The sequence below is a fragment of the Streptomyces sp. NRRL S-350 genome (genome assembly GCF_000719705.1).
Lineage (GTDB): Bacteria > Actinomycetota > Actinomycetes > Streptomycetales > Streptomycetaceae > Kitasatospora.
Window position 1 is genome coordinate 170,827 of sequence record NZ_JOHO01000004.1, and the last position, 57,671, is coordinate 228,497.

The following is a 57,671-nucleotide window of genomic DNA, read 5'->3' on the forward strand; positions in this document are numbered from 1 at the left end:
CCTTGCGGTCGAACATCACGTTGCCGGGCTTGATGTCGCGGTGCACCAGGCCCATGTCGTGCGAGGCCTCCAGCGCGTTCAGCACGCCGACGGTGACCCGCAGGGCGTCCTCGGCCGGCATCGCGCCGTACTGGCCGATCGCCTCGTTGATCGCGTCGCGCAGGCCCTTGCCGTCGATCAGCTGCATGACGATGTACGGCGTGCTGGAGCCGTCCGGGGCGATGTCCTCGCCGCTGTCGTACACCGTGACGATGTTCGGGTGCTCCAGCCGCGCCACCGCCTGGGCCTCGCGGCGGAACCGCTCCTTGAACGAGTCGTCCCGGCCCAGCTCGCTGTGCATGCTCTTCAGCGCGACCTGCCGGTCCAGCACGCTGTCGTAGGCCAGGTGCACGGACGCCATGCCGCCCTCGCCCAGCAGCCGCTGCAGCACATAGCGGCCGTTGCCAAGGGAGAAGCCCTCGACCGCCGCGTTGCCGTGCTCGCTCATGGTCCTTCGCTCCCCCTCGGCGCGGCCGTGCTGCCGCAGCCGTGACGTTCGGTCTCGTCCGTGCGTGGTGGGCCCGGCCCGCTGGCCTGGCGGACCCCTGTCGCGGCGGCTCGACCGGCCTGCGACAGGGGTCAGGGTATCGGCTCGCGCCGACGGTGATCGGTCCAGGGCCGATCCTGGACCCGGGCCGCAGGCGCCGGATCCCGGCGGGACGGCCCGGGGCGGATGGTCGCGGTACGTCCGGTCCGGCGGACCGCACGCCCCGCCGACGGGTACCGGCTACAGGTACGGGCCGGAGCGGATGCCCCGGCTCTGGCCCGGCTCGTCCTCGTCGTGGTCCCCGCCCTGCAGCCCGGGCGGCAGTGCCCGCCGCATCTGCTCCAGCTGGGCCCGCGCCGCCATCTGCTGGGCGAACAGCGCGGTCTGGATGCCGTGGAACAGGCCCTCCAGCCAGCCGACCAGCTGGGCCTGGGCGATCCGCAGCTCGGCCTCGGTCGGGATGGTGTCCTCGGTGAACGGGAGCGACAGCCGCTCCAGCTCGGCGACCAGCTCCGGGGCCAGACCGAGTTCGAGCTCCTTGATCGAACTCGCGTGGATGTCCTTCAACCGGGCCCGGCTCGCCTCGTCGAGGGGCGCCGCCCGGACCTCCTCCAACAGCTGCTTGATCATGCTGCCGATGCGCATGACCTTGGCGGGCTGCTCGACCATCTCGGTCACCGGGAGCTCACGCGGCACGTCGCCCTCGTCGTCCGCGTCGCCCATCGGGCCGGCGAACCCCTGGCCCACGGGCAGCCCGTCCGGTCCGACGATCAGCACCTTCTGGCCGTCCTGCGACTGCCCGCCGCCGGCCTGGTAGGGCTCCTGCGACGAGCGCTCGTTCATCGGATTCGTCATGAACAACATTCTCTCTCACTGGGGTTGGTCGGGCGGAAGCCCCCGTTCGTCCCGCCGGCCTGCGCCACCCGTGACGACGGTACGCCCCCGCGCGCCGCCCGGGAATCCGTACGGATACTCAGATCGCCCACCCGGAACGGCCCCGCAACCCCCACCGGACCTCCCCATCCCGGCCCGGCGCCGCCGCCTCAGCGCTTGCGCAGCCGCAGGCCCACCAGCCCCAGGCCGCAGCCGATCAGCCCCAGGCCGGCACCCAGCGGCAGCTGGGTCGTGGAGGCGTCCTGCCAGCGGGCGGGGAGGACCAGGGAGCCGGCGGCGACGTCCTGGCCGGAGGCCGCCGTGACGGTGTCCGGCGCGACGGCGTCGCCCGGGGCCGCCGGATCCGGGGTGTCCTGACCGGCTTCCGGCCGGGCCGCCTCGACGCCCTGGTCCGCGGCCTGGTCGGGCGCCTGGTCGACAGCCTGGTCGGGCGCTTGGTCCGGTGCCTGGTCCGGTGCCTGGTCGGGCGCCTGCTCCGGTGCCTGGTCGGGCACCTGGTCCGGCACCTGGTCGGGCACCTGGTCCGGCGCCTGCTCCACGGTGGCGTCGGGGCGCTCCGGCAGCGACGCCGGGCGGTGCCGGAACGCGCGCGGAAAGTCGCCGTCCGGGTGCGGCCGGTGAGCCGGGCGCTGTGGCGGCGCGGCCGCAGGCGTGTGCGCGCTGGGTGGGGCAGCCGGCTCGGCCACCGAAGGCGGCGGCGCGGCCGGGGATGCGGAGGGGGGCGGCGCGGGGGAAGGGACCACCCCCGCCGGAGGCCCCGGCACCGCCACCGCCGCCGTCGCGGCGGCCAGCGGGAGCGCGAGCCCCAGCACGGCCGCCGCGACCAGCCGCTGGGCGCGGCATGCGCACGGGCGGTGACGGCCACGACGGCTGTGCGGGCTGCGGCGGTCGTGCGGGGCTTCGGGCAGCGGCCCGAGGAATGCGTGCGGTGATGCGGCCACGGTCGGAGTCCTTCCGACGGCCGACCGCGCCCGGGGGCGGGGTCGGCGGCGGGACAGCTCCGGACCAGCCTCGCACGATCCGACAATCGGGGCATTTCCAACGCCCGCCGCGCCCCTCGGGCCCTCGGCCCGGCCCTTCCCAGGCCCTCCGCCAGGTCCCTCGGCCCCCTCCGCCCGGTCCCTCGGCCCCCGCCGCCCGGTCCCCGCCTCGCGGACGCCCTCCCGTCAGGCCCGCAGCACGACCTTCCCGACCTGCTCCCCGGCCTCCAACACCCGGTGCGCCTCGCCCGCGTCGGTCAGCGGCAGCACCCGGTCCACCACCGGCTTGACCACCCCGGACTCGACCAGCGGCCACACGTGCTCCCGCACCGCCGCCACGATCGCCGCCTTCTCGGCGAGGGGCCGCCCGCGCAGGTTGGTGGCGATCACCGCCGCCCGCTTGCGCAGCAGCGTGTTGAGGTCGAGTTCGCCCTTCACCCCGCCCTGCAGCCCGATGATCACCAGCCGCCCGTTGACCGCCAGCGCGTCCACGTTCCGCTGCAGGTACTTGGCGCCCATGATGTCGAGGATCACGTCCGCCCCGGACCCGTCGGTGGCCTCCCTGAGCGCCTCGACGAAGTCCTGCTTCCGGTAGTCGATCGTGATGTCCGCGCCGAGCCCGGTGCACCGGGCCAGCTTCTCGGCGCTGCCCGCGGTGACCGCGACCCGGGCCCCGACCGCCTTGGCCAGCTGGATCGCCATGGTGCCGATGCCGCTCGCGCCGCCGTGCAGCAGCACCGTCTCGCCGGGCCGCAGGTGCGCGGTGAGGAAGACGTTGGACCAGACGGTGCTGGCGACCTCCGGCAGCGCCGCGGCCTGCTCCGGGCTCAGCCCCGCGGGCAGGGGCAGCAGCTGCCCGGTCGGCACCGCGACGCGCTGCGCGTAGCCGCCGCCGGCCAGCAGGGCGCACACGTCGTCGCCGACCGCCCAGCCGGACACCCCCGGCCCGAGCTCGACGATCCGCCCGGCGCATTCCAGCCCCGGGTAGGGAGAGGCGCCGGGCGGCGGGTTGTAGTGGCCCTGCCGCTGGAGCAGGTCGGCACGGTTGACGGCGGTGGCCGCCACCTCGACCAGGACCTCGCCCTCGCCGGGCACCGGGTCGGGCACCTCGGCCCAGACCAGTGCCTCGGGGCCGCCGGGTACGGGAATCGTCATCGCATGCATGTCCCGAACCTACTGCGAGTCAGGGCGGTTCGAGGGCAGGGCCCGCGCCGGCCGGTCTACTTGGCTCCGGCGGACGTGGGCCCGGTGGACCTGATGACGATCACCCGGTCGGTGAGCTGCAGCACGGCGGCCTCCGGCTCGTCGTAGTTGAGCACCCGTCGGCCCCGGACCACGGCGACCACCAGGTCCTCGCACTCGCGCGGGCCGTGCCCGGCCTCGGCCCGGGTCACCGGCCGCTCCGCCACGTCCAGCCCGTTGCCGTACGTCAGGAGGTCCTCCATCACCGCACCGGCGTGCGGGCTGAGCATGGACAGCCCGAGCAGCCGCCCGGCCGAGCTGGAGCTGGTCACCACGACGTCGGCACCGCTCTGCCGCAGCAGCGGCGCGTTCTCGTCCTCCCGGACGGCGGCGACCACGGTGGCCGCCTTGTTCAGCTGGCGTGCCGTCAGCGTGATCAGGACGGCGGTGTCGTCCCGTTCCGGTGCGACGACCACCCTGGCCGCCGCGGGCAGGGCGGCGCGGATCAGCGTGTCGGTGCGGGTGGCGTCGCCGACCACGCCGACCAGGCCGTCCTGCGCGGCCTGGTCGATCACCTTGCGCTGCGGGTCGACGACGACGATCTCCTCCTTCTTCACCCCCTGCCCGAGCAGGGTGTCGACGGCGCTGCGGCCCTTCGTCCCGTACCCGATGACGACGGTGTGCTCGCGCAGGGTGGACCTCCATCGGTTCAACCGCCACTGCAGGCGGGTCCGTTCGGTGAGCACTTCCAGGGTGGTGCCGACCAGGATGATCAGGAACACCACGCGCAGCGGGGTGATCACGAGGATGTTGCCGAGCCGGGCGCTGTCGCTGTACGGCGTGATGTCCCCGTACCCGGTGGTGGAGAGCGTCACGGTGGCGTAGTACGCGGCGTCCAGGAAGCTGAGGCCGCCGCCGGCGTTGTCGTTGTAGCCGTCGCGGTCGAGGTAGACGATCAGCGTGGTGGCGACCAGGACGGCGAGGGCCAGCAGCAGCCGCGAGCCGACCTGCCGGAGGGCGGGTGCGGCCCGGCGGGCGGGCAGCACGATCCCGGCGTCCGCCCAGGGTTCGGTGCCCGGCGCGGGGGTGCGTCGTAGTCGGCTCATGCGCGCGCCCCGCCGCGGCCGGCCGTGGTCCGGCCGGACGCGGGCCGCTTCCCGGTCCGCCCGCTCACGGCGCCTCCAGCAGCTCGACCGTCTCCCCCGCCGCCGCCCCGCCGGGCGGCACCACGGCGAGCGCGTCGGCCCGGGCGAGGCCGCGCAGCATCGCGGGACCGTCGAAGGGGAGCGGGACGACGCCCGCGGCGGTCCGTCGGACGGGCTGCAGCCGGGTGTCCGCCGGGTGCCCGGGCAGCGCCGCCGCGGCGGGCGCGAGGGCGGGCGGGCCGGCCGTCCGGCCGCTGCGGGCGTGCAGCAGCGGCAGGGCGAGCGTGACGGTTCCGGCGACGGCGGCCAGCGGGTTGCCCGGCAGGCCGACCAGGTGGCGCCCGCCGGGGAGTTCGGCCAGCAGCATGGGGTGCCCTGGCCGGACGGCGACGCCGTCCACCACGAGCCGGGCGCCGGCTTCGGCGAGCGCCCGGTGCAGGAAGTCGACCGGCCCGGCGGCCGTTCCGCCCGTGGTGACCACGACGTCGGCGGTGGAGTGCCGCAGCGCGTCCCGGAGCAGGCCGAAGTCGTCTCGGACGTACCGCACTTCGGTGACCTCGGCCCCGGACGACCGCAGCCAGGGCGGCAGCAGCGGCCCGAGCGCGTCCCGGACGAGGCCGCCCCCCGGGATTCCGGAGTCCAGCAACTCGTCGCCGAGGACGAGCAGTTCGACCACCGGACGGCGACGCACCAGCAGCCGGTCGTACCCGCAGGCGGCAGCCAGGCCGAGCACGGCCGGCCCGACCGGGGTGCCCGCGGGCAGCAACTCCTCGTTCCGGCGGCACTCCTGGCCGCGCGGGCGGACGTCCTGCCCGGTGGTCAGCCGGTCCGGTCCGCGGTCGTGCAGCAGGGCGGCGTCCGTGCGGCCGTGCTCGCGGCGCAGTACGGCGGTGGCACCGGGCGGCAGTTGGGCACCGGTGGCGATCTCCACGGCGGTGCCGTCGGCCAGCGGGGCCGACTCGCCCGGGCCGGCCAGCACCTGCCCGGCGACCCGCCACGGGCCGGGGCCGGCGACCGCCCAGCCGTCCATCGCGGAGGTGTCGAAGGCGGGCAGGTCGGTGAGTGCGCCGAGCGGCTCGGCGAGGGTGTGGCCGAGCGCTTCGGCCAGCGGCAGCGCGACCGCGGGCAGCGGGCGCAGCCCGGCCCGCCGCGCCGCTTCGCGGGCCCGCGGCCAGCTCTGCACGCCGGGACCGGTCGACGGGGTGGCCATGGTGGTCTGCCCGACCGCGCTCACTGCTCTCCCGGCCGGTCGGCGGCGCCCGGGGGCGCCCACCGCTCGGCGAGGGCTTCGGTCCGCCGGGCGGCCTCGGCGACGGCCTCCGCGCCGCCGCCCCGCTGGGCGGCCGCGTAGCCGATCAGGAAGGCGGTCAGCGGCGCGGCCGGCCGGGCCACTCCGTGTGCGACCACCCGGGCCAGGTCGAGCAGACCTCGGACGTCGACGTCCAGGTCGATGCCCAGGTCGGCCTTGACCTCGGTGATCCAGTCATCCAGCGTGCGCTCCATGCGCCCATGCTGCCCGATGGGCGGTTTCCCGCGAGTGTTCCCCCCGTGTGGGGGGCGCGTCGTTTCCCTCACAGGGCGGTGCCGGGCGCGGTGAGGTTCACCCCCGGTCGCGTTCCCGGGCCTGCTCCAGGTCCTCCCAGGTGTCGCAGTCGTACGCGACGCCGCCGGTGTCGGCCACCCGCAGCCGGGTCAGCCCGCCGACGAGCCGGCGCAGCGGCAGGCCGTCCGGGTCGCCGAGGGCGGCCAGCGCGGCGCGCAGCGGGGCGGTGCGGTACGCGGCGGTGAGTGGCTGGTCGCGCCCGCCGGCGTCGACGAGCACGGCGGCGTCCGCCGGCGCCGCGGCCTCGTCGAGGGCGGTGACCAGTCGTTCGACCGTCCGCCGGTCCAGGAAGGGCAGGTCGGCGGCGAGCAGCAGCACGGTGTCCGCGGTGACCAGGTCGAGGCCGGCCGCGACGGCGGCGACCGGGCCGCCGCCGGGTGGCTGCTCCCTGGTCCAGCGGACGCCTGCGCGCCCGGTCGGCCGGGCAGGGCCGACCACGACGGTGGTGCGGGCGTCCGCGCAGGCGGCGAGCACCCGGTCGAGCAGGGTCGTCCCGCCCACGGTCAGGCCGGGTTTGTCGGCCCCGCCGAGGCGTCGCGCGGCCCCGCCCGCCGGGACGATCACGTCGTACGGCGTCATGCGGCCAGTATCCGCCCTACCGGGCGCCGCCCTCGGGGTCCTCCCCGGCTGCGGGCGCGGCCGCCGAGCCGGTATCGGCGTCGGCGTCCAGGTCCGCGTCCGTGTCCGCGTCGGAAGCAGCGTCGGAACGCGAGTCGGCCGCGCCGGAGCCGGCGTCCTCCGCCGCCCGGGCGGTGTTGGCCGCCGCGCCCAGTTCCAGGATGGCCGGCAGAGTCAGCTCCCCGTACCGCTCGTTCACGGCCGTGACCAGCGCCTCCGCGTCGTCCGGGTGCTCGACCAGCAGCCGGTCGAAGTCCTTCAGGTACTCGCCGGTGAAGGCGAGTACCCGGGCGGTGTCGTCGTCCTGGTCGGGGGCCCGGTGCCCGGCGATCACCCGGTCCACCCCGAGGTCGGCGATCCGGCCGAGGTTGTGCCCCCAGGTGGTGCGCTGGGTCGGCGTGGTGTCGGCGGTCCACACGTGGGTGCCGTTGTAGACGAAGTCCCCGGCGATCACGGTCCTGATGCTCGGCACGTGGACGACCGTCGAGTCCCCGCAGTCGCCCTGGCCGAGCAGCAGGACGGGGATCACCTGGCGGTCCAGCATCAGCGGCTGCGGCAGCAGCACGGCGGGGATCAAGGGGTGGTCGGGGATGTCGTCGCCGTACACCGGCTTCCACTGCGCGACCTTGGCGGCGGCGGTGCGCCGGATGCCCTCGACCACGGCCGGCGCGGCCAGCAGCTGCGCGTCGGGGAACAGCTTCAGCACCTCCTCGGCACCGAAGTAGTGGTCCGGGTGCTGGTGGGTGACCACGATGGCGAGCAGCCGGCGGCCCTTGCCGGCGACCCATTCGGCCAGCTCCCGGCCGGCGCTGCGGGTGAGCTGGGCGTCCACCAGGATGGCGGTCCGCTCGCCGAGGATCAGCGAGGAGGTGGCGAAGAAGGCCGACTCGGGGCCGGTGAAGACGGCGACCTCCAGCGGCCGGGGCGGCCGCTCGGCGTCCGGGAGCGGGAGCGCTCCGGCGTCCGCACGCTCCGCGCCGGCGCTGTCCTCGGGCGGGGACGACGTCACGGGCTGCTCCCTCTGGTCGGCGGTCGGACTTCCTGCGCCCTACAGCATGGGAGTACGGGTGCCCGATCGTGCGTGAGGCGCGCCCGGCGGGCGCGCCTCACGGCTCAGGTGGCACCGCTGGCGCCCGGCGTCCTCCGGCGGGCGGGCCCTTCGGCCTCGGGACCTGGTCAGCGCTTGGCCGCGCCGCGCAGCCGGGCCAGCCGGTCGGCCACGCCCCAGGAGGTCACCCGCCACAGCGCCTCGACGACGATGCTGCGGCTCATCTTGGAGGCGCCCAGCTCGCGCTCGACGAAGGTGATCGGCACCTCGGCGACCTTGAACCCGGCCTTCACCGTGCGCCAGGCCAGGTCGACCTGGAAGCAGTACCCGGCCGAGGCGACCTCGTCCATGCCCAGGCCCAGCAGGGTCTCCTTGCGGAACGCCCGGTAGCCGCCGGTGACGTCCCTGATCGGGACGCCCAGCATCAGCCGGGAGTAGGTCGAGCCGCCGCGCGAGAGCAGCAGCCGCGACTTGGGCCAGTTCACCACCCGGCCGCCGGGCACCCAGCGCGAGCCCAGCACCAGGTCGGCGCCGCGCAGCGCGCCCAGCAGCCGGTCCAGCTCCTCGGGCTGGTGCGAGCCGTCCGCGTCCATCTCGACCAGGACGTCGTAGCCGTTGTCGATGCCCCAGCGGAAGCCCGCGAGGTAGGCCGCGCCCAGGCCTTCCTTGCCCTTGCGGTGCATGACGTGGACGTGCGGGTCCTCGACGGCCAGCTTGTCGGCCAGCGCGCCGGTGCCGTCGGGGCTGTTGTCGTCGGCGACCAGCACGTGGGCCTCGGGCACCGAGGCGCGGACCCGGCCGACGATCCGCTCGACGTTCTCCGCCTCGTTGTAGGTCGGGATGATCACCAGGACCCTGCCGAGATCAGCAAAACTCTGCTGGTTCACGGTCACGTACAAACCTCTCGGCCGATGGCGGGGAATCTCAGAACACCGTCGCCCGCACTCTGGAACGCGGCTCCACCGGCAACCCTCCGACGGGATGACCACGGTGGAGAACTGCGCGCAGGGCGGAGACTACTGCGTCCTGGCATCCTACTACCGCGCCCGGGAACCACCGGTCCGGCCATGGCACTCCCACCGGATGCCCACCGTTTCCCCGCGGGTGACACCGTTCGGCTAGTGTCGATGCCCTTGCCCGTGCCCGGACCCCCCGCACCACCGGGCCCGCCCCCGGCGACCCGGCACACCCGCCCAGACCGCGAAGGAGTAGGACCGCGCGCATGGACAGGCTCCTCAACACCGTCCGCCCGTACGCCTGGGGGTCGCTCACGGCCCTGCCCGAACTGCTCGGACAGCAGCCGACCGGTGAACCGCAGGCCGAGCTCTGGATGGGCGCCCACCCCGGCGACCCGTCCCGCGCCGACCGCGGCGAGGGCCCGCGCCGGCTGGACGAGCTGATCGCCGCCGACCCCGAGGGCGAGCTGGGCGCCGCGACCGTGGCCAGGTTCGGCCCGACCCTGCCGTTCCTCCTCAAGGTCCTCGCCGCGGGCATCCCGCTGTCGATCCAGGCGCACCCCACGCTCGATCAGGCCCGCGCCGGCTTCGCCGCCGAGAACGCCCTGGGCGTCCCGCTGGACGCCCCCGAGCGCAGCTACCGCGACGCCAACCACAAGCCCGAAATGATCTGCGCGCTGGGCGAGTTCGAGGGCCTGTGCGGCTTCCGCCGACCCGCCGAGGCAGCCGGGCTGCTGGCCGGGCTCGCGGTGCCCGGGCTCGCCCCGGTGATCGCCCCGCTGGAGGGCGAGGACGAGTCCGAGGCGCTGCGCGGCGCCCTGGCCGCCGCGATCGCCCTGGACGAGGAGACCGTGCGGCAGACCGTCGAGGCGCTGGCCCGCACCCTGCCGGACGGCGACTACGCCCCGTACGCCCGGATCGCCAAGGACTTCCCGGACGACCGCGGCGTGGTCACCGGCATGCTGCTCAACCACTTCCGGCTGCGGGCCGGCGAGGCGCTCTACCTGGGCGCCGGGGTGCCGCACGCCTACCTGTCCGGCGTCTGCGTGGAGCTGCAGGCCAACTCCGACAACGTGCTGCGGGCCGGCCTCACCCCGAAGCACGTCGACGTGCCCGAGCTGCTGAAGGTCGTGGTCTTCGCCGCCGGCGCCCCCGAGCCGGTCGCCCCCGTCCGCGTCGGGGCCACCCCGGGCGAGGAGCTCTACCCCGTCCCGATAGACGAGTTCCGGCTCTCCCGCTTCGCGCTGGACGGCGCCGACCGCGAGATCGACGGCCGCACCCCGCAGATCCTGCTCTGCACCGAGGGCGCCGCCCGGCTGACCGCCGCCGACGGCACCGTCCTGGACCTCGCCCGCGGCCAGTCCGCCTTCCTGCCCGCCACCGGCACCCCGACCCGCCTCGCCGCCGCCACCACCGGCGCCGCCACCACGCTCTTCCGCGCCACCGTCACGGTCTGAGCGGCACTCAGCCCCCTCGGGGCGACGGGTGATTCGGTTGCCCCCTCCCAGTTCCGGGGATCCACTGTGGCGGGGGCGCCGCCGCCGCTGCCTGGATCCGTGGCACGACCGACCAGGACCTCGACGTCTTCGTCGACACCGTCCACGCCGCGTTCGGGCGCTTTGCCGGGGCTCAGTCCCGGGTCATGTCGACGAAGCGCGAGTAGTGGCCCTGGAAGGCCACCGTGATGGTCGCCGTCGGGCCGTTACGGTGCTTGGCGACGATCAGGTCGGCCTCGCCCGCCCGCGGGGACTCCTTCTCGTAGGCGTCCTCGCGGTGCAGCAGGATGACCATGTCGGCGTCCTGCTCGATCGAGCCGGACTCTCGCAGGTCCGAGACCATCGGCCGCTTGTCGGTGCGCTGCTCGGGGCCACGGTTCAGCTGGGAGAGCGCGATGACGGGGACTTCCAGCTCCTTGGCCAGCAGCTTGAGGTTCCGGGACATGTCCGAGACCTCCTGCTGGCGGTTCTCGGCCCGGCGGGAGCCGCCGGACTGCATCAGCTGGAGGTAGTCGATGACGACCAGTTTGATGTCGTTGCGCTGCTTCAGCCGGCGGCACTTGGCGCGGATCTCCATCATCGACAGGTTGGGCGAGTCGTCGATGAACAGCGGGGCCTCGCTGACGTCCGGCATCCGGCGGGCGACGCGCGTCCAGTCGTCGTCCGTCATGCTGCCGGAGCGCATGTGGTGCAGCGCCACCCGGGCCTCGGCGGACAGCAGGCGCATGGCGATCTCGTTGCGCCCCATTTCGAGCGAGAAGATCACGCTCGGCAGCTTGTGCTGGATCGAGCAGGCGCGCGCGAAGTCCAGGGCCAGGGTGGACTTGCCCATGGCGGGGCGGGCCGCGATGACGATCATCTGGCCGGGGTGGAGGCCGTTGGTGAGCGCGTCGAAGTCGGCGAACCCGGTGGGCACGCCGGACATCTGGCCGTTGCGGGAGCCGATCGACTCGATCTCGTCGAGGGCACCCTCCATGATGTCGGCGAGCGGCGCGTAGTCCTCGTTGGTGCGCTGCTCGGTGACCGCGTAGATCTCCGCCTGGGCGGCGTTGACGATCTCGTCGACGTCGCCCTCGGCCGCGTAGCCCATGCCGGCGATGCGGGTGCCCGCCTCGACCAGGCGCCGCAGCACCGCGCGCTCGTGGACGATCTCGGCGTAGTACTCGGCGTTGGCCGCCGTCGGGACGGAGTTGACCAGGGTGTGCAGGTAGGAGGCGCCGCCGACGCGCTGCAGCTCGCCGCGCTTGGTCAGCTCGCCGGCCACGGTGATCGGGTCGGCCGGCTCGCCGCGGGCGTAGAGGTCGAGGATCGCGCCGTGGACCAGCTCGTGCGCGGGCCGGTAGTAGTCGGCCGGCTTGAGCACCTCGACCACGTCGGCGATGGCGTCCTTGGAGAGCAGCATGCCGCCGAGGACGGACTGCTCGGCGGCGAGGTCCTGCGGGGGGACGCGCTCGAAGCCGTCCGCGCCGCCGCCGTCACCGTCGCCGTCGCCGCGGCGCTGCCAGCCGCCGTCCCGCTGGCCGTTCTCGCGGGAGGAGCCGTTCCGGCCGCCCTTGCCGCCCTGGAAGCCGCCCTTCTGGAAGCCGTCGCGCCCGCCGCCCTGGCCGCCCTGGCCGCCCTGGCCGCTGCGGCCGCGTGAGACGGGCAGCCGGTCGCCGGGGCCGTCCGGGAAGGGCGCGTCGTCGAAGGCGCCGGCCGGGAAGGGGTCCTCGGCGGTCTGCCACTCCTCTTCCGGCGGCGGGGCGTCGTGGTCGTCGTACTGGGGGCCGGTCACGCGTGTTCCCCGATCAGCGAGTGGTGCGAGTTGGAGCGGGCCTTGCCGGTGGCTGGTGGAGCGGGATCCGCTCCTTTTGTACGCCACGGCTCCGACAAATCGGACGCCGGGGCGGTGCGAGTGTCGGGCGGAGGGGCCCACGCTAAGGCGCCGGGTGCCGTTGCGCCAAGGCGGTTATCCACAGGGGGTGTGGACGAGCGGCCCCGTCCTGTGGAGAACTGCCGCAAAGCTGTGGACACCCCTGTGGACGTCCCTGTGGATAACCGGACGATCGATCCGGCGTCAATCCGTTGACCTGGGATTACCTCTTTCCGGGCCTGTGCATGAGAAATTCTTCACACACCTCCGAACGGCTGTGGGCGCCGAGCGGACGAACGGCGTCGCTCAAGATATCGAGTAATAGTCAGATACGGCTAGCGTCCATTACCTGTGGATGAGTAGCCTGGAGCCCATGACCGCCCCGCCGCCCAACGACACCTCGCCGGCCCCGCGCCCCGCCGGACGCGGGCACGACCGGGAGATCCTCGCCCTGGCCGTCCCCGCCTTCGGGGCCCTGGTCGCCGAGCCGCTCTTCCTGATGGCGGACTCGGCGATCGTCGGCCACCTCGGCACCCCCCAGCTGGCCGGGGTCGGCGTCGCCTCCGCCGCGCTCGCCACGGCGACCGGCGTGTTCGTCTTCCTCGCCTACGCCACCACCGCGGCGGTCGCCCGGCGGATCGGTGCCGGCGACCGCCGCGGCGCCGTGCAGCAGGGCGTCGACGGCATCTGGCTCGCGCTCGGCCTGGCCGTCCCGGTGGTCCTGCTGACCCTGCTGCTCGCCCCCTGGGTGGCCGACGCGCTCGGTGCCTCGCACACCGCCGCGCCGTACGCGGTGACGTACCTGCGGATCAGCTCCCTGGGCATCCCCGCGATGCTCATGGTGATGGCCGCCACCGGCGTGCTGCGCGGGCTCCAGGACACCCGCACCCCGCTGGTGTTCGCCGTCGCGGGCTTCGCCGCCAACCTCGGCCTGAACGCGGGCCTGGTGTACGGGGCCGGGCTCGGGGTGGCCGGCTCGGCCTGGGGCACCGTCATCGCGCAGACCGCGATGGCCGCCGTCTACCTCGTGGTGGTGGTCCGCGGCGCCCGCCGGGAGCGGGCGTCGCTGCGGCCGGACGCGGCCGGCATCCGGGCCTGCGCGAAGGCCGGCGGTCCGCTGCTGGTCCGGACGGTCAGCCTGCGCGCGGTGCTGATGATCGCGACGGCGGTGGCCGCCCGGCTGGGCGACGACCAGGTGGCCGCGCACCAGATCACCATGGCGCTGTTCAGCTTCCTGGCCTTCGCGCTGGACGCGATCGCGATCGCCGGCCAGGCCATCATCGGCCGCTACCTGGGCGCCTCGGACGTCCCGGGCGCCAGGGCCGCCACCCGGCGGATGGTCGAGTGGGGCATCGGTTCCGGGGTGGTGCTCGGCCTGCTGGTGGTGGTGGCGCGGCCGCTGTACGTCCCGCTGTTCACGCCCGATCCGGCCGTGCGGGCCCAGTTGGACACGGCCCTGCTGCTGCTCGCGCTCAGCCAGCCGGTCTCCGGTCTGGTCTTCGTGCTGGACGGCGTGCTGATGGGCGCCGGGGACGGCCCCTACCTGGCCCGGGCGGCGCTCGCCACGCTGGCGGTGTTCGCCCCGGCGGCCCTCGCGGTGCCCGCCGTCGACGCCGGGCTGGCCGGGCTCTGGTGGGCGATGAACCTGTTCATGCTGGTCCGTGCCGGCTTCCTGGTCCGGCGCGCCCGCGGTGGCGAGTGGCTCGTCACCGGGGCCGTGCGGGGGTAGCCCCTCCCGGGAACGACCGAGGGCCGGGCTCCCGAAGGAGCCCGGCCCTCAGGCCACTGCTACGGAACTCAGGCAGCGACGACCGCGATGTCCAGGTTGGCCTGGACGTCGGAGTGCAGCTTGACCGAGACCTTGTGGGTGCCCACGGTCTTGATCGGCGAGGCGATCGCGACGGCGCGCTTGTCCACCGAGGGGCCGCCGGCGGCCTTGATGGCCTGGACGACGTCGGCCTGGGTCACCGAGCCGAACAGACGGCCGGCCTCGCCCGAGCGGACGGCCAGCTTGACCTGGACGCCCTCCAGCTTGCCCTTGACCTCGTTGGCGGCCTCGAGCGTCTGGATCTCGTGGATCTTGCGGGCGCGACGGATGGCGTCGACGTCCTTCTGACCACCCTTGGTCCAGCGGATGGCGAAGCCACGCGGAACCAGGTAGTTGCGGGCGTAGCCGTCCTTGACCTCGACGACCTCGCCGGCGGAGCCGAGACCCGGCACCTCGTGCGTGAGGATGATCTTCATTACTTGGTCACCCTCTCTTAGCGCGCGGTGCTGGTGTAGGGCAGCAGCGCCATCTCACGGCTGTTCTTCACGGCCGTGGCGACGTCACGCTGGTGCTGGGTGCAGTTGCCGGTGACCCGGCGGGCACGGATCTTGCCACGGTCGGAGATGTACTTCCGCAGCAGGTTCGTGTCCTTGTAGTCAACGTAGTTGACCTTGTCCTTGCAGAAGACGCAAACCTTCTTCTTCGGCTTGCGAGCAGGCGGCTTCGCCATTGTGTGCTCCATTTGGGGTTCACGGCCCGGCGGGCGTCCGGGGACGCCGACGGCCGGGCCGCACGAAATCTGTCAGCTCTTTAGAACGGGGGCTCTTCCGAGAAGCCGCTGCCACCGGACGGGGCACCCCAGCCGCCGCCCTGGTTGCCACCGGACGGGGCGCTGGACGCCCAGGGGTCCTCGGAGGGGCCGGACTGGCCACCGGAGTTTCCACCCCAGTTGCCGCCCTGCTGGCCGCCTCCGCCGCCCCAACCGCCCTGGCCGCCGCCCTGCTGGCCGCCGAAGCCGCCACCGGAACCGCCGGAACCGCCGGGACCGCCGGACCGGTTGGCCCGGGTGACCTTGGCGGTCGCCGAGCGCAGGCTCGGGCCGACCTCGTCGACCTCGACCTCGAAGACCGTCCGCTTCTCGCCTTCCTTGGTCTCGTAAGACCGCTGGCGCAGTCGGCCCTGCACGATGACGCGCATGCCGCGCTGCAGCGACTCGGCCACGTTCTCCGCCGGCTGCCGCCAGACGTTGCACGTGAGGAAGAGGCTCTCGCCGTCCTTCCACTCGTTCGTCTGACGGTCGAAGGTGCGGGGGGTGGACGCGATGCGGAACTTCGCGACCGCCGCACCCGACGGGGTGAAGCGCAGCTCGGGGTCGTCGACGAGATTGCCGACGAGGGTGATGACGGTCTCGCCTGCCATGGTGGTGATGACCTCTCGGGAAGATGTCCGTTCACCGCTGTTTCACGTGAAACAACGGACGCGAGCTACCCGAGACCCGAAGGCCTCAGAGGTGGCTCAGTGGGTGTCCGGGCGCAGGACCTTGGTCCGCAGAACCGACTCGCTCAGGCCCATCTGGCGGTCGAGCTCCTTGACGACCTCAGGCGTGGCCTTCAGGTCGATGACCGAGTAGATGCCCTCGGACTGCTTGTTGATCTCGTAAGCCAGACGGCGACGACCCCAGGTGTCGACCTTCTCCACCTTGCCGCCGCCGTTGCGGACGACAGTGAGGAAGTTCTCGATCAGGGGGGAGACAGCGCGCTCCTCGACCGACGGGTCGAGGATCACCATCACCTCGTAGTGACGCATGGGTAACCCACCTCCTTTGGACTCAACGGCCACGGTCTCTCCGTGGCAGGAGGGTTGTGCGTAGCGTCGGCACCGGAGCAGTGACGACTCCGGCCCACCGTAACGGCCGGGTCGGACAGTCGGGCCCCGCACCACCCGGAAGGGGGTGTCACCCGGAAGAGGGCGCAGGGGGGCACAACTACACCAGTGCAGACGGCACAGCCTACCCGCACCCGTACGGCCGAACAAAATGCATAGGGGTTGTGAGACCGGCCCAACCGCCGCAATCTGGACGGAACGGGATTCCTGCCCGTTCGTCTCCACGCCAGGAGGTGGGACACATGGCCCAGTCCGTCCACCGCATGCCCGCGCTCACGCTGAACACCGACGGCCACCCGCACCCCCGCGAGAACACCCTGGTGGCGCTCACCGCCGTCATGGGCGTCATCGCCTTCACCACCTCGTTCTTCCACAACCTGCACCTGCTGTCGTCGTGGACCGGCCTGGCCGGCATCGTCACGGGGCTCTGGGGCATGTTCGTCTCGGTCACCACCGCCGAGCGGTTCGTCCTGATGATCACGCTCGGCGCCTCCGCGATCGGGTTCTACCTCGGCATCGCCCGCGGCGGCCTCTGGGGCTGACCCCCGGGAGCGACCGACCGACCAGGAACCCCCGGCGCCCCCGCCGCGTATCTGCAAGGGACAGGTACCGCGACGGGGGCGCCGTCGTGCCCGCCCGACACGGGCCCCGGGGCCCCGGACGATAGGGTCAGCCCCAGAACCTGGGGCCCACCGCAGCCCGACCGACGAGGAGCACCGAGCAATGAGCCTGCGCCTGAGGACGATCACCCGCGAGGAGCACCTCGCCTTCATCAGGAGCCGCGCCTCGGCCAGCCACATGCAGGTGCCGTCGTGGGGCGACGTGAAGGCCGAGTGGCGGTCCGAGTCGATCGGCTGGTTCGACGAGGCCAACCAGCTCGTCGGCGCCGGCCTGGTGCTCTACCGCCAGCTGCCGAAGCTCAAGCGCTACCTGGCCTACCTGCCCGAGGGCCCGGTCATCGACTGGTTCGACCGCGACCTCGACCGCTGGCTCTCCCCGATGCTGGCGCACCTGAAGTCGCAGGGCGCGTTCTCGGTGAAGATGGGCCCGCCGGTGGTCATCCGCCGCTGGAACGCCCCCACCATCAAGGAGGCCATCGCCGCCAAGCAGGCCAAGCGCCTGCGCGACGTCGAGGCCGACTGGTACGAGGCCCGCGCCTTCGAGGTGGCCGACCGGCTGCGCAAGGCCGGCTGGCTGCAGGGCGAGGACGGCGGCGCCGGCTTCGGAGACGTCCAGCCCCGCTACGTGTTCCAGGTGCCGCTGGCCAACCGCTCGCTGGACGACATCCAGAAGGGCTTCAACCAGCTCTGGCGCCGCAACATCAAGAAGGCCGAGAAGAGCGGCGTCGAGGTCTTCCAGGGCGGCTACGACGAGCTGCCGATCTTCCACCAGCTCTACCTGGTGACCGCCGAGCGCGACCGCTTCACGCCGCGGCCGCTGTCCTACTTCCAGCGGATGTGGAAGGCCCTCACCGCCGAGGACCCGAACCGCATGCGCCTCTACATCGCCTACCACGAGGGCGAGCCGCTGGCCGCGACCACGATGCTCGTGGTCGGCGAGCACGTCTGGTACTCCTACGGCGCCTCGGCCAACCACAAGCGCGAGGTCAAGCCGTCCAACGCGGTCCAGTGGCGGATGATGCGCGACGCCTACGCCCTCGGCGGCGGCGTGTACGACCTGCGCGGCATCAGCGACACCCTGGACGAGAACGACCACCTGTTCGGCCTGATCCAGTTCAAGGTCGGCACCGGCGGCCAGGCGGCCGAGTACCTGGGCGAGTGGGACTTCCCGCTCAACAAGCTGCTGCACAAGGCCCTCGACCTCTACATGTCCCGCCGCTGAGGAGGCTGACCCGATGACGCTGTCGCTCTACCTCGACACCGAACGCTGGCGCACGCACCAGCGCTCCGTCCTCGCCGAGTTCCCCGGCCTGGTGCCGGTCGCCAAGGGGAACGGCTACGGCCTGGGCAACCACCGGCTGGCCGAGGAGGCGACGCTGCTGGGCACCGGGGTGCTCGCCGTCGGTACCGCCTACGAGGCGGCCGACGCCGCCGAGTGGTACGGCGGCGAGCTGCTGGTGCTGACCCCGTACCGGGTCGGCGAGGAGGTGCTGCCGCTGCCGCACGCCCGGGTGATCCGCACGGTGGCGAGCGTGGACGCGCTGCGGGCGCTGCACGGCGCCCGGGTGGTGCTGGAGTGCATGACCACCATGCGGCGGCACGGCGTGAGCGCCGCCGACCTGGCCACCGTCGCCGCCGAGCTGGACGGCGTCGGCTTCGAGGGCCTGGCGCTGCACCTGCCGATGGACCGGCCGGACGGCTCCAGCCCGGTCGAGGAGGTCGCGTACTGGGTGGACACCGCCCGGGCGGCCGGCCTGCCCGTCCACACCGTGTTCGTCAGCCACCTCGGCGCGGCCGGCATGGAACAGCTCGCCCAGCGCTACCCGCAGACCGTCTTCCGGGCCCGGATCGGCACCCGGCTCTGGCTGGGCGACCATGCCGCGCTGGAGGTCCGGGCCACCGTGCTCGACGTCACCCCGGTGCGCAAGGGCGACCGCTACGGCTACCGCCAGCACCCGGCGCCGTCCGACGGCCACATCCTGGTGGTCGCCGGCGGCACCGCGCACGGCATCGGCCTGGAGGCGCCCAAGTACGTGCAGAGCATGGCCTCGCGGGCCAAGGGCATCGCCCGGGCCGGGCTGGCGACCGTCAACAAGACCAAGTCGCCGTTCCACTGGGCCGGCAAGCAGCTCTGGTTCGCGGAGCCCCCGCACATGCAGGTCTCGCTGCTCTTCCTGGACGGCGAGACCGCGCCCCCCGCGATCGGCGAGGAGCTCGGCCTCCAGGTCCGGCACACCACCACGCACTTCGACCGCGTGGTGGACCGCTAGACCGCCGTACCGGTCGGCGCGTACGACCCGGTCACGACTTCTCGGCCGGCTCCGGCAGTCCTGGCTCGCCCAGCCACTGCTCGGGGCCGGCCGGCGCGTACGCGGCGTAGGTCTCCTCCTCGCGCAGCCGCCGGGCGGTGCCCAGCACGAACACGTCCGGGGCCCGGTCGAGCACCCCGCCGGAGGGGTCGTCGCTGCCGTCCCAGCGGACGGGGTCGCGGTCCGGGTGCAGGACGTCGCGGACGACGAGGGCGACCAGGTAGAGCGTGCCGATCAGGTGCAGCCCGATCGCGAAGTGGTACCAGGCCTCGCCGATCCCGTGCTGCTTGGGCCCGGTGACGAAGCCCAGGTGGGACCAGATGCCCAGGGTGTAGAGCACCTCGCAGGCCTGCCAGACCAGGAAGTCCCGCCAGCGCGGCCGGGCCAGCGCCGCGAGCGGCAGCAGCCAGAGCGCGTACTGCGGCGAGTACACCTTGTTGGCCAGCACGAACAGGGCGACGACCAGGAAGGCCAGCTGCGCGAAGCGCGGGCGGCGCGGCGCCGAGAGGGCGAGCCACGCCAGGGCCGCGCAGCCCAGCACCATCAGCACCGCGATGTAGAGGTCGAGGTCGGCCAGCCCGGCGCCGCGGACCTGCATGAGGATCAGCCAGAACGAGCCGTAGTCCTCGCCGCGGTGCTTGCTGAACACGTAGAAGGTCGACCAGCCGCGCCAGTTGGCGAGCATGATCGGCAGGTTGACCACCAGCCAGGAGCCGACCGCGCCGCCCAGCAGCGCCCGGAACTCGCGCCACTTCCCGGCCCGCCAGCAGAGCACCAGCAGCGGGCCGATCAGCAGCACCGGGTAGAGCTTGGCGGCGGTGGCCAGCCCGATGAACACGCCGGCCCAGCCGGGCCGGGCACCCGCCCACCAGGCCATCCCGACGGCGGCCAGGGCGACCGCGAACAGGTCCCAGTTGACCGTGCCGTTGAGCAGCAGGACGGGCGCGAGCGCGAACAGCAGCGCGTCCCAGGGGCGGCGGCGGTGGGTCCGCGAGAGCGCCACGACGGCGATCACTGCGCAGGCCATCAGCAGCCCGGCGTTGATCGCCCAGAACCACTGCTCCTGGCTCTGCCGGTCCCCGCCTCCGGGCGTCAGCCAGGCCGCCACCTGCATGAACAGGCCGGTCAGCACCGGGTACTCCAGGTACTGCAGGTCTCCCGAGGAGCCCGGGATGCGGTCCACGTACGGGTGCAGCCCGGCGGCGAAGCCGCGGCCGGAGAACAGGTGCGGGATGTCGCTGTAGCAGGCGTGGATGTACTGCGGCGAGCCCGGCTGGAACCAGGCCTGCTCGTAGCAGGGCAGCTTCTGCACCATGCCGAGCACCGAGACCACGATCACCGCCAGCGCCAGGAAGCGCGCCGGGATCCACCAGGACACGCCGAGCAGCGCCCGGCGCCCGGGCGGTCCGCCGATCACCTCGCTGCCGGCCGCCGCCACCGGGTCCTCGTCGGCCGGGACGACCACGGTGTCGGCCGACGGCGCGGCCGTGGCGACGGCGGCCGGGGAGGGGCCTGCGGCGTCTCCGGACCCGACCGGGCGGGCGGTTTCGTCACGATCGCTCGACGTCATGCCGGACATCCTGCCGCACCACCCCCGCCGGGACGAGGAGGACCCCGCGGCGGCCTCCGGCGCCCGGCGCCCGCCAGGGCCGCGAATCATGACGAAAACGGCGGTGGCGGCCCTCCGGGGGGGCCGCCACCGCCGTTCTCGCGCTCGTGGGCCTACTGACCCGCGGCGCCCTGGGTGCCGCCGGTGGGGGTCTGCGTCGGTTTGCCGGTCGGCTTGCCGCCGCCGCTCGGCGGGGTGGTGCCCGTGGGCGTCGGCTGCTGGGTCGAGCAGCCGAACAGCGGGACGCACGTGCTGGTCGGCGGCGCCTTGGTGGGCGGGTGCGTCGGCTGCGTGTCCCCGGGGCAGTCCACGCCCGGCACGCAGGTCGGGGTGGGCTGCGGCGGGAGCGGCTGGGTGGGCTGCGTCGGCTGCTGGGTCTGCGCGGGGGCCGACGGGGGGTCGGTCATGGTCGGCGTCGCCGCCGCCGTGGCCGTGGACGGCGCCCCGGAGGAATCGACCTCGCTGCCGACCGGCTGCGGGGTCGGGAAGTCGAGCTTCTTCTCGTTGGCCAGCGCGACCTTCATGTACCGGGTGAAGACGTCGGTCGGGATGTCACCACCGTGGATGGACTCCTTGCCGCCGGTGCCGTTGAGCGACTGCCGCTCGTGCTTGGTCGGGTCCTCGCGCCACATCGCGACGCTGGTCACCAGCTGCGGGGTGTAGCCGACCCACCAGGCCGACTTGTTCTGGTCGGTGGTACCGGTCTTGCCCGCCACCGGCCGGCCCAGGTCCTTGGTCTTGGTACCGGTGCCCTTGGCGGCCACGTTCACCAGCACGTCGGTGACGTTGTCGGCGACCACCGGCTCCAGCGCGACCTTGGGGTCCTTCTTGCCGAAGCCCGGGCGCTCCACGCCGTTGAGCTCTACCTTGGTGACGGAGTACGGCTCGGACTCCTTGCCGCTGGCCGCCAGGGTGCCGTAGGCGGTGGCCATCCGGATGGGGCTGATGGTGGAGGTGCCGAGCGGGAAGGTCGCGGTCTTCGGGTCGGCGAGGCTCTCCTTCTTGACGCCCATCTGCACCGCCATGTCGGCCACGTTCTGGCCGCCGACGTCCTGGTTGAGCTGGACGAACGGCACGTTGTACGAGTACTGCATGGCCTGCCGCAGCGAGACGTAGCCGTGCTTGGCGCTGTCCTCGTTCTTCTGCCGGTAGGGCTTGCCGTCGTCGCCGATCACCAGCGAGCCGTCCGGCTTGCGGATCTCCGACAGGTCGTCGGCCAGGTAGCGGCTGTCCGCGTTGATCCGCTTCGGCTTGCCGTCGTCGCCCTTGGCGGTCTGCACGCCGACCTGCATGGCGGTGGCCAGCACGAAGGGCTTGAAGGTCGAGCCGACCTGGACGCCGGTGGCGTCGGCGTTGTTGTCGAAGTGGCCGTTCTCCACGCCGTCGCCGCCGTAGAGGGCGATGATCGCGCCGTCGCTGGGGCGGATGCTGGCGGAGCCGAACTGGATGTTGGTGTCGTTGTCCGGCCGCTTCTGCGGGTTGAGGTTCTCCGCCTTGACGTCGTCGACGGCCTTCTTCAGGGCGTCGACCTTGTCCTTCTCGAAGGTGGTGTAGATCTTCAGGCCGCCCCGGTCGATCACCTGCTGGGTGATCGTCTTGTCGGAGGCCATCACGTACTTGTTGGCGGTGTCGACCAGGTAGCTGATCTCGCCGTTCATGTTGCTGCTGGGCTTGAGCAGGACCGGGTTCGGGAACGCGGTGCACTTGGCCCGCTCGTCCGGGGTGATGGCCTTGGTCTTCACCATCTGGTCGAGGATCCAGCTCCACCGGCCCTGGGCGCGCTCCTTGTTGGCCGGGTTGGTGGGGTCGTAGTACGCCGCGCCCTTGAGCAGGCCGGCCAGCATGGCGCTCTGGCAGACGTTGAGGTCCTTGGCGTCCACCCCGTAGTACGCCTGGGCGGCGGCCTGGGCGCCGTTCGCCCCGCGACCGAACCAGCTGGTGTTCAGGTAGCCCTTGAGGATCTCGGGCTTCCCCTTCTGCTGGTTGATCTTCAGCGTGATGAAGAACTCTTTCACCTTGCGGCTGAGGGTCTGCTCCTGGCTCAGGTAGGCGTTCTTCACGTACTGCTGGGTGATGGTCGAGGCGCCCTGGGTCTCGCCGCCCTTCGCCATGTTGTAGACGGCGCGGAGCATGCCCTTGGGGTCGATGCCGCTGTCGGTGCGGAAGTCCTGGTTCTCCGCGGCGATCACCGCGTTCTGCAGGTTGGGGCTGATGTCCTGGAGCTCGACGATCTGCCGGTTCGTCTGGCCCTTGCGGGTCATCTCGGAGCCGTCGGCCCAGTAGTAGATGGTGTTCTGGCCCTGCACCAGCTTGTTCAGCTCCGGGACCTCGGTGGTCTCGTACAGGTAGAACACCAGGCCCACGAAGCAGCCGAAGACCAGCAGGAAGCCGCTCAGCCACTGCTTCCAGGACGGCAGCCAGCGCCGGACGCCGGTCTTGCCGAAGCGCGGGTAGTCGATGAAACGCTTCTTGCCGGGCCCGGCGGCCGCGGCGGCGGCTGCGGCCTCACCGCGCCGGCCGCCGCCGGCCTTGCCCTTCTTCTGCGCGACCTTGCGCATCTCCGCACGGGTCATCCGGGGTTGCTGAGCGGTCTCCCGGGCACCCTGCGGACGCCGGCGCCCGATCCCGTCCGAGCCCAGCTCGTCCGGACCCGGCCCACCCGGCCCGCCCGGCCCTCCCCGACGACCGCCGCCTCCCGGGGGCTGCTGCCCGTCACCGCCCGGGTTGGGCGTCCTTCGCCGTCGCTCGCTCATCTTCCAGCACTCCTCGTCAGGCGTTTCCGGCCTGAAGGCAGGGTTCACGTCCGATGCCCGCAAACCGCCCTAACCCCGGAGGTGGTCCTCGTGCACACGCGACAGCGTACGCAGCACTGAATGACAACCAATCGGACATCAGCCGCCAATAACCGCAAAACGGCGACAGATCATTACACGCCCGTTGCCAAGCCCACCCGCGCGTCGGCTTGTGATCACATTCACGCGTGCCCCCCTTGCCCGTTCGGGGGGTCGGGTTTACTGTTCTCGATATATCGAGCCGATACATCGAAACGGCATACCGCCGGATGCGACGTTCGGACGGGGAGCCGAGAGGGAGGAGGACGACGGCAGTGGGCAGACGCTCAGGAGTGCTGGAGTTCGCCGTTCTCGGCCTCCTCCACGACGCCCCGATGCACGGCTACGAGCTGCGCAAGCGGCTCAACATCCTGCTCGGTACGTTCCGGGCACTGTCCTACGGAACGCTCTACCCCTGCCTGAAGAGCCTGGTCGCCCAGGGTTTCCTCGTCGAGGACAACCCGGACGTCGAGTACGTCCCGGCCACCGCGCTCAACGGCAAGCGGTCCAAGATCGTCTACCGGCTCTCCCCGGAGGGCAAGCAGCGCTTCGAGGAGCTGCTCGCCGACTCCGGCCCGGACGCCTGGGAGGACGAGCACTTCGGCGTCCACTTCGCGTTCTTCGGCCAGACCGACCGGGCCGTCCGGATGCGCGTCCTGGAGGGGCGCCGCAGCCGGCTGGAGGAGCGCCTGGAGCGGATGCGCAACTCACTGGCCCGCGCCCGCGAACGGTTCGACGACTACACCGTCGAACTCCAGCGGCACGGACTGGAGTCGGTGGAGCGCGAGGTCCGCTGGCTCAACGAGCTGATCGAGACCGAGCGGTCCAACCGCACCGGCCGGACGGGGCCCGCCACCGGCGGGAACCCCACCGCCGTACCCCACAAGACTTCGGACGGCCGTGGCCAGGAGACCGGGTCCTCGGACCCGTCCGGGCCACCGTACGACCGCCCGGGGCGCTCCGACCAGGAGCGCTGACACCGCGCCAGCCCTGTGCCGCGCGGAAGGATTGGGCGCCTCGCGCCCTACAAGCAGTCATCGAAGATGCAGGACGAGTGCCGCCCACGCCGGCGGCCCTCATGAGATCACAGGGAGCAACCGGAATGGGTTCGGTTCGCGTAGCCATCGTGGGCGTGGGCAACTGCGCCGCGTCGCTGGTGCAGGGTGTCGAGTACTACAAGGACGCCGACCCGGCCGGCAAGGTCCCCGGCCTGATGCACGTCCAGTTCGGTGACTACCACGTCCGTGACGTGGAGTTCGTCGCCGCGTTCGACGTCGACGCCAAGAAGGTCGGCTTCGACCTGGCCGACGCCATCGGCAACAGCGAGAACAACACCATCAAGATCTGCGACGTGCCGCCGACCGGCGTCACCGTGCAGCGCGGCCACACCCTCGACGGCCTCGGTAAGTACTACCGGGAGACCATCGAGGAGTCGGACGAGGCCCCGGCCGACGTCGTCGCCGTCCTCAAGGACAAGCAGGTCGACGTCCTGGTCTGCTACCTGCCGGTGGGCTCCGAGGAGGCCGCCAAGTTCTACGCCCAGTGCGCCATCGACGCCAAGGTCGCCTTCGTGAACGCCCTGCCGGTGTTCATCGCCGGCACCAAGGAGTGGGCGGACAAGTTCACCGAGGCCGGCGTGCCGATCGTCGGTGACGACATCAAGTCCCAGGTCGGCGCCACCATCACGCACCGCGTGATGGCCAAGCTGTTCGAGGACCGCGGTGTCATCCTCGAGCGCACCATGCAGCTGAACGTCGGCGGCAACATGGACTTCAAGAACATGCTCGAGCGCGAGCGCCTGGAGTCCAAGAAGATCTCCAAGACGCAGGCCGTCACCTCGCAGATCCGCGACCGCGAGCTGGGCGCCAAGAACGTCCACATCGGCCCCTCGGACTACGTGGCCTGGCTGGACGACCGCAAGTGGGCCTACGTCCGCCTCGAGGGCCGCGCGTTCGGCGACGTCCCGCTGAACCTGGAGTACAAGCTGGAGGTCTGGGACTCCCCGAACTCCGCCGGTGTCATCATCGACGCCGTCCGCGCCGCGAAGATCGCCAAGGACCGCGGCATCGGTGGCCCGATCCTGTCGGCCTCCTCGTACTTCATGAAGTCCCCGCCGGTCCAGTACTTCGACGACGAGGCCCGCGAGAACGTCGAGAAGTTCATCCGCGGCGAGGTCGAGCGCTGAGCACCGAGCACCGCGCGCTGAGCGCCGAACGCTGAGCTGACGGCCACCGGCCGCGCACAGCCGCTCGCAGGGGGCCCACGATCCGGTGATCGTGGGCCCTTCGCCGTTCCCCGGCCGATGTTTCACGTGAAACGTCGGCCGGTTCCATGGCACCCTGGGCGGGTGGCGATCACCGAGAACGGCAGCACCCACCAGTCCGCGCACCGCGCCACGCTCCTCGACCTCCTCCGGGGCCGCGACTTCCGGCGGCTGCTGACCGCCCGCGTGCTCTCCCAGCTGTCGGACGGGGTCTTCCAGGTCTCGCTCGCCGCCTACGTGGTCTTCTCCCCCGAGAAGCAGTCCTCCCCCGCCGACATCGCCTCGGTGCTGGCCGTGATGCTGCTGCCGTTCTCGGTGATCGGCCCGTTCGCCGGGGTGCTGCTGGACCGCTGGCGCCGCCGCCAGGTGCTCTACGTCGGCAACCTGGCCCGCTTCGGGCTGGGCCTGGCCACCGGCGCGCTGCTCCTCGCCCAGGCGCCGACCTGGCTGTTCTTCGCCTCGGCCCTGCTGGTCACCGCGCTCAACCGGTTCATCCTGGCCGGACTGTCCGCCGCCCTGCCCCGGGTCGTGGAACAGGACCAACTGGTCACCGCCAACGCGCTCTCCCCCACCCTCGGGACGGTCGCCGCCGCCTCCGGTGGCGGCATCGGCTTCCTGCTGCACCAGGTGATGGCCCCCGGGCCCCGGGCGGACGCCGCGCTGGTCACGGTCGCCTCGCTGCTCTACCTGTCGGCCGCGCTGGCCGCCCGCCGGATGGACCGCGACCTGCTCGGGCCCGACCAGCACGCCGACCGCCCCGCACTCGGCCAGGCGCTGGTCCGGGCCGCCGTCGAACTCGGCGCCGCGGTGCGCCACCTGGTGCGGGACTGCCGGCCCGCGGTGCACGCGCTGGCCGCCGTCACCGCGGCCCGGTTCTGCTACGGCGTGCTGATCGTGGTCGTGGTGATGCTCGCCCGGTACACCTTCAACGACCCGGCCGACAGCGCGGCCGGCCTGGTCACCCTCGGCCAGGCGGTGGGCCTCTCCGCCGCCGGGTTCTTCGTCGCCGCGGTGGTCAGCCCCTGGTGCACCCGCCGGCTCGGCCTGACGGGCTGGATGACGGTCTGCCTGGTCGCCCCGGTGGCCTTCGTCCCGGCACTCGGCCTGAGCTTCACCCTGGTGCCCTGCCTGATCGCCGCCCTGCTGCTCGGGGTGGTCACCCAGGGCACCAAGATCTGCGCCGACACCGTGGTGCAGGAGTCGGTCGACGACGAGTACCGCGGCCGGGTCTTCGCCATCTACGACGTGCTGTTCAACGTCGCCTTCGTGGCCGCCGCCCTGGTCACCGCGCTGGTGCTGCCGCTGTCCGGCCGCTCGGTCACCGTGATCGTCGGGGTCGCCGCCGTGTACGCCCTCACCGCGGCCCTCTACCTGCGCGCCGCCCGCCGCCCCCTGCCCTGAGCAGCTCTCCCCGGATCCCCGGGGGGCTCGGGACGGATGGCGTCCGACCGAGTCGCTAAGGTGTCAGACCTGTCGGAACGACAGCACTCTGTCTCGGGGGACGAACTGATGAGCACACCGCCCAACCCGTACGGGCCGCCGCACCCCGCCCCGGTCGGGGCGCCCGCCGCACAGCCGTACGGCGCGCCGGTCCCCCCGCCGGCCGCGCCGTACGGACCGCCGCCGGCCTACGGGCAGCCCTCCCAGCCCGCCCCGCCCGGCTACGGGCCGCCGCCGTCGTACGGGTACCCGCAGCCCGGCCAACCGTCCTACGGACAGCAGCCGTACGGACAGCAGCCGCCCGCCGGGCCGTACGGGTACCCGCAGCCCGCCGCGCCGGCCCCGGCCCCGGTCGCCCCCGCGCCCGCGAAGAAGGGCGGCGCCAAAGCCAAGCTGAAGGCGGTCGGCCTGCTCGGCGGCTGTGCGGCCCTGGCGGTCGGGTACTTCGTCGCCGGGCCGAGCGTCAGCAGCGCCAAGCCCGGCGACTGTGTGCGGGTGAGCGGATCCCGTGACGTCGAGATCGCCAAGTGCACTGATCCCAAAGCGAATTACCGTGTGCTGTCGAAGTTCGAAGGCACCACCGACGTGAACCGCTGCAAGCAGACCCCGCAGACCACGAGCGCCGTCTCCGGCAAGAGCGGCCGCCGCTGGAACAAGAAGCGGTACGTGCTCTGCCTCGGTCCGCTGACGCCCGCCACCACCGGTGTCCCGCCGGTGAAGAAGTCCTGAACTCTTCCGCCACTCCTCACCGGGGGACCACTTTGTCCGTTCCGCCTCCGCCCCAGATGCCGTACGGCGCTCCGCCCCCGGAGGACGGCAACCCGTACTCCGCCGGCGGTGCCTACGGCGCCCCGCCCCCGCCGCCGGGGTACGGCTACCCGAGCGCCCCACCGCCCGGCCAGCCCGGGTACGGCTACCCCAGCGCCCCGCCGCCCGGCCAGCCCGGGTACGGGTACCCCAGCGCCCCGCCGCCCGAGCAGCCGTACGGCTACCAGCAACCCGCGACCGACAACGGCTACCCGCCCGGCCCGACCTGCCGGTTCTGCGGCGGCTACCCGGCCGTGGACGCCACCGTCCGCGGCCACCAGGGCCTGATCGTGGCGTACCGGATGCTGCGGATGACCGGCCCGTTCTGCCGCACCTGCGGAACGGCCACCGTGCGCGACATGTCCGCCCGGACGCTGGTCCAGGGCTGGTGGAGCCCGGTGTCGTGGCTGCTGACCCCGATCACCCTGCTGCTGAACCTCGTCCCGCACAACAAGTTCGGGCGGCTGCAGCCGCCCGTCCCGGGCAGCCACGGCCCGCAGCTCGACCCGGGCGTGCCGCTGGCCCGCCGCCCGCACACGGCGATGCTGCTGGTGCCGGCCTCGCTGGCGGTCGCCCTCGTCCTGATCGCCACCGGGGTGCTCGGGCCGAAGAAGGACAACGGCCCGAGCGGCGGGATCGTCGCCGCGCCGTCGCCGTCGACCGGCTTCACCTACGCGCCCCCGACGATCCCGGCCTTCCCGTCGCCGACCTTCACGATGCCCGTGGTGCCGAGCATCACCCTCCCGCCGGTCACCACGCCGAGCGACCCGGCCGACGCGGCCGACAGCGTCGACACGGCCAAGGCCGGCGACTGCCTGCGCAACGAGAACGGCACCGGCTCGACCACGGACACCCACCCCAAGGTCTCGGTGCTGGCCTGCACCGACGCCAAGGCCCAGTACAAGGTGGTCTACAAGTACCCCGCCACGTCGGACGAGAAGGTCTGCGAGCAGCAGCCGAAGGCGGACAGCTGGTACACCCGCACCTACACCAACCTCCCGGCGCTGGACTACGTGCTCTGCCTCAAGAAGCTCAAGTAGCCCGGCCCGCGCGCGAGGGGTGGCCCCGGCCCGGTGCCGGAGCCACCCCTCGCGCCGTCGGGGCCGCCGGCCCGGTCAGCCCTGCTGCTCCGCCCACCAGGCCCGCAGCGCCGCGACCGCCTCGTCGTGCTCCATCGGGCCGTTCTCCAGGCGCAGTTCGAGCATGTGCTTGTAGGCCTTGCCGACCTGGGGGCCGGGCTTGACGCCGAGCAGCTCCATGATCTGGTTGCCGTCCAGCGCCGGGCGGACGGAGTCCAGCTCCTCCTTCGCCTTCAGCTCGGCGATCCGCGTCTCCAGCCCGTCGTAGGTGCGCGAGAGCGCGGCCGCCTTCTTCCTGTTCCGGGTGGTGCAGTCGGAGCGGGTCAGCTTGTGCAGGCGCTCCAGCAGCGGCCCGGCGTCCGTGACGTAGCGTCGCACCGCGGAGTCGGTCCACTCGCCGCCGCCGTAGCCGTGGAAGCGCAGGTGCAGCTCGACCAGGCGCGAGACGTCCTCGGTGAGCTCCTTGGAGTACTTGAGCTCGCGCATCCGCTTGCGGGTCATCTTGGCGCCGACCACCTCGTGGTGGTGGAAGGAGACCCGGCCGTCCGACTCGAAGCGGCGGGTGCGCGGCTTGCCGATGTCGTGCAGCAGCGCGGCCAGCCGCAGGGTGAGGTCCGGGCCGTCCTGCTCCAGGTCGATGGCCTGCTCCAGGACGGTCAGCGAGTGCTCGTAGACGTCCTTGTGCCGGTGGTGCTCGTCGCTTTCCAGCTGCAGCGCGGGCAGCTCGGGCAGCACGTGCCCGGCCAGGCCGGTGTCGACCAGCAGCCGCAGGCCCTTCACCGGGTGCTTGGCGAGCAGCAGCTTGTTGAGCTCGGCCTGGACCCGCTCGGCGGAGACGATGGTGATCCGCTCGGCCATCGCGGTCATCGCGGCGACCACCTCGGGGGCCGGATCGAAGTCGAGCTGGGCGGCGAAGCGGGCGGCCCGCATCATCCGCAGCGGGTCGTCGGAGAAGGACTCCTCGGGGGTGGCGGGGGTGCGCAGCACCCGGGCCTCCAGGTCGTCCAGGCCGTGGTGCGGGTCGACGAAGGCGCGGCCGGGCAGGTCGACGGCCATCGCGTTGACGGTGAAGTCCCGGCGGACCAGGTCCTCCTCGATGGTGTCGCCGTAGGTGACCTCGGGCTTGCGGGAGGTGCGGTCGTAGGCCTCGGAGCGGTAGGTGGTGATCTCGATCTGGAAGGAGCCCTCGGGGGTGTCCTTGCGGGCGCCGACGGTGCCGAAGGCGATGCCCACGTCCCAGACCGCGTCCGCCCAGCCCTTGACCAGCCTGAGCACCTGCTGGGGCCGGGCGTCGGTGGTGAAGTCCAGGTCGTTGCCGAGCCGGCCGAGCAGCGCGTCCCGGACCGAGCCGCCGACCAGCGCCAGCCGGTGACCGGCCGCCTGGAAGCGGCGGGCGATCTCGTCGGCGACCGGGGACACCCGCAGCAGCTCTTGCAGCCCCAGGGTCTGGGCCTCGCTCAGGCCTGGTACGACCTGGACGGCGGTGCTGGAACGGTCGGTGCGCGCGGTGGGCTCATTGGCAGTGGACACGGCTCACAAGGGTACGTGCCCCGGCAGGTCAACCGCCCGCGCGTTTTGGGCGTCTCACCCCACAGCCCGCAACACTGCACCCGATGCTGCATCGTTACCATGCCGGTGGACGAGTCTCGGGCACCGGACAGGGGATGCGGTGCCGCGTGCCGCCACGGCCTGCGGCATCGCGGCGGCGCCGGACGCAGGGTTCCAGCAGTTCCAGCAGATTTCCGACAGTTCCGACAGTTCCAAGAGTTCCAAGAGTTCCAAGGGTTTCAAGCCAAGAACGTCGGGCGCACCGCGCCGGGCGACCAGCATCAGCAGCGAGCGATCGAGAACGGCGAGGGCGAAGCGAGTGAGTGAGCCGGCACGGCACTCGGGCCTGGGAGCGCACCGACAGCCTGGACGAGCCGAACGCCCCGCCGACGGGCGCCATCCGGTCCGCCGCGCGGGCCTGCGCCTCGCCGCCGCCTGCGCGGCCGCGCTGACCTTCTTCACGGCCGCCCCGGCCGACGCGCTGCCCTCCGGCGGCAACATCCGGCCGACCGCCGACTCGACCGCTTCGGCCGAGTCCCCGGTGGTCATGACCATCGAGTCGCTGGCCCCGCAGGTGGCCGCCCCGAACGGCACCGTGACGATCACCGGCCACGTGACCAACGCCGGCAAGTCGGCGCTCAAGGGCGCCCACACGGCCGTCCGCAAGCCGTCCAACGGCCGGCCGCTGGACCGGCGCAGCGATCTGGCCACCGTGGCCGGCCGCACCACGCCCGGCGGCGCGGACGGCACCGAGCTGGACAGCCCGCAGTACGCCCTGCCGGAGCTCGACCCGGGCCAGACCCTCCCGTACACCCTGAGCGTCGCGGTGAACGAGCTCGGGATGTCCACGCCCGGCGTGTACGAGCTCGCGGTGGACACCTGGGGCTCCACCGCCGACAACCCGCACGACCGCGCCCTGGGCATCGCCCGGAGCTTCCTGCCGTTCAACCCGGGCGGCGCGGAGGCGCAACCGACGAAGGTCACCACGCTCTGGCCGCTCGTGCACGCGCCGGTGCTGGCCGCGCAGACCGTCGCCGACAACGACCAGTCCGTCCCGGTGCTGCGCGACGACAGCCTCGCCACCGAGTTCGCCCCCGGCGGGCGGCTGTACGAACTGGTCGACACCGGCTCCAAGCTGACCGGGCTGACCTGGGTGATCGACCCGGACCTGCTGGACGCCGCGTTCGCCATGACCAAGCCGTACCGGGTGCAGAACCCGCACACCGAGAGCACGGGCAAGCCGGCCAGGGACGACAACACCGTCCTGAACAACGGCTCGGCCGCCGCCGCGGCCTGGCTGGACAAGCTGCGGACCGCGGCCGCCAAGCCGGGCAACCAGGTGGTGACGCTGCCGTACGCCGACCCGGACCTCGCCTCGATCGCGCACAACGGCGCCGACCTGCCCGCGATGACCGGCACCCTGAGCAGGGCGGCCACGGCCGGGCGGCTGACCGTCGAGGGCCGGCTCTCCGTGGACACCCGCTCGGACGTCGCCTGGCCGTACCAGGGCTACGTCGACCAGCAGATCACCGGCCTCGCCCAGCAGGCGGGCAGCGGGCTGGTGCTGGTCGACGGGGCGAGCATGCCGGAGCCGGACTCCCTCAACTACACCCCGAGCGCGGTGCGCCCGATCGGCAACGGGCAGAGTGCCGCGGTCGCCGACGAGACGGTCTCCGCGCTCTTCCGCGGGGACCTGAGCACCCCGAAGGACCAGACCGCGGCGGCCCAGCGCTTCCTCGCCGAGACCTTCGCGATCACCCACGAGCAGCCGCAGAACCAGCGCGGCCTGCTTGTCATGCCGCCGCGCGAGATGAGCGTCGACACCGCCAAGGTGCTGGCGAACGCCCTGCAGACGGCCACCGACAAGTGGATCAGCCCGGTCAAGCTGGACACGCTGGCCCAGATCCCGCCCGACCAGAAGGCCGGCACGGCCGTCCCCGCGGCCACCGACTACCCGACCCGGGCCCGGGCCTCGGAGCTGACGTCCTCCGACCTCAGCGGCACCGACGACATCCAGTACCGCCTGGACACCCTGATGCGGGTGCTCACCCTGCCGCAGCGGGTGCGCGGCCCGTTCAGCGCCGCCATGGTGCGCTCGCTGTCCACCGAGTGGCGCGCCCAGGCGTCGGCCGGCTCCGACTACCGCACGGGCGTCGGCAGGTACCTGACGGAGCTGATCAACGCCGTCCAGGTACCGCAGAAGACCGTGGTCACGCTGGCCGGCGACACCGGCCTGCTCCAGGTCAGCGTCCGCAACGACCTGACCCAGACGGTCACCAACCTGAAGCTGGTCCTCACCTCGGCCCAGCCGAACCGGCTGAACGTGCGCCGCGAGGAGGAGCTGGTCCTCCCGGCCTCGCAGAGCGCCACCCTCCGCTTCCAGGCCGAGGCGCACAACAACGGGCCGGTCAGCATGACCGCCCAGCTCTGGACCACCGGCCCCAACTCGCGGCCGTACGGTGACCCGCAGCCGTTCACGGTCGAGGTCACCTCGGTGACCAACGGCGTGCTGTACGTGTTCGCCGGCGCCGGCCTGCTCCTGCTGCTGGCCGCGCTGCGCTTCGTGCGCCAGCGCAAGCGGCGGGGCGGGCAGTCGCACGAGGACGGCGACCAGCCGGTCGGGGACGCCCCGGCGGACGGCGGCGCCGCGGTGCGCGAGCCCGCCGAGGGCGGGGAGCAGGAGGCCGCGGGGGACGCCGGGGCCACGGGGGACGACGCCTCCGGCGGGACGGGCGGGAACGGCTCGGCGGGCGACGACGCCGGTGACGGTCCTGCACGGACACCGCGCGGCAGCAGCCCGGATGGCCGGGATCGGACCGCCAGTGATGAGAAGGTTGGTCCTTGATACCGCCGACCCCCCGCAATCCCGGGCCGGCCTCCCCCCACGACAGCGAAGAGGTGACATGACCGGGCGCAGCGAGGAGCGGCCGCCGGGCCGCGGTGAGAGCCGGCCGGGTGCCGAGTCGCCGTCCGGCGACTGGTACGTGGCCGACACCTACGCCCAGGACCCGTACGCGGCCGACGCGTACGGCGACCCCCGGGACGGCCAGGACCCGTACGGCCTGCAGGCCGGCCGGCCGGCCGCGCCGCAGCAGCCGGCCACCGCGTACGACGTGCCCCCGCAGCTGCCGCCGCAGGGCGGCGGCTACCCGACGCCGGTGCCGCCCGTCCCGTACCCGGCGGCGGAGCAGTTCTCGCCGCCGGTCCCGCCGACGCAGCCCGGCTGGGACACCCCGGTGCAGGACACCTGGCAGCCGGAGGCCGCCACCGCTCCGGCCGGCGGCCACTGGGGCGCCGCGGAGCAGCCCCGGCAGCAGTGGGAGCCCGGCCCGGCACACTCGGCCTGGGACAGCGAGACCACCGAGTACGTCGGGGTGGACGCGCTGTTCGGCGGCCGCCCGGGGCAGGACGCGGCCCAGCCCCCGGTGCCGCCGCCCGCCCCCGCCCCGGGCCCGGCTCCGTACCTGGCCCAGCAGCCGAGCCAGCCGACGCACCCGCACGGCGCGCCCGGCGCACCCGTGCCGCCGGGCGGCCCCGCGCCGTTCCCGCCGATGGGCGGCTACCCGGGACAGCCCCAGCACGGCGGTCCGGGCGGGCCGCGTCCCTTCATGCCGCCGATCGAGTTCGACCCGCCGCTCTCCGAGGAGGAGGCCACCATGCAGGTGGCCGCCGTCGCGGTGCCCCCGGCGGTCGAGCCGCGGTCTGACCTCACCGCCGAGGAGCACGCCGCGCGGCAGGAGCCCGCGGCCGCGCCCGCCCCGGCGGCCGGCGGTGGCGGCGGCAAGGTCGCGAGCCTGCTGAACTCCAGCGCGATCATGGCGGCGGGCACGCTGGTCTCCCGCGGCACCGGCTTCGTCCGGACCATGGTGATCACCGCGGCCATCGGCGTCGGCGTGATGGGCGACTCGTACAACGCGGCGAACACCCTGCCGACCCTGCTGTACATCCTCATCGGCGGCGGCGCGCTCAACGCGGTGTTCGTGCCGCAGCTGGTGCGCAGCATGAAGAACGACGAGGACGGCGGGACGGCGTACGCCAGCCGACTGCTCACCCTGGTGATGGTCGGGCTGGCCGGCGTGGTCTTCCTCGCGGTGCTCGGGGCGCCCGTGCTGGTCCAGCTGATCGCCCACCCCATGATGGCGAACCCGGAGCGCGCCGACACGACGGTGGCGCTGGCCCGCTACTGCCTGCCGACGATCTTCTTCATGGGCATCCACGTCGTGATGGGCCAGGTCCTCAACGCCCGCGGCCGGTTCGGCGCGATGATGTGGACCCCGGTCCTGAACAACATCGTGGTGATCTTCACCTTCTCCGCCTACGTGTGGGTCTACGGCGGGTTCGGCACCACCCAGATCACCCCCGAGGCCATCTCGCCCGAGGGCGTTCGGCTGCTCGGCCTCGGCACCCTGGTGGGCCTGGTCGTCCAGTCGCTGGCGATGATCCCGTACCTGCGGGCGGCCGAGTTCCGCTACCGGCCGCGGTTCGACTGGCGCGGCCACGGCCTGGGCAAGGCGGCCCGGCTGGCCAAGTGGACGTTCTTCTTCGTGCTCGCCAACCAGGCCGGCTACCTGGTGATCACCCAGCTGTCCACCAAGGCCGGCGCCGCCGCGGCCGCCGCCGGACACAACGGCGTCGGCCTGGCCGCGTTCTCCAACGCCCTGCTGATCTGGCAGCTCCCGCAGGCCGTGATCACCGTCTCGATCATGAGCGCGGTGCTCCCCCGGCTCTCCCGCGCGGCCGCCGACGAGGACGCCGGCGCCGTCCGCGACGACATCTCCTACGGTCTGCGCACCACGGCGGTGGCGGTCGTCCCGGCGGCCTTCCTCTTCCTGTCGCTCGGCCCGGTGATCGGCCGTTCGATCTACGCCGTCGGCGGCGGGGCGAGGGTCCTGAACGACGCGACCAACGTCGGCCTGATGCTCTCCGCCTTCGCGCTGGGCCTGATCCCGTACTCCGCCCAGTACGTGATGCTGCGCGGGTTCTACGCCTACGAGGACACCCGGACGCCGTTCTCCAACACCGTCTGGGTCGCGGTCTGCCAGGCCGGCTTCTCACTGCTGTGCTGGCTGCTGCTGCCCGCCGAGTGGACGGTGACCGGCATGGCCTTCGGCTACGGCCTCGGGTACGCCATCGGGGTGACAGTGGCCCTGCCGAAGCTGAAGAAGAAGATCGGCGGGCTGGACACCAAGCGGATCGGCCGGACCTACAGCCGGCTGGCCGCCGCCTGTGCCCCGGCCGCACTGGTCGGCCTCGGCGCCAGCCTCGGGGTCCAGCGGGTGCTCGGCGGCTGGGCGGGCAGCGTGGCCGCCCTCGTGGTGGCCGGCGGCCTGCAGCTGGGCGTGTTCGTGCTGATCGCGAAGCGCCTGCGGATCGAGGAGCTGAACGCGGTGCTGGGCATGGTCCGCGGTCGAATCGGCCGCTGACCGCCAGACGGTTCGTCCGACGAACCGTTCGGCATTCCGTCCGACGAACCGTCCGACGACCGGCCGGACGAGCGGGCGCCCTGACCGGGCGTCAACCGGAGCGCACGGCTCCTCCGCTCGTCCGGCCGAGTGCCGGACGGCCGGCCCGCATCCTGATCCGCCCCCGGTCCGCCCCCGGTCCGCCCGGCAACGAGATGGCGGCCCGGTGTCGGTTCTGCACCACATCTCTCCACCACGCAACCGAGCGGACCCCTCAGCGGTCGTACCCGGGGGAGAAGAGTGGGCACAATTGTCCCGGAGCACGGGGCCACCGACCCGCGGGCTCCAGGACTCTCTCAGGCCGGGGCGACACAAGGGGAGGCAGGACCACGGTGGCTGATGGCACCAAGGCGGTCGTCGACACGTCAACAGCTGACGCGGCGGCGGACGAGGCCGCGCTGGCCGCGGCGATCGACGGGCTCGCGGTCGCGAAGGACGCCCACGGGCGCGCCTGCGCGGACACCGGCAAGGGCGCGTCCACCGCTGCCGCCGGCTCCGGGACCGACGAGGACTCCGACGACCCCGCCCACGGCTCCGACGACTCCGACGAAGACCCGGAGGAACCGGGCGAGCCAGGCGAGGCGGCCGGGCCGGACGGCTCCGGCGATGACGCCCCACGCTCCGCCCGCCCGGAGGAGTCCGTCTCCGAGGAGACCTCGGAGATCACCGCTCCGCTCTCGGTGCAGGAGATCCGCGCCGAACTGGCCGCCGACACCCCCCGGAAGAAGAGTCCCAGCCCCGCCGCCCCCGCCGCCCCCGCACCGGCCAAACGCCGCCCCACCGACCCGCAGCCCACCGTCGACCCCCGCGACACCGCCACGCTCCCGCGCACGCTCCCCGCCCCGCAGCGGCGCAGCGGCGACATGATCGGCCACCGGTACCGGCTGGAGGAGTGCATCTCCCAGTCGGAGACCTTCAGCAGCTGGCGCGCGGTGGACGAGAAACTGCGCCGGGCCGTCGGCGTCCACCTGATGGCCTCCGGCCACCAGCGGGCCCGCAAGGTGCTGGCGGCGGCCAAGTCCGCCGCCCTGCTGGGTGACCCGCGCTTCGTCCAGGTCCTGGACGCCGTCCAGGAGGGCGAGCTGGTCTACGTCGTCCGGGAGTGGCTGCCGCACTCCTCCGACCTGGCCCGGCTGCTCGCCAACGGCCCGATGGAGCCGCACGAGGCGTACCAGATGGTCCGGCAGGTCGCCGACGCCGTCGCGGCCGCCCACCGGCGCGGCCAGGCCCACCTGCGGCTCACCCCGCGCTGCGTGCTGCGCACCGACAGCGGCCAGTACCGGATCAACGGCATCGCGGTGGACGCCGCCCTGCGCGGACTGTCCGCCGAAGGGGCCGCCGAGGACGCCCAGCGCACCGACACCCGTGCGATCGGCGCCCTGCTGTTCGCCGCGCTCACCCACCGCTGGCCGTACCCGGAGGACCGCTACGACCTCCAGGGCCTGCCGAAGGGCCTGCAGAACGCCGCGCCCGACCAGGTCCGCGCCGGGGTCCACAAGGGCCTGTCCGAACTCGCCGCCCGGGCCCTGTTCGACCACCCGCCGCACCACGCCGAGCCGATCACCACCCCCGAGGCACTGGTCCGGGCGATCGCGCAGATGCCCCGGATCCGCCAGCCCGAACCGGAGCTGCCCGCCTTCCCCACCCCGCCCCGGCACAACACCCACGCCCTGCCCACCGCGCCCAACCCGACCCGGGTCGCCGACACCACCGTCGCCCCGCTGCCCGCCTCCTCCCGCCCGAGCACCACCCACCGCACCCGGCGACGGCTGCGCCGGGTCGTCAAGGCCACCGCCTGGACGGTCGCCCTTGGCGCGATCGGCGTCGCCTCCTGGCAGTTCGTCGACAACCTGCGCCACACCGGTCCGGCCGTCGCCGCGCCCAAGCCCTCGATCAGCACCCCCGCGGCGACGACGCACCCGCCGACGACGCACCCGCTGGTGCCGATCCCCGTCAAGGAGGCGCAGTCGTACAACCCGCTGGGCGACGGGCCCGAGGGTAGCGACACCCTCGGGAAGGCCATCGACGGCGACCCCGACACCGCCTGGACCACCAAGCAGTACAACGACCAGTTCGGCCCCAGGCCGCCCGCCCTCAAGCCGGGCACCGGCCTGCTGATCGACCTCGGCTCGCAGCAGCCGGTCTCCTCGGTGAACGTGCAGTTCCTCGGCGGCGAGCAGACCGCGGAGCTGCGAGTGCCCACCCCGGCCGCCGCCACCAACCCGATGCAGGCCAAGCCGGACGCCTTCACCGTCGTCGGCACGAAGTCCGGCGGCAACGTCGAGTACGCCCTCGACTCCCCGATCACCACGCGCTACCTCTTGATCTGGCTGACCAGCCTGACGAAGGATGTCGACGGCAAGTACCGAGGCCACGTCGCCGAGGTCAAGGTCTCCGGCTGACCGCGACGGCCCGCGCACCGGAACGACGGCAAGGGGTCGAAGGGGTGACAGTGGCGGACGACGACGCGGCCTTGCTCGCCCGGCACGTCGCCGGTGACCGGCAGGCCTTCGGCCTGTTGGTGGACCGCCACCGCGACCGGCTCTGGGCGGTCGCCCTGCGCACCCTGGGCGACCGCGAGGAGGCCGCCGACGCCCTCCAGGACGCCCTGGTCTCCGCCTTCCGTGCCGCCGCCGGCTTCCAGGGCCGCTCGGCGGTCACCACCTGGCTGCACCGGATCGTGGTCAACGCCTGTCTGGACCGCGCCCGGCGCAGTGCCACGCGCCGCACCACCTCGCTCGACGAGGACCCGCAGCGGCTCGACACCCTGGTCGGCGCCGCCGAGCCGGCCGATTCGCCGGTGGTGCGGGCCGAACTCCACCGCGAGGTGACCGCCGCGCTCGCCGAGCTGCCCGCCGAGCAGCGGGCCGCACTGGTGCTGGTCGACATGCAGGGCTACCCGGTCGCCGAGGCCGCCGAGTTGCTGGGCGTGCCCGTGGGCACCGTGAAGAGCCGCTGCGCGCGGGGTCGCGCCCGGCTGCTCCCGCTCGTCCGACACCTGCGCGAGAACGACGACGGGTCCGACGGGTCCGGTGTTTCACGTGAAACACGGGGTGCCCCCGGCACGGCCCCGACGTCCCGGCCGGACACCCGGGGGAACCCGAAGGGCTCCCGCACCGTCACAGGGACAGGCACCGGCACCGGCACCGGCACCGGCACAGGCACAGGCACAGGCACAGGCCGGACGATTCTGGAAGGAGACGCGAGCACACGATGACCGCCCACCTCTCCTCCCCCGATCCCGCCGAGGCCCACCCGCCGGTCGAGCGGCTGGCCGACCTCGCCGAGGGACTGGTCGACTCCCCCGAGGCCGTCGAGGCACTGCGGGAGCACCTGGACGGCTGCGCCGAGTGCCGGGAGACCGTCGAGGCGCTCAGCGAGGTCCAGGCACTGCTGGGCACCGTCGAGGCCCCTCCCATGCCCGCCGACGTCGCCGCCCGGCTGGAGGCCGCGCTGGCGGAGGAGGCGGCCCGGGCCGCCTCCGAGAGCCCCGCCGAACCCCCCGCCGGGAACGGCCGCGGAAACCCCGCGGCCGCCCGCCGCTCCTCCGCCCCGACCCCGCTCGCACGGGCCGCCGCAGGGCCCTCCGCGCCTCCCTCTCGGCCCTCCTCCTCCACCGGCCCCGGCCGGTCCCGCCCCCGGCGGCGGTTCGCCCTGCTGCTCGGTGCCGCCACCGTGCTGGCCGCGATCGGCCTCGGCGGGGCGCTGCTGCTGCAGCCGGACGACCGGGCCGGCGGCCCCGCGGTCACCGCGGGCGCCCCGGCGGGCTCCGCCGCGGCGGAGCAGAGCGCCCGTGCACCGCACGCGACCGGCCCCGGCACCGCCTACAGCGCCGACCGGCTCGCCGACCAGGTCCGACAGCTGCTGGCCCGCTCGGCGACCGCTCCGGGGCTGCGGGCGACCGGCCCCGCCGACTCCGAGGCCCCGATGCCCGCCGAGGGCGCCCGGCCGGATCTCTCCGCCCCCGGATCCCCCGGCTCCCCCGCCTCCTCCCCGACCTGCCAGGCCCCCGCTCCCGGCGTCCCGCTGGCCACCGACCGGGGCAGCTACCAGGGCTCCCCGGTGGACGTGCTGGTCTACCCCGACCCCGGCCGCCCCGGCTCCGTCGACGTCTACCTGCGCTCCCCGGACTGCGGCCCCGTCCTCCTGCACGAGAGCGTTCCCAGCCGCTGACCGGTGGTTCCCATGCGATCCACGCCCAGCGCGGCGCGCCGCTCCCGGAGTTCGGGCGCCTGGTACTGATCCGCCTGGGAATGCGAGACACTGGGCAGTCGTTGTCCCGGGCGGCGGAGCAGGACCGCCCTCCCCGCAGCAAACGCGGGTCGCGATGCGAACCAGGAGATGCAGTGAGCGACGTCCGTAACGTGATCATCATCGGTTCCGGGCCAGCCGGGTACACGGCTGCGCTCTACACCGCCCGTGCCTCCCTCAAGCCACTGGTCTTCGAGGGCGCCGTCACCGCCGGTGGTGCCCTGATGAACACCACCGAGGTCGAGAACTTCCCGGGCTTCCGGGAGGGCATCATGGGCCCCGAGCTGATGGACAACATGCGGGCCCAGGCCGAGCGCTTCGGCGCCGAGCTGATCCCGGACGACATCGTCGCGGTCGACCTCACCGGTGACATCAAGACCGTCACCGACTCCGAGGGCAACGTGCACAAGGCCCGGGCCGTGATCGTCACCACCGGCTCCCAGCACCGCAAGCTCGGCCTGCCGAACGAGGACAAGCTCTCCGGCCGCGGCGTCTCCTGGTGCGCGACCTGCGACGGCTTCTTCTTCCGCGACCAGGACATCGCGGTGGTCGGCGGCGGCGACACCGCCCTGGAGGAGGCGACCTTCCTCTCCCGCTTCGCCCGGAGCGTCACGATCATCCACCGCCGGGACAGCCTCCGGGCCTCCAAGGCGATGCAGGAGCGTGCCTTCGCCGACGAGAAGATCCGCTTCGAGTGGGACAGCGCGGTCGAGGCCATCCACGGCGACCCGAAGCTGACCGGCGTCACCCTGCGCGACACCACCACCGGCGAGACCCGCGAGCTGGCCGTCACCGGCCTGTTCATCGCGATCGGCCACGACCCGCGCACCGAGCTGTTCAAGGGCCAGCTGGACCTCGACGCCGAGGGCTACCTCAAGGTCGAGGCTCCTTCGACCCGGACCAACATCCCGGGCGTGTTCGGCGCCGGCGACGTCGTGGACCACACCTACCGCCAGGCCATCACGGCCGCGGGCACCGGTTGCTCCTCCGCGCTGGACGCCGAGCGCTACCTGGCCGCGCTCGACGACCTGGAGGCCAAGGCCGCCGCCGTGGCGGTCTGAGCCCCGAGCCACCGACCCACCCCGCGGGGGTGTTTCACGTGAAACGCCCCCGCCCGGCCAGGCAGAAACAGAACGGGCCCACCCGTTGTTGACCTGGCAGCAGCCCTCTCCGTCCGAACCCGAGGAGTTCCCGTGGCCGGCGCCACCACCACCGTCACCGACGCGACGTTCAAGTCCGACGTCCTGGAGAGCGACAAGCCCGTACTGGTCGACTTCTGGGCCACCTGGTGCGGCCCGTGCCGCCAGGTCGCCCCGGTCCTCGAAGAGATCGCGTCGGAGCACGCCGACAAGCTGACGATCGCCAAGCTCGACGTGGACGCCAACCAGGCGACCGCCGCCCAGTACGGCGTCATCTCGATCCCGACGCTGATCCTCTACAAGGGCGGCGAGCCGGTGAAGTCCATCACCGGTGCCCGTCCGAAGGCCGCGCTGCTGCGCGAGCTGGACGGCTTCATCTAGGTCGTCGAGGCGACGACCATACGGCGGCGGGGCCCCGAGCCGGGGCCCCGCCGCCGTCCTGTGTCCGCGCCCTGCCCGCGCCCCCGGCAGCGGCCGACGGCGGCAGACCCCCAGCGGAACCTCCCGGGAGAGCGGCCCCGGGCAGCACCCGGGTGGGCGACCCCGTCGGGCGGGCGGCCTCCGCTCAGAAGGGCCGCAGCGCAGGCTCCTTGCGCCCGCCGCCGAGCAGCCGCTCCAGCGCACCCTCCATGTCCCCGCGCCACGACAGCGTGGTCCGCGCCTCCAGCCGCAGCCGCGGGTAGCGCAGGTGCGGCCGGACGGTCTTGAAGCCGACCGCGAGCAGGTGGTCGGCCGGCAGCACGCAGCTGGTCGGCAGCCGTCCGGCCGAGCCGAAGGCCTCGATCGCCCGCACCCCGCGCCCGATCAGGTCCTTCGCCACGGTCTGCACCAGCACCCGGCCGAGCCCCTGGCGCTGGTAGCCCGGCAGGACCCGGCTGACCATCAGCTGGACGGCGTCCGGTGAGACCGGGCTGGTCGGGAAGGACTGCGAGCGGGGCACGTACGCGGGCGGCGCGTAGAGCACGAACCCGGCCGGCTGGTCGTCCACGTAGACGATCCGGCCGCAGGAGCCCCACTCCAGCAGCACCGTGGAGATCCACCCCTCCTTCTCCAGCTCCGGCTTCCCGGATTCCACCGCCGCCTTGGCGCTGACCGGGTCCAGCTCCCAGAACACGCAGGAGCGGCAGCCGGTCGGCAGGTCCCCGAGGTTGTCCAGCGTCAGCGGAGCGATCCGGCGTCCCATGCCCGCACCTCCTCCTCCACGTCACGGTCGAGCATTCCCCCACGAACGCCGATGGGTGCACGTTCCACGTGAAACGGCGTTCACGTGAAGCATGCACCCAGCGGGTCAGTGCTCTCTCCCCCCGGCTCAGCCCTGCGACAGCCGCAGACCGTCCTCGCCGGGGGCCATGCTCTCCAGGATCCGGTTGAGGTCCTCCACCGAACCGAATTCCAGCACCACCTTGCCCTTGCCCAGCTTCCCGCCGCGCTGCGACACCTCGACCTTGACCCGGGTGTCGAACCGGTCGGACAGCCGACTGGCCAGGTCGTTGAAGGCCGGGGAGTTCAGCTTGCCCGCCTTCGGCGCCTGGCGCCTGGTCTGGTCGGGCTCCTTGGCCAGCATCCTGGCGATCTCCTCGGTGGTCCGCACCGAGAGGCCCTCCGCGACGATCCGCTTGGCCAGTTCCTCCTGCCGCTCGCTGTCCCGCAGCCTGAGCAGCGCACGGGCGTGCCCGGCGGTCAGCACCCCGGCGGCGACCCGGCTCTGGACGGACGGCGGGAGCTTCAGCAGTCGCAGCGTGTTGGACACGTGCTCGCGCGAGCGGGCGATCCGGTCGGCCAGCTCCTCGTGGGTGCAGGAGAAGTCCCGCAGCAGCTGGTCGTAGGCGGCCGCCTCCTCCAGCGGGTTCAGTTCGGCCCGGTGCAGGTTCTCCAGGAGGGCGTCCACCAGGAGCTTGTCGTCCTCGGTGGCCCGGATGATCGCGGGGATCCGCTCCAGGCCGGCCTTCTCGGAGGCGCGCCAGCGGCGCTCACCCATGATCAGCTCGAAGCGGCCCGCCCCGACCTGGCGCACCACGACCGGCTGGAGCAGGCCGACCTCCCTGATGGAGCCGACCAGCTCGTCCAGCTTGTCCTCGTCGAACACCTCACGCGGCTGACGGGGGTTGGCGGTGATCGCGTCCAGCGGCAGCTCGGCGTACCGGGCGCCGGCCACCTCGGCGAGCTCGGCGTCCAGGCCGGCCTTCTCCCGCAAGGTCCCGGCGCCGGCCCGGGCGGCCGCCGTTCTCCGGCCGGCGGGCAGCACCGGCACCGCGGTCGGCGAGACCGTTCCGGTCTTCACCACCGAGGCCGGTGCGGGCGCGGCCGTCGCGGGCTCCGCCGCCGCCCCGCCGACCGCCGGCGGAGCCGACGGGAGCAGTGCCCCGAGCCCCTTCCCCAAAGCCCTGCGACCACTCACTGATGACCCTCCGTCGTGCCGTGCTGTGCCGCCGGGGCGACGTGCCCCTGCTGGCCGTCCCGCTGCTGGCCCACCGGCGAGCCGTTCCGGCCCACCGCACGCAGCGCGAGCTCGCGGGCGGCCTCCAGGTAGGAGAGCGCCCCCGTCGAACCCGGGTCGTAGGTGAGCACCGTCTGCCCGTAGCTGGGCGCCTCCGAGATGCGCACCGAGCGCGGGATCGCCGTGCTCAGCACCTCTCGCTGGAAGTGGGTCCGGACCTCTTCGGCGACCTGGGCGGCCAGCCTGGTCCGGGCGTCGTACATGGTGAGCAGGATGGTCGACACGTGCAGCGCGGGGTTGAGGTGCGCGCGGACCAGCTCGACGTTGCGCAGCAGCTGGCCGAGGCCCTCCAGCGCGTAGTACTCGCACTGGATCGGGATCAGCACCTCCTGGCCGGCCACCAGGGCGTTGACCGTCAGCAGGCCCAGCGAGGGCGGACAGTCGATCAGGATGTAGTCGAGCGGCTGCTCGTAGGCCGCGATGGCGCGCTGGAGCCGGCTCTCGCGGGCCACCAGGGAGACCAGCTCGATCTCGGCGCCGGCCAGGTCGATGGTGGCGGGGACGCAGAACAGTCCCTCGACGTCCCGCACCGGCTGGACCACGTCGGCCAGCGGCTTGCCCTCCACCAGGACGTCGTAGATGGACGGCACCTCGGCGTGGTGGTCGATGCCCAGGGCGGTGGAGGCGTTGCCCTGCGGGTCGAGGTCGACGACCAGGACGCGCAGTCCGTGCATGGCCAGCGAGGCGGCCATGTTCACGGTGGTGGTGGTCTTGCCCACCCCGCCCTTCTGGTTGGCGACCACGATCACCCGGGTCGCGGCGGGCCGTGGAAGCCCCTGGCCCGCTCGTCCGATCGCCTGGACCGCAGCCTGGGCAGCCCGTGCGATGGGCGTGTCATCGATCTGGTCGATGGTCTCCGAGTCCTGCATGGGGGTCAGTGTTTCACGTGAAACCGGAGCGGCAACAGTCGCCGCCCGGAAGAGGCCGAGCCCGCGGCGGAGCCGCGAATCGAGACTGTCCGAGAGCAGGGAGCGACGTTTCACGTGAAACACCATGCCCGCTATGCCGGAAATCTGACGTTGCGACACTCCGATGTCCCGAGGCCGGCCCAGCGGTCACCGCAACGCCGACGGGCGGCCGGTACCTCCGTCCAGGAGGTCCGTCCGCCCGTCTGCGTGGTGTGCGAGCCGCCCGGCTCAGCGGCTGCGGCGCCGCCCGCCCCGGCTGCGCTCACCCGTCCGGGCGGCCGCCGACGCGGTGCGGCCGGCCCGGGCCGCCTTGGCCCGCCGGGTCGCGGCCTTCACGCCACCGGGGCTCTCCCCCGCCTTGACCTGGACCACCCGGGTGGAGGTCTCCAGGGTGCCCTCGCCGACCGAGATCACGTTCCACTCGACCGCGCCCAGCTTGGTCAGCCCGGCGCGCGAGTCGGCCAGCTCCTGCTCGGCGCTGTCCCCCTTGAGCGCCAGCATCTGACCGTGCGGCCGCAGCAGCGGCATGCCCCACCCGGCGAGCCGGTCCAGCGGCGCCACCGCCCGGGCGGTCACCACGTCCACCGCGAGCTTGCCGACCATCTCCTCCGCCCGGCCGCGGAGCACCGTCACGTTCTCCAGCCCCAGCTCCCGGACGACCTCCTCCAGGAAGGTGGTGCGGCGCAGCAGCGGCTCCAGCAGCGTGACCGAGACGTCCGGGCGGGCCAGTGCCACCGGGATGCCGGGCAGCCCGGCGCCGGAGCCGACGTCGCACAGGGTGGTGCCGGCCGGCAGCAGCTCGGCCAGCACCGCGCAGTTGAGCACGTGCCGGTCCCAGAGCCGGGGCACCTCACGCGGCCCGATCAGACCGCGTTGGACGCCCGCGGTGGCCAGCAGCTCGGTGTACCGGACGGCGGCGTCGTAGCGATCGCCGAAGACCTCCCGGGCGACGGCCGGCGCCTCGGTCAGCTCGGCTGCCTCGGCGGCCCGCCCCCCGGCGGCCGGATCCACGTCCGCCCCCGGCCGGCCTCCAGCGGCGTTCTCCGTGTCCATCTCGACCTCTCCGATCCCCGGATCCACCGACCCGCTCAACGCACTGTTTCACGTGAAACGTCTCCCGCCGGGCCGCTCCCCGCGGAGAGGGACGACGACCCCGCCCGCACGAGGCGGACGGGGTCGCGTCCGGTGAAGCTCTCCGGCCGCAGCAGCAGCCGGTCATCGACCTGTCGGCCTCAGGCCGGCAGCACGACCACGCACCGCTGGGGCTCCTCGCCCTCGGACTCGCTGCGCAGACCGGCGGCCGCGACCGCGTCGTGGACGACCTTGCGCTCGAAGGGCGTCATCGGCTGCAGCTTGACCTGCTCGCCGGTGCTCTTCGCCTGCTCGGCGGCCTTGGCACCGAGCAGGGCCAGCTCGGTGCGCTTGCGGGCCCGGAAGCCCGCGATGTCCAGCATGAGGCGGCTGCGCTCGCCGGTCTCCCGGTGGACAGCCAACCGGGTCAGCTCCTGCAGCGCCTCCAGCACCTCGCCGTCCTGGCCGACCAGGCGGTGCAGCGCACGGTCGTTGCCGTCACCGACGATGGAGACCAGGGCGCGGTCGCCCTCGACGTCCATGTCGATGTCACCGTCGAGGTCCGCGATGTCCAGCAGACCCTCCAGGTAGTCCGCCGCGATGTCGCCCTCCTGCTCCAGGCGGGCGACGAGGCTCTCGTCGGTGCTGGCGGCGGCCTCGGCCTCGACAGCGGAGGTGGTGCCTTCCGTCACTGATGGACTCCTTCGGAGTTGGGCCCGTCTGGCGGGCCGGGAACGAGGCTCTTCGCGGCGGTGACGACCGGCTCGGGGCCGGTCAGGACTTCTTCTTGGGCCGTTGGCCGCCGCCGCGCTTCGGCTGCTGCCGGGTGCCCTGCCTGGTGCCGGCGGGCTTGGCCGCGGTCTGCTTGGCGGCCGCCGGCTTGGCTGCGGGCTTGGCCTCCGGCTCGACCGGGGCCGCGTCGACGGGCTCGTCGGCGTCGGTGTCCTTGCCCGGCTCTGCCGTCGCCCCCACACCGCCGTGCTGGCGCTGCGCCTTGGTCTGCCGGCGGGGCTGCTGGCGGCGCGCCTGCACCGACTCCTCCACGACGGCGGACGCGGCGGAGGCAGCGTTCAGGGCCTCCTTGGACGGGGGCAACATGCCCCAGAGCGCACCCTTGATCTCCGTACCGTCCGGGCGCAGCCGGCCGGCCTTCTTCAGCCGGGCCTGGCGCTCCTGGAAGGCCTTGCTGCCCGGGGTCGGGTTGTTGCGGATGACGATCAGCTGCTGGCCCATCGACCAGACGTTGGTGGTCAGCCAGTAGACCAGGACGCCGACCGGGAAGTTGATGCCCATCACGGCGAACATCACCGGGAAGACGTACATCAGCATCTTCTGCTGCTGCATGAACGGCGTCTTCACCGTGAGGTCGACGTTCTTGGTCATCAGCTGGCGCTGGGTGACGAACTGCGACAGCGACATCATGATGATCATCACCGCGGTGACGATCTTGACGCTGGTCTCGGGGCTGCCGAGGAAGGTCGCGGAGAGCGGGGCGCCGAAGATGTGGGCCTTGCCGGCGCTCACGAGCAGGTCGCCGTGGATGACGCCGATGTCCTGGCCCTTGGCGACCTTGGCGAGCACGCCGTAGAGGGCGGTGAAGAACGGCGCCTGCACGATGATGGGGAGGCAGCTGGAGAACGGGTTGGTACCCGCCTCCTTGTACAGCTTCATCATCTCTTCGGACTGGCGCTGCCGGTCGTTCTTGTAGCGCTCCTGGATGGCCTTCATCTTCGGCTGGATCGCCTGCATGGCCCGGGTCGCCTTGATCTGCTTCACGAAGAGCGGGATCAGGCAGATCCGGATGACGACCACCATCGAGGCGATGGAAAGACCCCAGGCCCAGCCACCGTCCGGGTCGAAGACGTGGCTGTACAGCGAGTGGAACTGGACGATGATCCAGGACACCGCTGTGTACAGGGGATTCAGGAAGGAGAAGGTCACCGGTCAGGCTCCTTGGACAGGTGGATTGGCCGCACGGGGCCAATGGTCGCCGGGCCCTCTGGGTCCGGACCGGCGGGGGTGGCGGTCACCGGCTCTCCGGCGGCGGACCGGCTCTGCAGCCAGTCTCGCAACCGCCGGTGCCACACCGGATGCTTACGCGGCGGGACATAATCGACCCCGCCGGGCGTCCACGGATTGCAACGCAGGATGCGCCACGCGGTCAGCCCGCCGCCCTTGACCGCCCCGTGCACCTTCACGGCCTCGTAGCCGTAGCGGGAGCAGGAGGGGTAGTAACGGCACACCGGACCGAGCAGTGGGCTGATGGTCCACTGGTAGACCCTGATCAGACCCATCAGCAGGTACTTCATCGCCCTGCTCCCGTCGGCGCCGTGGCGGCGGGCTCGGCCTTCAGCAACCGCTTCAGCGCCGCGTCCAGGTCCCGTTCGAGGTCCTGGTACGAGGCGGACGCGGCCTGGGGCAGCGCACGCACCACTATCAGGCTACCGGCGGGCAGCCTGGACAGGCGATCACGGATGAGATGCCGCAACCTGCGCTTCACCAGGTTGCGGACGACCGCCGGGCCGACGGCCTTGCTCACGACGAAACCCGCACGCGCCGAAGGAGTCCCCTCGGCGACGTGCGGGCGGGAGTCGCTGGTCCGGTCGGTCTGCCCCTGGAGGTCACCGTCTCTGCTGAGATGGACGACCAGCAGGGGCCGGCCGGCCCGGCGACCGCGTTTCACCGCGGTCGCGAAGTCCTGGCGCCGCCGCAGCCGACTCTCGGAGGGCAGCACAACAGACTCTGGCGCGGATCAGGCGGAAAGGCTGGCGCGGCCCTTGCCACGGCGGGCAGCCAGGATGGCGCGGCCGGCGCGGGTACGCATCCGCAGCCGGAAGCCGTGGGTCTTCGCGCGGCGACGGTTGTTCGGCTGGAAGGTGCGCTTGCTCACTCGGGGGCTCCTGAGGTGAATCGTAGGATGACGGGGGGTCGCTTGGCCGTCACCGTGCGTCCGCGTGATCTCCCCTGATTCGGAAATCCGGCCCATCGCCCCAGTTCGGCTGGGGTCTGAGGCAATCCACGGCGCCCGTGCTGCGCGCCTTATGGAGCGGGTGGACCCGCGGACATGCGGCAGCGGCCATCGACAACTCGACCTGGTTACGGTACGCGGGACGGGGTGCGAGGGTCAAACCAGCCGTCCTGGACCCGCTTTACCCACAGCCTGTGGACAACGACTTGATCCCGTCCTGTTCGCTGACTACCGTTGCAGAACTTGTCTGGGTTTGTTCTTGGAAAGCGTGCACCAGTGGCTGATGTCAACAGCGACCTCGTCCCGGTCTGGGCCAGGGTCGTCGAGCGGCTGGTCAACGACCCCGATGTCGGGGAGATGGACAAACAGTGGGTGCAGCGCACCCAGCCGATGTGGATGATGCACGACACCGCCCTGCTGGCGACCCCGAACGAGCGGGCCAAGCAGGTGCTGGAGGGTCGGCTGCTGCCGCAGCTCACCGAGGCCCTCAGCCGCGAGCTCAGCCGCCCGGTCCGGATCGCCGTGATGGTGGACGCCAACGCCGTCCCCACCACCCCCGCACCCTCCCCCCAGGGCCCCGTCGAGCCGTACCCCGGCCCGGTCGACGACGGCGGCGGCTACGGCGGCCAGGACTACCAGCAGCCGTACGAGCGGAACGAGCCGTACGAGCAGGACTACGAGCGCTCCCGCTACGACACCGGCGGCTACGACCAGCGGCAGGCGCCCTACGGCGGCCCGTCGGCCGGCCCGCAGGGCTGGCCCGGCTACCAGGAGCAGCCGCCCGGGTACCACGACCCCGAGGAGTCCCGTCCGGCGCCGCGGCCCGTACCGGGCCCGCCCTCGACCACCCAGGGCGACCTCTTCGGCGGCGCCTACGGCCCCGGCCCGAACGAGCAGCCCCGCGTCGGAGCCGGCCGCCGGGCCGCCGGCTCCCGCCCCTCCGGCGGGCGTCCGACCGAGAAGTCCGCCCCCGAGCGGGGCGACCGGCCCGCCGTCCCGGGGGTGCCCGCCCCGCCCGGCGCTCCCCCGGCTGGCGGGTCGCGCAAGGACGAGCCCGCCGCCCGGCTGAACCCCAAGTACCTGTTCGACACCTTCGTCATCGGCGCCAGCAACCGCTTCGCGCACGCCGCGGCGGTCGCGGTGGCCGAGGCTCCGGCCAAGGCGTACAACCCGCTCTTCATCTACGGCGAGTCCGGTCTGGGCAAGACCCACCTGCTGCACGCCATCGGGCACTACTCGCGCAGCCTCTTCCCGGGCACCCGGGTGCGCTACGTGTCCTCGGAGGAGTTCACCAACGAGTTCATCAACTCGATCCGGGACGGCAAGGCGGACACCTTCCGCCGCCGCTACCGGGACATGGACATCCTGCTCGTGGACGACGTGCAGTTCCTCGCGAGCAAGGAGTCCACGCAGGAGGAGTTCTTCCACACCTTCAACACCCTGCACAACGCGAACAAGCAGATCGTCCTCTCGTCCGACCGGCCGCCCAAGCTGCTGACCACGCTGGAGGACCGGCTGCGCAACCGCTTCGAGTGGGGCCTGATCACCGACGTCACCCCGCCGGAGCTGGAGACCCGGATCGCGATCCTGCGCAAGAAGGCGATCCAGGAGCAACTCAACGCCCCCGCCGACGTGTTGGAGTTCATCGCGTCCCGGATCACCCGCAACATCCGGGAGTTGGAGGGCGCGCTGATCCGGGTCACCGCCTTCGCCAACCTCAACCGGGCACCGGTGGACCTGGAGTTGGCCGGGATCGTCCTCAAGGACCTGATCCCGGGCGGCGACGAGGACGCCGGCCCGGAGATCACCGCGCAGGTCATCATGCAGCAGACCGCCGCGTACTTCGGCCTGGGTGTGGACGACCTCTGCGGGTCCTCGCGCAGTCGCGTCCTGGTGACGGCCCGCCAGATCGCGATGTACCTGTGCCGGGAGCTCACCGACCTCTCGCTGCCGAAGATCGGCGCGCAGTTCGGCGGCCGCGACCACACCACGGTGATGCACGCGGACCGCAAGATCCGCTCGCTGATGGCCGAGCGGCGCTCGATCTACAACCAGGTCACCGAACTCACCAACCGCATCAAGAGCTAGGCACCGCCGCGCGTGCGGCCCGGAGGGCGTCAGGAGCGATCCTGACGCCCTTTCGGCATGTCCACAGGTGTGCGTCGCGCGCCGGCTGGGCAGAGATCCCGTCGACGGACCCTCCGCCAGTCCACAGCCCGCGCCGAACAACTGACCGGTGATTCGAAAACCCGGGGCGCGCAAGGCCGTTGTCCACAGGGCGGGTGCCTTCCCGGTCGTCCACAGGCCGGGGCGTCCGGAGTTATCCAGAATTCATCCACAGGCCGCTCGCCGCTACGCTCTTCCGCGCAGGTCAGGTGCCTGTGGACTTGTGCACAACCGTTGTCCACAGGCTGTGGACAATTGACGGGCCGCCAGTGGGCCATCCGGGTTGTCCACCGGTTGTCCCCAGCCCCGGGCCGGTTATCCCCAGGTTGTCCACAGCGGCGTCCACAGTTCGACAACCGTGAGCTGGCGTTCATACCCTGGTGTGAAAGGCGTCACGAAAAGTTGACCGGGCCCGGTGGATAACCCGGCCCGAATCTGGGGACAGGGCTGGGGATAACCTGTGGATACCCTGAGTGGCCTGTGGGTAACGCTCGGCTGTCCACAGCGGGCCCTGTCCGTCCACAGCCGCCGTCCACACCCACTGTGGACAAAATCTGGGGCCTGACCTGCGGAAACGGGGTTATCCACGGTTTCCACAGGCCCTACTACTACCACTACACATTTAGACCGTGGACTTGCTTTCAAAGCAGGTGGGCGCCGAATCTGTGGACAACCGGGCCCCGACATCTGTTCGGGTTGCCTCCGCCCGTCTGCCCCGTCTGTCGGCGGAGTACGTCAGACTGTCCTTTGCGACTGGAAGCGGAGTGGCAGAGCTCGGCGGACAGCCCAACGGACGACCAAGATCAGACGAACCAGAGTGCGAGCGGGAGCGCTCGATCCAGGAGGCGGTTACCGGTGAAGTTCCGGGTGGAGCGTGACGTCCTCGCGGAGGCGGTGGCCTGGGCTGCCCGCAGCCTCCCGGCACGGCCGCCGGTGCCGGTGCTGGCCGGCCTGCTGCTGACGGCGCAGGAGGGCAGCCTGGCGCTGTCCGGCTTCGACTACGAGGTCTCGGCCCGGGTCGAGCTGGAGGCCGACGTCGAGGAGGCCGGGACGGTGCTGGTCTCCGGCCGGCTGCTGAACGACATCTCCCGCAACCTCCCCAACAGGCCCGTGGAGATCTCCACCGACGGCCAGCGGGTCAGCGTGGTCTGCGGCAGCTCCCGCTTCACGCTGCCCACCCTCCCGGTGGACGAGTACCCGGCCCTGCCCCAGATGCCGACCGCCACCGGCACCGTGCCCGGCGACGTCTTCGCCTCGGCCGTCAGCCAGGCCGCCGTCGCCGCCGGCCGGGACGACACCCTCCCGGTGCTCACCGGTGTCCGGGTCGAGATCGAGGGCGACCGGATCACCCTGGCCGCCACCGACCGCTACCGCTTCGCCGTCCGCGACCTGCTGTGGAAGCCCGAGCAGTCGGACATCTCCGCGGTCGCCCTGGTCCCCGCCAAGACCCTGCAGGACATCGCCAAGTCCCTGGGCAGCGGCGACAGCGTCTCCATCGCGCTCTCCTCGGGCGGCGCGGGCGAGGGCCTGATCGGTTTCGAGGGCGCCGGCCGCCGGACCACCACCCGGCTGCTGGAGGGCGAGTTCCCCAAGTTCCGCAGCCTCTTCCCGACCGAGTTCAGCGCCGTCGCCGCGATCCAGACCCAGCCCTTCCTGGAGGCGCTCAAGCGCGTCTCGCTGGTCGCCGAGCGCAACACCCCGGTCCGCCTCAACTTCGAGCAGGGCGTGCTGACCCTGGAGGCCGGCTCGGGCGACGACGCCCAGGCCACCGAGCGGATCGAGGCCGACCTCGAGGGCGACGACATCTCGATCGCCTTCAACCCGGGCTACCTGGAGGAGGGCCTCAAGGCCATCGACTCCGCCTACGCCCAGCTCAGCTTCACCACCCCGACCAAGCCCGCGCTGCTCAGCGGCAAGGTCGCGGTGGACGCCGAGGAGGACAAGGCCTACCAGTACCTGATCATGCCGGTCCGCCTCTCCGGCTGATCCCGCCCCACCCGAGAGCACCCGCCCGTCCGCGCGGACGGCCACGTAAACGTCCACAGGCTGTGCACACCCGCTGTGCACAGCCTGTGGACGTCTCCCCCGGTCGGCCCGACCGCACGCGGACGCCGGTGCTCCAGCGCGTAGGCTCAAGGCGTGCGGCAACGGCGCCGCCGGCAGGCACGTCACCACAGGTAAGGACTTGGTCATGGAGCTCGGCCTCATCGGTCTCGGCAAGATGGGCGGCAACATGCGCGAGCGGATCCGCCGCGCCGGCCACACCGTCATCGGCTACGACCGCAATCCGGACATCTCCGACGTCGAGAGCCTGCAGGAACTCGTCACCAAGCTGCAGGGCCCGCGCGTGGTCTGGGTGATGGTCCCGGCCGGCGCCGCCACCCAGGCGACCGTCGACGAGCTCGCCGAGCTGCTCTCCCCCGGCGACGTGGTGGTCGACGGCGGCAACTCGCGCTGGACCGACGACGTCAAGCACGCCGAGGCGCTGGCCGCGAAGGGCATCGGCTTCGTCGACTGCGGCGTCTCCGGCGGCGTCTGGGGCCTGGAGAACGGCTACGCCCTGATGTACGGCGGCGACGCCGAGCACGTCGCCCGGGTGCAGCCCGTCTTCGACTCGCTCAAGCCCGAGGGCGACTTCGGCTCGGTGCACGCGGGCGCGGTGGGCGCCGGCCACTTCGCCAAGATGGTCCACAACGGCATCGAGTACGCGATGATGCAGGCCTTCGCCGAGGGCTGGGAGCTGCTGGAGGCCGCCCCCGAGGTCACCGACGTGCGCGAGGTCTTCCGCAGCTGGCAGGAGGGCACCGTCATCCGCTCCTGGCTGCTGGACCTGGCCGTCCGCGCCCTGGACGAGGACGAGCACCTGGCCAAGCTGCGCGGCTGGGCCGCCGACTCCGGCGAGGGCCGCTGGACCGTCGAGGCCGCGATCGACCACGCCGTGCCGCTGCCGGCGATCACCGCCTCGCTGTTCGCCCGCTTCGCCTCCCGTCAGGACGACTCGCCGCAGATGAAGATGATCGCCGCGCTGCGCAACCAGTTCGGCGGCCACGCGGTCGAGTCCAAGTAACCGACGGTCCATCCACAGAAGGCGGGCGCAGTCCACAGCCATGCACGTCGCGCACCTGTCGCTCGCCGACTTCCGGTCGTACGCCCGGGCCGAGGTTCCCCTCGACCCGGGCGTGACGGCCTTCGTCGGGCCCAACGGCCAGGGCAAGACCAACCTGGTCGAGGCGATCGGCTACGTGGCCACCCTGGGCAGCCACCGGGTCGCCACCGACACCCCGCTGATCAGGCTGGGCGCCGAGCGGGCGGTGGTCCGCACCTCGGTGGTGGACCGCGGCCGCTCCACCCTGATCGAGCTGGAGCTCACCCCGGGCAAGGCCAACCGGGCCCGGATCAACCGCTCCGACAACGTCCGGCCCCGTGACGTGCTGGGCCTGCTGCGCACCGTGCTGTTCGCCCCGGAGGACCTCAGCCTGGTCAAGGGCGACCCCGGCGAGCGCCGGCGCTTCCTGGACGAGCTGCTGACCGCCCGCGCGCCCCGGCTGGCCGGCGTGCGGCAGGACTACGAGCGGGTGCTCAAGCAGCGCAACGCCCTGCTGAAGACCGCCGCGATGGCCCGCCGGGCCGGTGGCGGCAAGGGCGCCGACCTCTCCACCCTGGAGGTCTGGGACGGCCATCTGGCGCGCGCCGGGGCCGAGTTGACGGCCTTCAGGATCCAGCTGGCGGCCGCCCTGCAGCCGCTGGTGACGGCCGCTTACGGACAGCTGGCCCCCGGTGGCGGCGAGACCGTCCTGGAGTACCGCAGCTCCTTCGAGGGCGAGTTGCCGACCAGCCGCGAGCAGGCCGAGGAGCAGTTGCTGGGGGCGCTGCAGGCGATCCGCAAGCAGGAGGTCGAGCGCGGGATCACCCTGGTCGGTCCGCACCGGGACGAGCTGGTGCTCAAGCTCGGCCCGCTGCCCGCCAAGGGCTACGCCAGCCACGGCGAGTCCTGGTCGTTCGCGCTCGCCCTGCGGCTGGCCTCGTACGAACTGCTGCGCGCCGACGGCGGCGAGCCGGTGCTGATCCTGGACGACGTGTTCGCCGAGCTGGACGCCGCCCGCCGGGACCGGCTGGCCGAGCTGGTGGCCGACGGCGAGCAGGTGCTGGTCACGGCCGCCGTCGCCGAGGACGTGCCGAAGGCGCTCGCCGGCGCCCGGTTCGCGGTCTCGGACGGCGCGGTGCGCCGGGTCGACGCCTGAGCCCGCACCCGCCCCGCGACCACCGCCCCCGCCCGGCGCGGCCGGGTGCTCCCGTACGCTGGACGGCTCGGCGGTCGCGCGGTCGCGCCCGTCGTCCACAGGCTGGGGAAAGGACATCGCCGTGAGCGAGCGGGCGGACGCTGAGCACTCCCTCCCCGGGCCCGGCGCCCCCGCGCCGACCGGCGCCGACCTCGCCCGCTCCGCGCTCCGGGCGGCCCGCGCCCAGGCCCGCCAGCGCGGCGAGCAGGTCCGGGAGAAGCGCGAGGCGAAGCGGCACGGCCTGCGCAGCGGTGCCCGCTCGGACGGCCGCGACCCGGTCCCGCTGGGTGCGGCGCTGAACCGGCTGCTGACCGAGCGCGGCTGGGAGTCATCGGCCGCCGTCGGCGGAGTGATGGGCCGCTGGCCGCAGATCGTCGGCCCCGACATCGCCGCGCACTGCCACCCCTCCTCCTACGACGAGGCCGCCGCGGTGCTCACCGTGCAGTGCGACTCCACCGCCTGGGCCACCCAACTGCGTTGGCTGGCGCGGCAGTTGGTGGCACGTCTGAACCACGAGCTGGGCCACGGCACGGTCCGGACCATCAAGGTGCTGGGCCCGGCGGCGCCCGCCCGGGGCTACGGCCGGCTGCGGGCGCCGGGGAGCAAGGGGCCGGGCGACACCTGGGGGTGAGCGGTGCCGGCCCGGCGCCGATCGGATGGCGATCTTCCGGAACCCCTGACAGCCGCCCCAGGCGCCCTGGGGCCCCCAGTCGAGTATCGGGACATGTGCAGAGGGGATTCAGGGCGGCGTATCTGCCTTCAAGGGCTGCCAAACGCCCATCTATGTCAGTCGTACCGGTAGACTGAGAGCCAAACACTGTTGCTAGTGGCAACCGAGTCGAAACGCCGTGGTCGCACGCTCGCCCGCACGGGGCGGGAATGCGGCCCGTGCTGTGCCAGAGAGGGCGCTTCGTGGCCGATTCCGGCAACCCCAGCCAGACCCCAGACCAGTCCGACCTGTCTTCCTACACCGGGAGCAACATCCAGGTGCTGGAAGGCCTCGACGCCGTCCGCAAGCGCCCCGGCATGTACATCGGGTCCACCGGCGAGCGTGGCCTGCACCACCTGGTGCAGGAGGTCGTGGACAACTCCGTCGACGAGGCGATGGCCGGGTACGCCGACACCATCGACGTCACGATCATGGCCGACGGCGCGATCCGCGTCGTCGACAACGGCCGAGGCATCCCGGTCGACATCGTCCCCGGCCAGGACAAGCCCGCCGTCGAGGTCGTGCTCACCGTCCTGCACGCCGGCGGCAAGTTCGGCGGCGGCGGCTACGCCGTCTCCGGCGGTCTGCACGGTGTCGGCGTCTCCGTGGTGAACGCGCTGTCCACCAGGCTGTCGGTGGAGATCCACAAGGACGGCAGCACCTGGACCCAGGACTACAAACTGGGTGCCCCGACCGCCCCCCTGGCCAAGGGCGCGCCGACCGAGCGCACCGGCACCACGGTCACCTTCTGGGCGGACCCGGACATCTTCGAGACCACCGTCTACTCCTTCGAGACGCTCTCCCGGCGCTTCCAGGAGATGGCCTTCCTCAACAAGGGCCTGTCGATCTCGCTGACCGACGAGCGCCCCGAGCACGTGGACGAGGAGGGCAAGCCGCTCACCGTCACGTACAAGTACGACGGCGGCATCGCCGACTTCGTCGCCCACCTCAACTCCCGCAAGGGCGAGGTCATCCACCCCTCGGTGATCGACTTCGAGGCGGAGGACAAGGACAAGGCGATCTCGGTGGAGATCGCGATGCAGTGGAACTCCTCCTACACCGAGGGGGTCTACAGCTTCGCCAACACCATCCACACCCACGGCGGCGGCACCCACGAGGAGGGCTTCCGCGCGGCGCTGACCGGCCTGGTCAACCGCTACGCGCGGGACAAGAAGCTGCTCCGGGAGAAGGACGACAACCTCTCCGGCGAGGACATCCGCGAGGGCCTGACCGCGATCATCTCGGTCAAGCTCGGCGAGCCCCAGTTCGAGGGCCAGACCAAGGACAAGCTCGGCAACACCGAGGCCAAGACCTTCGTCCAGAAGGTCGTCCACGAGCACCTCAACGACTGGTTGGACCGCAACCCCAACGAGGCCTCGGACATCATCCGCAAGTCCATCCAGGCCGCCACCGCGCGCGTCGCCGCCCGCAAGGCCCGCGACCTGACCCGCCGCAAGGGCCTGCTGGAGTCCGCCTCGCTGCCGGGCAAGCTCTCGGACTGCCAGTCCAAGGACCCGTCCGAGTGCGAGATCTTCATCGTCGAGGGTGACTCCGCCGGCGGCTCGGCCAAGCAGGGCCGCGACCCGCGCACCCAGGCCATCCTGCCGATCCGCGGCAAGATCCTGAACGTCGAGAAGGCCCGGATCGACAAGGTGCTGCAGAACACCGAGGTCCAGGCGCTGATCTCGGCCTTCGGCTGCGGCATCCAGGAGGACTACGACGAGACCAGGCTCCGGTACCACAAGATCGTCCTGATGGCGGA

Annotated in this window: 48 protein-coding genes and 1 pseudogene (2 of these 49 only partly in view); 23 read left to right on the plus strand and 26 right to left on the minus strand. The window is 72.6% G+C overall.

Going from position 1 to position 57,671, the window contains the following annotated elements:
* The 9 genes and pseudogenes from IF30_RS0106165 to IF30_RS0106210 form a co-directional block, all read right to left on the minus strand.
* Positions 1-487, minus strand: the beginning of a protein-coding gene (locus IF30_RS0106165; RefSeq protein ID WP_063752505.1) for a protein kinase domain-containing protein. 965 nt of this gene lie to the left of the window's left edge; the window shows 487 of its 1,452 coding nt (coding positions 1-487); it begins with the start codon at positions 485-487; the stop codon falls past the left edge of the window.
* A 279-nt stretch (positions 488-766) separates the two neighbouring features.
* The gene (locus IF30_RS0106170; protein ID WP_030233048.1) at positions 767-1,381 is read right to left on the minus strand and encodes a bacterial proteasome activator family protein; all 615 of its coding nucleotides are present in this window, start codon (positions 1,379-1,381) and stop codon (positions 767-769) included.
* A gap of 188 nt (positions 1,382-1,569) precedes the next feature.
* A complete protein-coding gene (locus IF30_RS47540) occupies positions 1,570-2,361 on the minus strand; it encodes a hypothetical protein (RefSeq protein WP_158834793.1) in 792 nt (263 codons plus the stop codon).
* Between the two features lie 225 nt (positions 2,362-2,586).
* Positions 2,587-3,564: an NAD(P)H-quinone oxidoreductase gene (locus tag IF30_RS0106180; RefSeq protein ID WP_030233053.1), complete on the minus strand. Its 978-nt coding sequence runs from the start codon at positions 3,562-3,564 to the stop codon at positions 2,587-2,589.
* A gap of 56 nt (positions 3,565-3,620) precedes the next feature.
* Entirely contained in the window at positions 3,621-4,688 is a 1,068-nt protein-coding gene (locus IF30_RS0106185; protein WP_078891166.1) for a potassium channel family protein, read from the minus strand.
* A 64-nt stretch (positions 4,689-4,752) separates the two neighbouring features.
* The gene (locus IF30_RS0106190; protein ID WP_030233059.1) at positions 4,753-5,937 is read right to left on the minus strand and encodes a molybdopterin molybdotransferase MoeA; all 1,185 of its coding nucleotides are present in this window, start codon (positions 5,935-5,937) and stop codon (positions 4,753-4,755) included.
* A 20-nt stretch (positions 5,938-5,957) separates the two neighbouring features.
* Positions 5,958-6,909: pseudogene (locus IF30_RS44495) on the minus strand (NTP transferase domain-containing protein).
* 16 nt (positions 6,910-6,925) lie between these two features.
* On the minus strand, positions 6,926-7,957 hold the full coding sequence (locus tag IF30_RS0106205) for an MBL fold metallo-hydrolase (protein WP_051709323.1): 1,032 nt from the start codon (positions 7,955-7,957) through the stop codon (positions 6,926-6,928).
* Between the two features lie 167 nt (positions 7,958-8,124).
* Positions 8,125-8,889, minus strand: coding sequence for a polyprenol monophosphomannose synthase (locus IF30_RS0106210; protein ID WP_030233067.1), 765 nt, complete (start codon positions 8,887-8,889; stop codon positions 8,125-8,127).
* A gap of 329 nt (positions 8,890-9,218) precedes the next feature.
* Here IF30_RS0106210 and manA point away from each other — a divergent pair, with 329 nt between their 5' ends.
* On the plus strand, positions 9,219-10,409 hold the full coding sequence (gene manA / locus IF30_RS0106215) for a mannose-6-phosphate isomerase, class I (RefSeq protein ID WP_030233069.1): 1,191 nt from the start codon (positions 9,219-9,221) through the stop codon (positions 10,407-10,409).
* Between the two features lie 172 nt (positions 10,410-10,581).
* Here the strand turns inward: manA and dnaB are convergent, their stop codons facing one another.
* Entirely contained in the window at positions 10,582-12,096 is a 1,515-nt protein-coding gene (gene dnaB / locus IF30_RS0106220) for a replicative DNA helicase (protein WP_051709377.1), read from the minus strand.
* Positions 12,097-12,673: 577 nt separating this feature from the next.
* Here dnaB and IF30_RS0106225 point away from each other — a divergent pair.
* Complete coding sequence (locus IF30_RS0106225) at positions 12,674-14,029, plus strand: MATE family efflux transporter (RefSeq protein ID WP_030233074.1); 1,356 nt, start codon at positions 12,674-12,676, stop codon at positions 14,027-14,029.
* Positions 14,030-14,097: 68 nt separating this feature from the next.
* Here IF30_RS0106225 and rplI read toward each other — a convergent pair whose 3' ends face one another.
* The 4 genes from rplI to rpsF all read right to left on the minus strand — a co-directional run bounded on the left by rplI (position 14,098) and on the right by rpsF (position 15,874).
* Positions 14,098-14,544 carry a 50S ribosomal protein L9 gene (gene rplI, locus IF30_RS0106230; protein WP_030233078.1) on the minus strand — a complete coding sequence of 149 codons (447 nt, stop codon included), beginning with the start codon at positions 14,542-14,544 and terminating at the stop codon, positions 14,098-14,100.
* A 17-nt stretch (positions 14,545-14,561) separates the two neighbouring features.
* A complete protein-coding gene (gene rpsR, locus IF30_RS0106235; protein ID WP_030059640.1) occupies positions 14,562-14,798 on the minus strand; it encodes a 30S ribosomal protein S18 in 237 nt (78 codons plus the stop codon).
* A gap of 80 nt (positions 14,799-14,878) precedes the next feature.
* Entirely contained in the window at positions 14,879-15,487 is a 609-nt protein-coding gene (locus IF30_RS0106240) for a single-stranded DNA-binding protein (RefSeq protein ID WP_030233082.1), read from the minus strand.
* A 96-nt stretch (positions 15,488-15,583) separates the two neighbouring features.
* Entirely contained in the window at positions 15,584-15,874 is a 291-nt protein-coding gene (gene rpsF / locus IF30_RS0106245) for a 30S ribosomal protein S6 (protein ID WP_030233085.1), read from the minus strand.
* Positions 15,875-16,194: 320 nt separating this feature from the next.
* Here rpsF and IF30_RS0106250 point away from each other — a divergent pair, with 320 nt between their 5' ends.
* The 3 genes from IF30_RS0106250 to IF30_RS0106260 all read left to right on the plus strand — a co-directional run bounded on the left by IF30_RS0106250 (position 16,195) and on the right by IF30_RS0106260 (position 18,842).
* Positions 16,195-16,494: a hypothetical protein gene (locus IF30_RS0106250; RefSeq protein WP_030233087.1), complete on the plus strand. Its 300-nt coding sequence runs from the start codon at positions 16,195-16,197 to the stop codon at positions 16,492-16,494.
* A 181-nt stretch (positions 16,495-16,675) separates the two neighbouring features.
* Complete coding sequence (locus IF30_RS0106255; protein WP_030233089.1) at positions 16,676-17,794, plus strand: lipid II:glycine glycyltransferase FemX; 1,119 nt, start codon at positions 16,676-16,678, stop codon at positions 17,792-17,794.
* 13 nt (positions 17,795-17,807) lie between these two features.
* Positions 17,808-18,842: an alanine racemase gene (locus tag IF30_RS0106260; RefSeq protein WP_030233092.1), complete on the plus strand. Its 1,035-nt coding sequence runs from the start codon at positions 17,808-17,810 to the stop codon at positions 18,840-18,842.
* A gap of 31 nt (positions 18,843-18,873) precedes the next feature.
* Here the strand turns inward: IF30_RS0106260 and IF30_RS0106265 are convergent, their stop codons facing one another.
* Together IF30_RS0106265 and IF30_RS0106270 are read right to left on the minus strand one after the other, a co-directional pair.
* Entirely contained in the window at positions 18,874-20,451 is a 1,578-nt protein-coding gene (locus tag IF30_RS0106265; protein WP_037899098.1) for a glycosyltransferase family 87 protein, read from the minus strand.
* 152 nt (positions 20,452-20,603) lie between these two features.
* Complete coding sequence (locus IF30_RS0106270; RefSeq protein ID WP_051709326.1) at positions 20,604-23,063, minus strand: transglycosylase domain-containing protein; 2,460 nt, start codon at positions 23,061-23,063, stop codon at positions 20,604-20,606.
* 533 nt (positions 23,064-23,596) lie between these two features.
* Here IF30_RS0106270 and IF30_RS0106275 point away from each other — a divergent pair.
* The 5 genes from IF30_RS0106275 (at position 23,597) to IF30_RS49105 (ending at position 28,871) form a co-directional block, all read left to right on the plus strand.
* Positions 23,597-24,298: a PadR family transcriptional regulator gene (locus IF30_RS0106275; RefSeq protein ID WP_030233099.1), complete on the plus strand. Its 702-nt coding sequence runs from the start codon at positions 23,597-23,599 to the stop codon at positions 24,296-24,298.
* 125 nt (positions 24,299-24,423) lie between these two features.
* On the plus strand, positions 24,424-25,506 hold the full coding sequence (locus IF30_RS0106280) for an inositol-3-phosphate synthase (RefSeq protein WP_030233102.1): 1,083 nt from the start codon (positions 24,424-24,426) through the stop codon (positions 25,504-25,506).
* A gap of 162 nt (positions 25,507-25,668) precedes the next feature.
* Complete coding sequence (locus IF30_RS0106285; protein WP_234322601.1) at positions 25,669-26,985, plus strand: MFS transporter; 1,317 nt, start codon at positions 25,669-25,671, stop codon at positions 26,983-26,985.
* A gap of 108 nt (positions 26,986-27,093) precedes the next feature.
* Entirely contained in the window at positions 27,094-27,753 is a 660-nt protein-coding gene (locus IF30_RS0106290) for an LppU/SCO3897 family protein (protein ID WP_051709328.1), read from the plus strand.
* A gap of 32 nt (positions 27,754-27,785) precedes the next feature.
* Positions 27,786-28,871, plus strand: a complete 1,086-nt coding sequence (locus IF30_RS49105) for an LppU/SCO3897 family protein (protein ID WP_234322602.1) — start codon at positions 27,786-27,788, stop codon at positions 28,869-28,871.
* Positions 28,872-28,946: 75 nt separating this feature from the next.
* On the opposite strand, the gene IF30_RS0106300 is transcribed toward IF30_RS49105, so the two are convergent.
* Positions 28,947-30,371, minus strand: coding sequence for a CCA tRNA nucleotidyltransferase (locus tag IF30_RS0106300; protein WP_030233112.1), 1,425 nt, complete (start codon positions 30,369-30,371; stop codon positions 28,947-28,949).
* Between the two features lie 406 nt (positions 30,372-30,777).
* Here IF30_RS0106300 and IF30_RS0106305 point away from each other — a divergent pair, with 406 nt between their 5' ends.
* From IF30_RS0106305 to trxA, 7 genes are all read left to right on the plus strand, one after another.
* Positions 30,778-33,303 (plus strand): DUF6049 family protein, encoded by a 2,526-nt coding sequence (locus IF30_RS0106305; protein ID WP_051709332.1) that lies wholly within the window; start codon positions 30,778-30,780, stop codon positions 33,301-33,303.
* A 58-nt stretch (positions 33,304-33,361) separates the two neighbouring features.
* Positions 33,362-35,881, plus strand: a complete 2,520-nt coding sequence (murJ, locus tag IF30_RS41030; protein WP_051709334.1) for a murein biosynthesis integral membrane protein MurJ — start codon at positions 33,362-33,364, stop codon at positions 35,879-35,881.
* Between the two features lie 371 nt (positions 35,882-36,252).
* Positions 36,253-38,322 carry a protein kinase family protein gene (locus IF30_RS0106315; protein WP_051709336.1) on the plus strand — a complete coding sequence of 690 codons (2,070 nt, stop codon included), beginning with the start codon at positions 36,253-36,255 and terminating at the stop codon, positions 38,320-38,322.
* 44 nt (positions 38,323-38,366) lie between these two features.
* Positions 38,367-39,137: an RNA polymerase sigma factor SigM gene (gene sigM / locus IF30_RS0106320; RefSeq protein WP_199807826.1), complete on the plus strand. Its 771-nt coding sequence runs from the start codon at positions 38,367-38,369 to the stop codon at positions 39,135-39,137.
* The gene (locus IF30_RS0106325) at positions 39,134-40,093 is read left to right on the plus strand and encodes a zf-HC2 domain-containing protein (protein ID WP_030233126.1); all 960 of its coding nucleotides are present in this window, start codon (positions 39,134-39,136) and stop codon (positions 40,091-40,093) included. The genes sigM and IF30_RS0106325 overlap by 4 nt, the downstream gene beginning before the upstream one ends.
* 173 nt (positions 40,094-40,266) lie before the next feature.
* Positions 40,267-41,232 carry a thioredoxin-disulfide reductase gene (gene trxB, locus IF30_RS0106330; protein ID WP_030233128.1) on the plus strand — a complete coding sequence of 322 codons (966 nt, stop codon included), beginning with the start codon at positions 40,267-40,269 and terminating at the stop codon, positions 41,230-41,232.
* A 132-nt stretch (positions 41,233-41,364) separates the two neighbouring features.
* Positions 41,365-41,691, plus strand: coding sequence for a thioredoxin (trxA, locus tag IF30_RS0106335; RefSeq protein ID WP_030233130.1), 327 nt, complete (start codon positions 41,365-41,367; stop codon positions 41,689-41,691).
* A 184-nt stretch (positions 41,692-41,875) separates the two neighbouring features.
* On the opposite strand, the gene IF30_RS0106340 is transcribed toward trxA, so the two are convergent.
* The 9 genes from IF30_RS0106340 to rpmH form a co-directional block, all read right to left on the minus strand.
* Positions 41,876-42,493: a GNAT family N-acetyltransferase gene (locus IF30_RS0106340; RefSeq protein ID WP_030233131.1), complete on the minus strand. Its 618-nt coding sequence runs from the start codon at positions 42,491-42,493 to the stop codon at positions 41,876-41,878.
* Positions 42,494-42,619: 126 nt separating this feature from the next.
* Positions 42,620-43,708, minus strand: a complete 1,089-nt coding sequence (locus tag IF30_RS0106345) for a ParB/RepB/Spo0J family partition protein (RefSeq protein ID WP_030233133.1) — start codon at positions 43,706-43,708, stop codon at positions 42,620-42,622.
* Positions 43,705-44,775 (minus strand): ParA family protein, encoded by a 1,071-nt coding sequence (locus IF30_RS0106350; RefSeq protein WP_420791123.1) that lies wholly within the window; start codon positions 44,773-44,775, stop codon positions 43,705-43,707. The genes IF30_RS0106345 and IF30_RS0106350 overlap by 4 nt, the downstream gene beginning before the upstream one ends.
* Positions 44,776-44,943: 168 nt before the next feature.
* On the minus strand, positions 44,944-45,768 hold the full coding sequence (gene rsmG / locus IF30_RS0106355; protein ID WP_078891189.1) for a 16S rRNA (guanine(527)-N(7))-methyltransferase RsmG: 825 nt from the start codon (positions 45,766-45,768) through the stop codon (positions 44,944-44,946).
* A 179-nt stretch (positions 45,769-45,947) separates the two neighbouring features.
* Entirely contained in the window at positions 45,948-46,478 is a 531-nt protein-coding gene (locus IF30_RS0106360; protein WP_030233142.1) for a protein jag, read from the minus strand.
* Between the two features lie 82 nt (positions 46,479-46,560).
* Complete coding sequence (yidC, locus tag IF30_RS0106365; RefSeq protein WP_030233145.1) at positions 46,561-47,727, minus strand: membrane protein insertase YidC; 1,167 nt, start codon at positions 47,725-47,727, stop codon at positions 46,561-46,563.
* Positions 47,724-48,095, minus strand: coding sequence for a membrane protein insertion efficiency factor YidD (gene yidD, locus IF30_RS0106370; RefSeq protein ID WP_051709338.1), 372 nt, complete (start codon positions 48,093-48,095; stop codon positions 47,724-47,726). Before yidD ends, yidC begins: the two co-directional genes overlap by 4 nt.
* Positions 48,092-48,520, minus strand: a complete 429-nt coding sequence (gene rnpA / locus IF30_RS0106375; RefSeq protein ID WP_030233152.1) for a ribonuclease P protein component — start codon at positions 48,518-48,520, stop codon at positions 48,092-48,094. Before rnpA ends, yidD begins: the two co-directional genes overlap by 4 nt.
* A gap of 18 nt (positions 48,521-48,538) precedes the next feature.
* Positions 48,539-48,676 (minus strand): 50S ribosomal protein L34, encoded by a 138-nt coding sequence (gene rpmH / locus IF30_RS0106380; RefSeq protein ID WP_030059672.1) that lies wholly within the window; start codon positions 48,674-48,676, stop codon positions 48,539-48,541.
* Positions 48,677-49,030: 354 nt separating this feature from the next.
* Between rpmH and dnaA the strand changes: the two genes are divergently transcribed.
* From dnaA to gyrB, 6 genes are all read left to right on the plus strand, one after another.
* Entirely contained in the window at positions 49,031-50,842 is a 1,812-nt protein-coding gene (gene dnaA, locus IF30_RS0106385) for a chromosomal replication initiator protein DnaA (protein WP_030233155.1), read from the plus strand.
* Between the two features lie 933 nt (positions 50,843-51,775).
* Positions 51,776-52,906, plus strand: coding sequence for a DNA polymerase III subunit beta (gene dnaN, locus IF30_RS0106390; protein ID WP_030233159.1), 1,131 nt, complete (start codon positions 51,776-51,778; stop codon positions 52,904-52,906).
* A gap of 205 nt (positions 52,907-53,111) precedes the next feature.
* Positions 53,112-53,987: a phosphogluconate dehydrogenase (NAD(+)-dependent, decarboxylating) gene (gnd, locus tag IF30_RS0106395; protein WP_030233162.1), complete on the plus strand. Its 876-nt coding sequence runs from the start codon at positions 53,112-53,114 to the stop codon at positions 53,985-53,987.
* A 40-nt stretch (positions 53,988-54,027) separates the two neighbouring features.
* Positions 54,028-55,161, plus strand: coding sequence for a DNA replication/repair protein RecF (recF, locus tag IF30_RS0106400; RefSeq protein ID WP_030233166.1), 1,134 nt, complete (start codon positions 54,028-54,030; stop codon positions 55,159-55,161).
* A 121-nt stretch (positions 55,162-55,282) separates the two neighbouring features.
* Positions 55,283-55,831 carry a DUF721 domain-containing protein gene (locus tag IF30_RS0106405; protein WP_051709339.1) on the plus strand — a complete coding sequence of 183 codons (549 nt, stop codon included), beginning with the start codon at positions 55,283-55,285 and terminating at the stop codon, positions 55,829-55,831.
* Positions 55,832-56,088: 257 nt separating this feature from the next.
* On the plus strand, positions 56,089-57,671 hold the 5' portion of the coding sequence (gene gyrB / locus IF30_RS0106410; RefSeq protein WP_030233172.1) for a DNA topoisomerase (ATP-hydrolyzing) subunit B. Its footprint extends 433 nt past the window's final position; 1,583 of the gene's 2,016 nt are visible here — the first part of the coding sequence; the start codon lies at positions 56,089-56,091; its stop codon lies beyond the right edge, outside the window.

Coding starts and splice junctions, on each gene's coding strand:
- IF30_RS0106170 (WP_030233048.1), bottom strand. CDS start 1,381: ATGACGAATCCGATGAACGAGCGCTCGTCGCAGGAGCCCTACCAGGCC.
- IF30_RS0106180 (WP_030233053.1), bottom strand. CDS start 3,564: ATGCATGCGATGACGATTCCCGTACCCGGCGGCCCCGAGGCACTGGTC.
- IF30_RS0106185 (WP_078891166.1), bottom strand. CDS start 4,688: ATGAGCCGACTACGACGCACCCCCGCGCCGGGCACCGAACCCTGGGCG.
- IF30_RS0106190 (WP_030233059.1), bottom strand. CDS start 5,937: ATGGCCACCCCGTCGACCGGTCCCGGCGTGCAGAGCTGGCCGCGGGCC.
- manA (WP_030233069.1), top strand. CDS start 9,219: ATGGACAGGCTCCTCAACACCGTCCGCCCGTACGCCTGGGGGTCGCTC.
- IF30_RS0106225 (WP_030233074.1), top strand. CDS start 12,674: ATGACCGCCCCGCCGCCCAACGACACCTCGCCGGCCCCGCGCCCCGCC.
- rplI (WP_030233078.1), bottom strand. CDS start 14,544: ATGAAGATCATCCTCACGCACGAGGTGCCGGGTCTCGGCTCCGCCGGC.
- rpsR (WP_030059640.1), bottom strand. CDS start 14,798: ATGGCGAAGCCGCCTGCTCGCAAGCCGAAGAAGAAGGTTTGCGTCTTC.
- IF30_RS0106240 (WP_030233082.1), bottom strand. CDS start 15,487: ATGGCAGGCGAGACCGTCATCACCCTCGTCGGCAATCTCGTCGACGAC.
- rpsF (WP_030233085.1), bottom strand. CDS start 15,874: ATGCGTCACTACGAGGTGATGGTGATCCTCGACCCGTCGGTCGAGGAG.
- IF30_RS0106250 (WP_030233087.1), top strand. CDS start 16,195: ATGGCCCAGTCCGTCCACCGCATGCCCGCGCTCACGCTGAACACCGAC.
- IF30_RS0106255 (WP_030233089.1), top strand. CDS start 16,676: ATGAGCCTGCGCCTGAGGACGATCACCCGCGAGGAGCACCTCGCCTTC.
- IF30_RS0106260 (WP_030233092.1), top strand. CDS start 17,808: ATGACGCTGTCGCTCTACCTCGACACCGAACGCTGGCGCACGCACCAG.
- IF30_RS0106265 (WP_037899098.1), bottom strand. CDS start 20,451: ATGACGTCGAGCGATCGTGACGAAACCGCCCGCCCGGTCGGGTCCGGA.
- IF30_RS0106270 (WP_051709326.1), bottom strand. CDS start 23,063: ATGACCCGTGCGGAGATGCGCAAGGTCGCGCAGAAGAAGGGCAAGGCC.
- IF30_RS0106280 (WP_030233102.1), top strand. CDS start 24,424: ATGGGTTCGGTTCGCGTAGCCATCGTGGGCGTGGGCAACTGCGCCGCG.
- IF30_RS0106290 (WP_051709328.1), top strand. CDS start 27,094: ATGAGCACACCGCCCAACCCGTACGGGCCGCCGCACCCCGCCCCGGTC.
- murJ (WP_051709334.1), top strand. CDS start 33,362: ATGACCGGGCGCAGCGAGGAGCGGCCGCCGGGCCGCGGTGAGAGCCGG.
- IF30_RS0106325 (WP_030233126.1), top strand. CDS start 39,134: ATGACCGCCCACCTCTCCTCCCCCGATCCCGCCGAGGCCCACCCGCCG.
- IF30_RS0106340 (WP_030233131.1), bottom strand. CDS start 42,493: ATGGGACGCCGGATCGCTCCGCTGACGCTGGACAACCTCGGGGACCTG.
- rsmG (WP_078891189.1), bottom strand. CDS start 45,768: ATGGACACGGAGAACGCCGCTGGAGGCCGGCCGGGGGCGGACGTGGAT.
- yidD (WP_051709338.1), bottom strand. CDS start 48,095: ATGAAGTACCTGCTGATGGGTCTGATCAGGGTCTACCAGTGGACCATC.
- gnd (WP_030233162.1), top strand. CDS start 53,112: ATGGAGCTCGGCCTCATCGGTCTCGGCAAGATGGGCGGCAACATGCGC.
- recF (WP_030233166.1), top strand. CDS start 54,028: ATGCACGTCGCGCACCTGTCGCTCGCCGACTTCCGGTCGTACGCCCGG.